At 67.1% G+C, this 53,313-nt stretch carries 62 protein-coding genes (1 of these 62 only partly in view); 10 read left to right on the top strand and 52 right to left on the bottom strand.

Annotated elements, in window-relative coordinates; all coding sequences use genetic code 11:
* A protein-coding gene (locus tag U5N23_RS11705) for an ABC transporter substrate-binding protein (RefSeq protein WP_322592982.1) crosses the window boundary here: on the top strand, positions 1-163 show its 3' portion. It extends 1,007 nt beyond the left edge of the window; the window shows 163 of its 1,170 coding nt (coding positions 1,008-1,170); its start codon lies beyond the left edge, outside the window; its stop codon occupies positions 161-163.
* 211 nt (positions 164-374) lie between these two features.
* Positions 375-620 (top strand): hypothetical protein, encoded by a 246-nt coding sequence (locus U5N23_RS11700; protein ID WP_322592981.1) that lies wholly within the window; start codon positions 375-377, stop codon positions 618-620.
* 65 nt (positions 621-685) lie between these two features.
* Here U5N23_RS11700 and U5N23_RS11695 read toward each other — a convergent pair whose 3' ends face one another.
* The 14 genes from U5N23_RS11695 to U5N23_RS11630 form a co-directional block, all read right to left on the bottom strand.
* Positions 686-955 carry a hypothetical protein gene (locus U5N23_RS11695; RefSeq protein ID WP_322592980.1) on the bottom strand — a complete coding sequence of 90 codons (270 nt, stop codon included), beginning with the start codon at positions 953-955 and terminating at the stop codon, positions 686-688.
* Between the two features lie 109 nt (positions 956-1,064).
* On the bottom strand, positions 1,065-1,775 hold the full coding sequence (locus U5N23_RS11690) for an SDR family NAD(P)-dependent oxidoreductase (protein ID WP_322592979.1): 711 nt from the start codon (positions 1,773-1,775) through the stop codon (positions 1,065-1,067).
* Between the two features lie 51 nt (positions 1,776-1,826).
* On the bottom strand, positions 1,827-2,801 hold the full coding sequence (locus U5N23_RS11685) for an alpha/beta hydrolase (protein ID WP_322592978.1): 975 nt from the start codon (positions 2,799-2,801) through the stop codon (positions 1,827-1,829).
* A gap of 51 nt (positions 2,802-2,852) precedes the next feature.
* Positions 2,853-4,016, bottom strand: coding sequence for an ABC transporter substrate-binding protein (locus U5N23_RS11680; protein WP_322592977.1), 1,164 nt, complete (start codon positions 4,014-4,016; stop codon positions 2,853-2,855).
* Between the two features lie 73 nt (positions 4,017-4,089).
* Positions 4,090-6,240: a D-(-)-3-hydroxybutyrate oligomer hydrolase gene (locus U5N23_RS11675; protein WP_322592976.1), complete on the bottom strand. Its 2,151-nt coding sequence runs from the start codon at positions 6,238-6,240 to the stop codon at positions 4,090-4,092.
* A 76-nt stretch (positions 6,241-6,316) separates the two neighbouring features.
* Complete coding sequence (locus U5N23_RS11670; protein WP_322592975.1) at positions 6,317-7,390, bottom strand: branched-chain amino acid ABC transporter permease; 1,074 nt, start codon at positions 7,388-7,390, stop codon at positions 6,317-6,319.
* 16 nt (positions 7,391-7,406) lie between these two features.
* Entirely contained in the window at positions 7,407-8,438 is a 1,032-nt protein-coding gene (locus tag U5N23_RS11665; protein ID WP_322592974.1) for a branched-chain amino acid ABC transporter permease, read from the bottom strand.
* A complete protein-coding gene (locus U5N23_RS11660) occupies positions 8,435-9,166 on the bottom strand; it encodes an ABC transporter ATP-binding protein (protein WP_322592973.1) in 732 nt (243 codons plus the stop codon). The genes U5N23_RS11665 and U5N23_RS11660 overlap by 4 nt, the downstream gene beginning before the upstream one ends.
* On the bottom strand, positions 9,163-9,936 hold the full coding sequence (locus U5N23_RS11655; protein WP_322592972.1) for an ABC transporter ATP-binding protein: 774 nt from the start codon (positions 9,934-9,936) through the stop codon (positions 9,163-9,165). The genes U5N23_RS11660 and U5N23_RS11655 overlap by 4 nt, the downstream gene beginning before the upstream one ends.
* Positions 9,937-10,173: 237 nt before the next feature.
* Positions 10,174-11,652 carry a fibronectin type III domain-containing protein gene (locus tag U5N23_RS11650; protein ID WP_322592971.1) on the bottom strand — a complete coding sequence of 493 codons (1,479 nt, stop codon included), beginning with the start codon at positions 11,650-11,652 and terminating at the stop codon, positions 10,174-10,176.
* Between the two features lie 174 nt (positions 11,653-11,826).
* Positions 11,827-13,023 carry a substrate-binding domain-containing protein gene (locus U5N23_RS11645; protein ID WP_322592970.1) on the bottom strand — a complete coding sequence of 399 codons (1,197 nt, stop codon included), beginning with the start codon at positions 13,021-13,023 and terminating at the stop codon, positions 11,827-11,829.
* A 153-nt stretch (positions 13,024-13,176) separates the two neighbouring features.
* The gene (locus tag U5N23_RS11640; RefSeq protein ID WP_322592969.1) at positions 13,177-14,685 is read right to left on the bottom strand and encodes a sigma-54 interaction domain-containing protein; all 1,509 of its coding nucleotides are present in this window, start codon (positions 14,683-14,685) and stop codon (positions 13,177-13,179) included.
* 39 nt (positions 14,686-14,724) lie between these two features.
* Positions 14,725-15,342: a DUF2325 domain-containing protein gene (locus U5N23_RS11635; RefSeq protein WP_322592968.1), complete on the bottom strand. Its 618-nt coding sequence runs from the start codon at positions 15,340-15,342 to the stop codon at positions 14,725-14,727.
* Positions 15,343-15,576: 234 nt separating this feature from the next.
* Complete coding sequence (locus tag U5N23_RS11630) at positions 15,577-16,356, bottom strand: class I SAM-dependent methyltransferase (protein ID WP_322592967.1); 780 nt, start codon at positions 16,354-16,356, stop codon at positions 15,577-15,579.
* Between the two features lie 99 nt (positions 16,357-16,455).
* On the opposite strand from U5N23_RS11630, the gene U5N23_RS11625 reads away from it, so the two are divergent.
* Positions 16,456-17,334 (top strand): LysR family transcriptional regulator, encoded by an 879-nt coding sequence (locus U5N23_RS11625; protein WP_322592966.1) that lies wholly within the window; start codon positions 16,456-16,458, stop codon positions 17,332-17,334.
* An 89-nt stretch (positions 17,335-17,423) separates the two neighbouring features.
* On the opposite strand, the gene U5N23_RS11620 is transcribed toward U5N23_RS11625, so the two are convergent.
* The 3 genes from U5N23_RS11620 to U5N23_RS11610 all read right to left on the bottom strand — a co-directional run bounded on the left by U5N23_RS11620 (position 17,424) and on the right by U5N23_RS11610 (position 20,541).
* Positions 17,424-18,941: a tripartite tricarboxylate transporter permease gene (locus U5N23_RS11620; protein WP_322592965.1), complete on the bottom strand. Its 1,518-nt coding sequence runs from the start codon at positions 18,939-18,941 to the stop codon at positions 17,424-17,426.
* A 15-nt stretch (positions 18,942-18,956) separates the two neighbouring features.
* Positions 18,957-19,472, bottom strand: coding sequence for a tripartite tricarboxylate transporter TctB family protein (locus U5N23_RS11615; protein ID WP_322592964.1), 516 nt, complete (start codon positions 19,470-19,472; stop codon positions 18,957-18,959).
* A gap of 109 nt (positions 19,473-19,581) precedes the next feature.
* Positions 19,582-20,541, bottom strand: a complete 960-nt coding sequence (locus U5N23_RS11610) for a Bug family tripartite tricarboxylate transporter substrate binding protein (RefSeq protein WP_322592963.1) — start codon at positions 20,539-20,541, stop codon at positions 19,582-19,584.
* A 336-nt stretch (positions 20,542-20,877) separates the two neighbouring features.
* On the opposite strand from U5N23_RS11610, the gene U5N23_RS11605 reads away from it, so the two are divergent.
* From U5N23_RS11605 to U5N23_RS11595, 3 genes are read left to right on the top strand one after another with little or no spacing between them, the layout of a single operon-like run.
* On the top strand, positions 20,878-21,576 hold the full coding sequence (locus tag U5N23_RS11605) for a response regulator transcription factor (RefSeq protein ID WP_322592962.1): 699 nt from the start codon (positions 20,878-20,880) through the stop codon (positions 21,574-21,576).
* On the top strand, positions 21,569-23,050 hold the full coding sequence (locus U5N23_RS11600; RefSeq protein ID WP_416208596.1) for a sensor histidine kinase: 1,482 nt from the start codon (positions 21,569-21,571) through the stop codon (positions 23,048-23,050). Before U5N23_RS11605 ends, U5N23_RS11600 begins: the two co-directional genes overlap by 8 nt.
* Positions 23,047-23,472 (top strand): RNA-binding S4 domain-containing protein, encoded by a 426-nt coding sequence (locus tag U5N23_RS11595; protein ID WP_322592960.1) that lies wholly within the window; start codon positions 23,047-23,049, stop codon positions 23,470-23,472. The genes U5N23_RS11600 and U5N23_RS11595 overlap by 4 nt, the downstream gene beginning before the upstream one ends.
* Positions 23,473-23,475: 3 nt before the next feature.
* Here the strand turns inward: U5N23_RS11595 and U5N23_RS11590 are convergent, their stop codons facing one another.
* A complete protein-coding gene (locus U5N23_RS11590) occupies positions 23,476-24,837 on the bottom strand; it encodes a heavy metal sensor histidine kinase (protein ID WP_322592959.1) in 1,362 nt (453 codons plus the stop codon).
* A complete protein-coding gene (locus U5N23_RS11585) occupies positions 24,834-25,523 on the bottom strand; it encodes a heavy metal response regulator transcription factor (RefSeq protein WP_322592958.1) in 690 nt (229 codons plus the stop codon). The genes U5N23_RS11590 and U5N23_RS11585 overlap by 4 nt, the downstream gene beginning before the upstream one ends.
* Before the next feature lie 134 nt (positions 25,524-25,657).
* Here U5N23_RS11585 and U5N23_RS11580 point away from each other — a divergent pair, with 134 nt between their 5' ends.
* Positions 25,658-26,002: a DUF4148 domain-containing protein gene (locus tag U5N23_RS11580; protein WP_322592957.1), complete on the top strand. Its 345-nt coding sequence runs from the start codon at positions 25,658-25,660 to the stop codon at positions 26,000-26,002.
* 17 nt (positions 26,003-26,019) lie between these two features.
* On the opposite strand, the gene U5N23_RS11575 is transcribed toward U5N23_RS11580, so the two are convergent.
* From U5N23_RS11575 to U5N23_RS11565, 3 genes are all read right to left on the bottom strand, one after another.
* Positions 26,020-26,673, bottom strand: coding sequence for an SGNH/GDSL hydrolase family protein (locus tag U5N23_RS11575; RefSeq protein WP_322592956.1), 654 nt, complete (start codon positions 26,671-26,673; stop codon positions 26,020-26,022).
* A 225-nt stretch (positions 26,674-26,898) separates the two neighbouring features.
* Entirely contained in the window at positions 26,899-28,488 is a 1,590-nt protein-coding gene (locus U5N23_RS11570; protein ID WP_322592955.1) for a methyl-accepting chemotaxis protein, read from the bottom strand.
* Between the two features lie 241 nt (positions 28,489-28,729).
* Positions 28,730-29,116: a hypothetical protein gene (locus U5N23_RS11565; protein ID WP_322592954.1), complete on the bottom strand. Its 387-nt coding sequence runs from the start codon at positions 29,114-29,116 to the stop codon at positions 28,730-28,732.
* A gap of 197 nt (positions 29,117-29,313) precedes the next feature.
* Between U5N23_RS11565 and U5N23_RS11560 the strand changes: the two genes are divergently transcribed.
* The gene (locus U5N23_RS11560; RefSeq protein WP_322592953.1) at positions 29,314-29,574 is read left to right on the top strand and encodes a hypothetical protein; all 261 of its coding nucleotides are present in this window, start codon (positions 29,314-29,316) and stop codon (positions 29,572-29,574) included.
* Positions 29,575-29,885: 311 nt separating this feature from the next.
* Here U5N23_RS11560 and U5N23_RS11555 read toward each other — a convergent pair whose 3' ends face one another.
* The 4 genes from U5N23_RS11555 to U5N23_RS11540 form a co-directional block, all read right to left on the bottom strand.
* Positions 29,886-30,176, bottom strand: a complete 291-nt coding sequence (locus U5N23_RS11555; protein WP_322592952.1) for a hypothetical protein — start codon at positions 30,174-30,176, stop codon at positions 29,886-29,888.
* A gap of 28 nt (positions 30,177-30,204) precedes the next feature.
* Positions 30,205-30,474 carry a hypothetical protein gene (locus U5N23_RS11550; protein WP_322592951.1) on the bottom strand — a complete coding sequence of 90 codons (270 nt, stop codon included), beginning with the start codon at positions 30,472-30,474 and terminating at the stop codon, positions 30,205-30,207.
* A gap of 280 nt (positions 30,475-30,754) precedes the next feature.
* Positions 30,755-30,970 carry a hypothetical protein gene (locus U5N23_RS11545; protein WP_322592950.1) on the bottom strand — a complete coding sequence of 72 codons (216 nt, stop codon included), beginning with the start codon at positions 30,968-30,970 and terminating at the stop codon, positions 30,755-30,757.
* Positions 30,971-31,116: 146 nt separating this feature from the next.
* The gene (locus tag U5N23_RS11540; RefSeq protein ID WP_322592949.1) at positions 31,117-31,404 is read right to left on the bottom strand and encodes a hypothetical protein; all 288 of its coding nucleotides are present in this window, start codon (positions 31,402-31,404) and stop codon (positions 31,117-31,119) included.
* Positions 31,405-31,503: 99 nt separating this feature from the next.
* Between U5N23_RS11540 and U5N23_RS11535 the strand changes: the two genes are divergently transcribed.
* Both U5N23_RS11535 and U5N23_RS11530 read left to right on the top strand, forming a co-directional pair.
* Entirely contained in the window at positions 31,504-31,797 is a 294-nt protein-coding gene (locus U5N23_RS11535; protein WP_322592948.1) for a DNA-binding protein, read from the top strand.
* 2 nt (positions 31,798-31,799) lie between these two features.
* Positions 31,800-32,156: a BrnA antitoxin family protein gene (locus U5N23_RS11530; protein WP_322592947.1), complete on the top strand. Its 357-nt coding sequence runs from the start codon at positions 31,800-31,802 to the stop codon at positions 32,154-32,156.
* A gap of 11 nt (positions 32,157-32,167) precedes the next feature.
* Here U5N23_RS11530 and U5N23_RS11525 read toward each other — a convergent pair whose 3' ends face one another.
* The 26 genes from U5N23_RS11525 to U5N23_RS11400 all read right to left on the bottom strand — a co-directional run bounded on the left by U5N23_RS11525 (position 32,168) and on the right by U5N23_RS11400 (position 53,082).
* Positions 32,168-32,542 (bottom strand): hypothetical protein, encoded by a 375-nt coding sequence (locus U5N23_RS11525; protein ID WP_322592946.1) that lies wholly within the window; start codon positions 32,540-32,542, stop codon positions 32,168-32,170.
* 53 nt (positions 32,543-32,595) lie between these two features.
* On the bottom strand, positions 32,596-32,865 hold the full coding sequence (locus U5N23_RS11520; protein ID WP_322592945.1) for a hypothetical protein: 270 nt from the start codon (positions 32,863-32,865) through the stop codon (positions 32,596-32,598).
* Positions 32,862-33,206, bottom strand: coding sequence for a hypothetical protein (locus U5N23_RS11515; RefSeq protein WP_322592944.1), 345 nt, complete (start codon positions 33,204-33,206; stop codon positions 32,862-32,864). The genes U5N23_RS11520 and U5N23_RS11515 overlap by 4 nt, the downstream gene beginning before the upstream one ends.
* Positions 33,203-33,538 (bottom strand): hypothetical protein, encoded by a 336-nt coding sequence (locus U5N23_RS11510; RefSeq protein WP_322592943.1) that lies wholly within the window; start codon positions 33,536-33,538, stop codon positions 33,203-33,205. The genes U5N23_RS11515 and U5N23_RS11510 overlap by 4 nt, the downstream gene beginning before the upstream one ends.
* Positions 33,535-34,101, bottom strand: a complete 567-nt coding sequence (locus U5N23_RS11505) for a lysozyme (RefSeq protein ID WP_322592942.1) — start codon at positions 34,099-34,101, stop codon at positions 33,535-33,537. The genes U5N23_RS11510 and U5N23_RS11505 overlap by 4 nt, the downstream gene beginning before the upstream one ends.
* On the bottom strand, positions 34,094-34,366 hold the full coding sequence (locus U5N23_RS11500) for a holin (RefSeq protein WP_322592941.1): 273 nt from the start codon (positions 34,364-34,366) through the stop codon (positions 34,094-34,096). The genes U5N23_RS11505 and U5N23_RS11500 overlap by 8 nt, the downstream gene beginning before the upstream one ends.
* Complete coding sequence (locus tag U5N23_RS11495; protein WP_322592940.1) at positions 34,363-34,830, bottom strand: hypothetical protein; 468 nt, start codon at positions 34,828-34,830, stop codon at positions 34,363-34,365. The genes U5N23_RS11500 and U5N23_RS11495 overlap by 4 nt, the downstream gene beginning before the upstream one ends.
* Complete coding sequence (locus U5N23_RS11490) at positions 34,830-35,360, bottom strand: hypothetical protein (RefSeq protein ID WP_322592939.1); 531 nt, start codon at positions 35,358-35,360, stop codon at positions 34,830-34,832. Before U5N23_RS11490 ends, U5N23_RS11495 begins: the two co-directional genes overlap by 1 nt.
* A gap of 11 nt (positions 35,361-35,371) precedes the next feature.
* Positions 35,372-36,958 carry a hypothetical protein gene (locus tag U5N23_RS11485; protein ID WP_322592938.1) on the bottom strand — a complete coding sequence of 529 codons (1,587 nt, stop codon included), beginning with the start codon at positions 36,956-36,958 and terminating at the stop codon, positions 35,372-35,374.
* A gap of 3 nt (positions 36,959-36,961) precedes the next feature.
* Positions 36,962-37,270: a hypothetical protein gene (locus U5N23_RS11480; protein WP_322592937.1), complete on the bottom strand. Its 309-nt coding sequence runs from the start codon at positions 37,268-37,270 to the stop codon at positions 36,962-36,964.
* Between the two features lies 1 nt (position 37,271).
* Positions 37,272-37,787, bottom strand: a complete 516-nt coding sequence (locus tag U5N23_RS11475; RefSeq protein WP_322592936.1) for a hypothetical protein — start codon at positions 37,785-37,787, stop codon at positions 37,272-37,274.
* 78 nt (positions 37,788-37,865) lie between these two features.
* Complete coding sequence (locus U5N23_RS11470; RefSeq protein WP_322592935.1) at positions 37,866-38,825, bottom strand: hypothetical protein; 960 nt, start codon at positions 38,823-38,825, stop codon at positions 37,866-37,868.
* 9 nt (positions 38,826-38,834) lie between these two features.
* On the bottom strand, positions 38,835-43,886 hold the full coding sequence (locus U5N23_RS11465; protein ID WP_322592934.1) for a hypothetical protein: 5,052 nt from the start codon (positions 43,884-43,886) through the stop codon (positions 38,835-38,837).
* Between the two features lie 98 nt (positions 43,887-43,984).
* Positions 43,985-44,254, bottom strand: a complete 270-nt coding sequence (locus U5N23_RS11460; RefSeq protein WP_322593224.1) for a DUF1799 domain-containing protein — start codon at positions 44,252-44,254, stop codon at positions 43,985-43,987.
* A 68-nt stretch (positions 44,255-44,322) separates the two neighbouring features.
* Positions 44,323-44,907 (bottom strand): phage tail assembly chaperone, encoded by a 585-nt coding sequence (locus U5N23_RS11455; protein ID WP_322592933.1) that lies wholly within the window; start codon positions 44,905-44,907, stop codon positions 44,323-44,325.
* A gap of 114 nt (positions 44,908-45,021) precedes the next feature.
* The gene (locus tag U5N23_RS11450; RefSeq protein WP_322592932.1) at positions 45,022-45,669 is read right to left on the bottom strand and encodes a phage tail tube protein; all 648 of its coding nucleotides are present in this window, start codon (positions 45,667-45,669) and stop codon (positions 45,022-45,024) included.
* A gap of 201 nt (positions 45,670-45,870) precedes the next feature.
* A complete protein-coding gene (gene gp17, locus U5N23_RS11445; RefSeq protein WP_322592931.1) occupies positions 45,871-46,230 on the bottom strand; it encodes a tail completion protein gp17 in 360 nt (119 codons plus the stop codon).
* Entirely contained in the window at positions 46,227-46,703 is a 477-nt protein-coding gene (locus tag U5N23_RS11440) for an HK97-gp10 family putative phage morphogenesis protein (protein WP_322592930.1), read from the bottom strand. Before U5N23_RS11440 ends, gp17 begins: the two co-directional genes overlap by 4 nt.
* On the bottom strand, positions 46,700-47,017 hold the full coding sequence (locus U5N23_RS11435; RefSeq protein ID WP_322592929.1) for a phage head closure protein: 318 nt from the start codon (positions 47,015-47,017) through the stop codon (positions 46,700-46,702). The genes U5N23_RS11440 and U5N23_RS11435 overlap by 4 nt, the downstream gene beginning before the upstream one ends.
* 1 nt (position 47,018) lies before the next feature.
* Positions 47,019-47,360, bottom strand: a complete 342-nt coding sequence (locus U5N23_RS11430; protein WP_322593223.1) for a head-tail connector protein — start codon at positions 47,358-47,360, stop codon at positions 47,019-47,021.
* On the bottom strand, positions 47,360-47,662 hold the full coding sequence (locus tag U5N23_RS11425) for a hypothetical protein (RefSeq protein WP_322592928.1): 303 nt from the start codon (positions 47,660-47,662) through the stop codon (positions 47,360-47,362). Before U5N23_RS11425 ends, U5N23_RS11430 begins: the two co-directional genes overlap by 1 nt.
* Before the next feature lie 63 nt (positions 47,663-47,725).
* Entirely contained in the window at positions 47,726-49,045 is a 1,320-nt protein-coding gene (locus U5N23_RS11420) for a phage major capsid protein (protein WP_322592927.1), read from the bottom strand.
* Positions 49,046-49,108: 63 nt separating this feature from the next.
* A complete protein-coding gene (locus tag U5N23_RS11415) occupies positions 49,109-49,783 on the bottom strand; it encodes an HK97 family phage prohead protease (protein WP_322592926.1) in 675 nt (224 codons plus the stop codon).
* Positions 49,752-50,999 carry a phage portal protein gene (locus U5N23_RS11410; RefSeq protein WP_322592925.1) on the bottom strand — a complete coding sequence of 416 codons (1,248 nt, stop codon included), beginning with the start codon at positions 50,997-50,999 and terminating at the stop codon, positions 49,752-49,754. The genes U5N23_RS11415 and U5N23_RS11410 overlap by 32 nt, the downstream gene beginning before the upstream one ends.
* Positions 50,999-52,753, bottom strand: a complete 1,755-nt coding sequence (locus U5N23_RS11405) for a terminase large subunit (protein WP_322592924.1) — start codon at positions 52,751-52,753, stop codon at positions 50,999-51,001. Before U5N23_RS11405 ends, U5N23_RS11410 begins: the two co-directional genes overlap by 1 nt.
* Complete coding sequence (locus U5N23_RS11400) at positions 52,753-53,082, bottom strand: hypothetical protein (RefSeq protein WP_322592923.1); 330 nt, start codon at positions 53,080-53,082, stop codon at positions 52,753-52,755. The genes U5N23_RS11405 and U5N23_RS11400 overlap by 1 nt, the downstream gene beginning before the upstream one ends.
* Positions 53,083-53,313: the final 231 nt, after the last annotated feature.

Here is a 53,313-nt window from a genome sequence, read left to right as displayed (position 1 = left end):
CCGCGCAGGCCGCACCGCATCGCGCGAAAAGCTCATCGAGGCGCTGCACACCATGCGCCCCTACGATCTGGGCGGCTTCGAGCTGCGCTACGGCCCGCAGGACCACAACGGCACGGACTTCGTGGAGCTGTCGTTCTTCAACGGCGAGCGGTTCAGGCGCTGACGGATCACTGCGCGAACGCAAAGCCCTGGTTGCGAAAGGTCTGCACCGGCAACGCCAGTTGGGCCTGGGCCTGTACCTTGCTGCGCAGGCGGCTGAGCAGCCCTCCCCGGCCCACGTAGGACATCCTCTCTAGTTGGGCCCGGAACCGCCGGATTGGGCGTTTGCGTGGGTAGGATGGGGCATCGTTCATTCAGTTGCCCCCCTCACCACCATGCCTGCGATCGGTCTCCCCTGGCCACCCAACCTCCAAATCGACGGATCGACCTACCTGGTCCGGCCGCTGGCGCTGGCTGCGCCCTCGAATGTGCCGGAGCGGGTCTTCATCTTCGAGGAAGACGGCTCGCCCGTGCTGACCGTGCGCCGTGACTGGTCCAGCTACCCCGAGGCGCTCTACACCGCAGAACAGAAGCTGCGGGAGCATTTGGCGCCCACGCCGATCAATGTGTTTGGCGGCTGATGGGGGCGGCTTTGTCGAAGGCCGTGTGAAGACCCCAGGGCATTGACACCACTGCCCCGCAGTGGCTATTCATCGACCGATTCGCGCGTGATCCCGCGCGCCACACAGCACTGGTGCAATTCGCTGGTGGCCAGCATGCCCTGCTGCAGCGGGTAGGTGACACGTGCCACCAGGCACTCGTCATCCGGCTGCGACAGTATTTCCCCCGACCGCCCTGCGCCCAGCGCCGTCCAGAACTGCAGTACCCCGATGGCGTCCGTGTTGGCGTGGGCGAATCTTCCGTGGGCCACCTTGCGAGCGCGGGTGAATTTGAAGGTTTCGGATTGGGTACGCATCGGCTTTGCAGGTCAGAGTAACAGCGAGGACAAACAGCCTTCGCATGGTGTACTGCCTGGGCGGAACTCTGTGTAGGCGAACACCGCAAATACCCACCGAGGTGCGGCCCTACCAGGGCAGTGGCTGCCCGCTGTAGGCGTAAAAGCCCCCGGTGCATTCGGGCGTGAGCCCGTCGATCACCCGCAGCATGTCGGCCGCCGCGTCTGCCGCCGGCCGGCCGATCTCGGCGCCGCGAAACGGGGCCGACAGGGCCGAGTCCACCGTGCCCGGGTGCAGCGCCACCAGCGCGGCCTGGGGGTTGCTGCGCTGCACTTCGATGGCGGCGGTCTTCAAAAACATGTTCAGCGCCGCCTTCGAGGCGCGGTAGCTGTACCAGCCGCCCAGGCGGTTGTCGCCGATGCTGCCCACCTTGGCCGACAGCACGGCCAGCACGCTGCGGTCCCTGGCCAGCAGCGGCGCAAACTGCGCCATGGCCAGCGCCGGGCCCATGGCGTTGGTGCGCAGGCAGGCCTGCATCTGCGCATAGTGGAGCTGGCCTAGGCGCTTTTCGGGCATGCCCTCGGGGCCGTGCAGCACGCCGGTGGCGACGACGACCAGGTGGAACGGGCCCTGCGGCGCCAGCACTGCCGCCGCCTCGGCCACCGTGGCTTCGCGCTCGAAATCGATGGGTGGCACCGTGCTTCGTCCCAGCCCGACCACCAGCGCGCAGCGCGGGTCGGCCTGCAGGTGCTGCACGAAGGCACTGCCGATGCCGCCCGAGGCACCCAGGACGAGGGCGCGAAAGCCCGGCGGGAACGAACGAAGGTGGTCTGTCAGCATGTCAAAGGGAGGCCCATACCCCCATCATGCACCAGGGCCAAGCCATCGTTCTCAGGGCCATTGCAGCCGGGTGGGTTCGCGATACTGCGAGCGCGGCAGCGCGCTGGCCGCAGGCCCACCCGCCGTGCGCACCAGCGCAGCCTCTGCAGCCCCGGGCTCCTGCACACCATGCACGAAGAACCGTTCCACCAGCGCATAGTGCTCGGGCACGTTGAGGGCCGGGGCATGGCCGCAACCGGGCACCTCGATCACGCGGGCCTGGCCGCGGGCGCCGGGGCCACGCGTGAGCATCTCGATGGTGGTTTCGCGCAGCACCAGGTCGGAGTCCTCGCCGCGCAGGCACAGCACTGGGATGTCGAGCGCGTCGTAGTGGTCCCAGATCAGGTAGTCGTTGGCATGGTGGGTGAACTGCTGCACCATGGCGGGGTCGTAATGCGGGGTCACCCGGCCGTCGGGCAGGCGGCGGGTGCTGGTCTCGGTCAGGCGGCGCCACTGCGCGTCGCTGAGCCAGCCATAGGGCTGGTAGACCTGGCGGAAGAAGGCCTCCAGCTCGGCCACGGTATCGAACGCGGGCGGCTGGCCGGCATAGGCCTTGATGCGCCCGAGCGCATCGTCGGCCAGGCGCGGCGCGTTGTCGTTGAGCAGCAGGCTGCGGATGCGGCCCTTGAGCCCCGGCTCGAACAGGCCGGACGCACACACCGTGCCGATGGCCCCGCCCATGGAAGTGCCCACCCAGTGCGCCTGCTCGATGCCCAGCGCATCGAACAGCCCGGCCGCAATGCGGGCGTAGGAGCGCAACTGGTAGTCCTGGGCCGGCTCGCGCGCCCACTGGCTCAGGCCCCGGCCGATGGTGTCGGGGCAGATCACGCGAAAGCGCGGCGCCAGGTGGGCGGCCAGGTCGTCCATGTCGCGGCCGGTGCGGGCCAGGCCGTGCCAGGCCACCACCACCGGGGCATCGGGCGCGCCCCATTCGGTGTAGTGGATTTCATAGCCGGCGCAGGTGGCATAGCGCGATAACGGGGTCATGGTGGACAACCTTGTGAGTCAGTGGATTGGGGGAGCGGACGGTGGTCCGCCCTACTTCATTAATCGGCCGTTGCTGCCGATGACGGTGACTTCGACATACCGCGAGCCGATGCGGTTGGTGGGCGAATAGCCCAGGCTGACGCCGCCCAGGTCGTAGTTCTGCAGCGATTCAAGCGCCTTGACCACCTTGGCGCGCGTGGGCGCAGGGCCGGCGCGGCGCAGCGCCTCGACCAGCACCTTGGCACCCAGAAACTGCTCGAAGCTGGTGTAGTTGACCTCGGCCTCGGGCGCGTACTTCTTGAGCAGGGCCTGGTACTCGCGCACCACGGGCAGTTGCGGACGGAAGGGGTAGGGCACCACCTGGCTGATGCCCAGGCCGTGCGCGTTCTTCAGGCCGGCGAGCTTCACGAGCTCGGTCGGGTCCACCACCGAGATGTTGTACAGCTGCGCGCCGCCACCCTGCTCGCGGTAGCGCTGGATGAAGGCGGCCGCGGGCTTGTTGACGGCGATCATGATCACGGCATGCACGTCGGCGGCCTTGATCGCCTTGACGGCATCGTCCACCTTGTCGGTGTTGCGCTCGTAGCCGGCCGAGACGACGAGTTTCAGGTTGCGCCGCGCCAGCGCCGCCTCCACCCCCGCCAGGCCGGCCTTGCCGAAGCCATCGTCCTGGTACATCACGGCCACGCGGTTCATGCCGAGCGTAGTGAGCTGCTGCACCATGTGCTCGGCCTCGTCGCCATAGCCTGCGCGCACGTGGAAGATCCAGGGGTTGAACGGGCTGCGCAGCGACTCGCCACCCGTGTAGGGCGCCACCAGCGCGGCACCGCCCTGCTCCAGCACGCCGTCGGTCAGCAACTGCGTGACGTTGGCCGTGCCGGCAAAGCCGTAGAGCGCCACCACCTCGGGTTTGGCCAGCATCTCGCGCGTCAGGCGCACGGTGTCGGGCACCTTGTAGCCGTCGTCCACCACCCACTGGCGGATGGTGGCGCCATGCACGCCGCCCTGGGCGTTGATGGCGTCGAAATAGATCCTGCCGCCCAGCACCATCTGCGTGCCCGTGCTGGCCAGCACGCCCGACAGCGGCGCGACCTGGCCCACGACCAGTTCGGCGCCGCGCACCTGCGCCGCCGCCGGCAGCGCCATCAGTCCTGCCGACCCCAGTATCGCGAGCGCCGCGCCCATGCGGCGGCCCCATGTGATCCATGTGTTCATGTCCGTCCTTTGTGCCACCGGGCGCGGCAACGCGCCCTGGCAGCTTTTTTGTGGTGGTGGTGGGTCGTGGTTCTTATTCGGGGATGGCAATGGCTCCGGCCGTCACGGCGATGGCGTTGCCTGCGGTGGGCACATCGGCCAGCGGCGGCACGTTGGCGGCGGTGATGGCCGGGGCGCTGCCCGGCGTGCCGCCGCGCGGCACGGTGCGCACCACCTGGCTGGCGGGCAGCGCCTTGCCGGTGGCCAGGTGCTCGTACACGGCGTCGAGCGCGCGGTTCAGGTAGACATGCAGCGGCACATAGCGCGTGTCGTAGCCGGGCAGCACCGTGGGCAGGCCGATGAAGCTGTCGAAATGCTGGGCGTTGGCCACCTCCACATAGCTCAGTTTGCTGGCCGCGCCCTCCACGCGCTTGTTGAGCGCGGTGTAGGGGCGCGAGGTGTGGCTCACGGGCAGCAGCGCATCGGCCCGGCCGTGCACGATGATGGCCGGCTTGCCGCGCAGGTTGCCATTGCGGCGCGTTTCATCGACACCGGCCTGCAGCTTGCGGGCCGCGGCATCGCTGCCGGTGACCAGGTTGCGCAGGCACACCGCGCCCTCGGTGTTCCAGTCGAAAGCGCCGCTGTCGGCCACCGACAGGAAGTCGCGCGCCGGGCCCTGCTTGGCGCGGTTATTGATGAGCTGCACGCCGCCGGCCGGTGGCACGCCGTTGCCGGTGGCGAACATGCCGGCGAGCGCCGTGGGTGGCGCCAGCGGCGCGACCGCACCGGCTGCCGTGGCCCCTGCGTAGCTGAAGCCGCACAGGTGGTCCTGCACGCTGGCACGCGAGAGCGAGTTGGCAAAGGTCACGGCCACGGCGGGCGCGACCTCGAAGGCCGCGAGCGAGGCGTGCAGGTCATTCGACTCGGGCTCCCAGCCGTAGGCGCGCAGCTTTTGCAGCGATTCTTCGGCCTGGGCCGCCGTGCTGTCGGCCGTGAGCAGGCCGCGTGCGCGCAGGGCCGCACAGCGCCCCGGTGCGATGGGCAGGGCCGCGCCGGCAAAGCCTGCGGCAAAGGCGGCCGCGTATGGGCTGGTGCTGACCGAGGGCGCCAGCGAGGCGCAGGCCTGGTACAGGTTGGCCTGGGTGGTGTAGTCGATCAGCGGGCGGCCCGTGACGGCAATCTGCGTGCCGCCGCGCTGCACCGTGACGCCCGGGTTGGCAGGCAACTCCACCGCAGGCTCGGACACGGCGACGCCGCTGATCAGGCCTTGTGTGTCCAGCTCGGCTGCCGCGATGGCCGCGCCGCCGCCGTTGGAAATGCTGGACGCAATGACGATGGTGTTGCCCGGTGTGAGCGATTTGATGCGCTGGCCCGACACGGTGAGCGAACCGTAGCGCTCGTTGAGCACGTAGTAGCCGAACTCCACCGCCTGCAAGGTGGTCGTGCCCCAGTCCTTTTCGGCGTTCTGGCCCGAGTGGGCGTGCTTGAAGGCGAAGCGGTTGGGCGTGGCGGCGTTGAAGGCCGCGAGCTGCGCGGGCGTGAGGTTGGCGTTGAAGGCCGCGCTCTTGCCGGCCGCTGCCGCCGTGGTGCGCATGCCGTCGATCAGCGGCACCGTGTCGTTCTGCAGGTCGTGCGGGGCGGCGCCCGTGCCCTTGTCGGAATAGGCCACGGCGCAGCCGCGCTTGAGGCCCCACTCCCCCGTGGAGATGCCGCCGTACACGCCGCGCGAACCCGAGGCTGTGGCGGTGATCATGCACGGCCGTGCGGGGTTGAAGCTGTCGGGCACCTGCACCATCAGGGTCACGTTCTGGCGGCCACTGCCGTCGTCGGCATAGGCGATGTACTCGGTGCCGGGCACCTTGCCATCGCCCGTGGTGACGCGGCCCTGGGCATCGACGTTGGGGCCGTAGAGCGTGCCGTAGCCGCCGGCGGCCGTCATGTCCAGCATGGCGCGGTAGTTGTTGTAGATGGCGGCACGGCGCAGTTCGGCACCGGTGGGCTTGAGCGCATCGGCATACGCGGGCGGTGTGGCCGAAGCCAGGCCGCTCGCACCCAGGCCGGCGGTCAGCAGGTCGTTGCTGCTGCCGTCGTAACGGGTCTCGCTGATGCTGCCCAGGTAGGCGGGCCGCGTGTTCGCCCCGCCCGTGCTGTCACTGCCCCCACCGCCACCGCAGGCTGCGAGCACTGCGGCGGACACGGCCACCATCGCGGTTCTTTGCGTCGTCTTTTTCTTCAGGCAATTCATTGCGCTTGTCTCCGAGTTGTGTTTTTCTGAACTTCTGGAACGCAGCTTCACCCCGGCCAGGTTGCGGGTCTGGCCCTCACGCCGCCTTGCGCGCTGCTGCCGCGCGCAGGCGCCCCACCACACCGGTGGGGAAGTAGTACACCGACAAGACGAAGAGCACGCCCAGCCACAGCAACCAGCGGTCGGGCGAGAGCAGCGCGGCCAGCCAGGGCAGGCCCGAGGCGGCCTCGCTGCCCAGGCGCAGCAGGTCCTGCAGGTAGCTTTGCGCCACCAGGAACAGCACGGCGCCGATGGCCGAGCCGTAGATGGTGCCCATGCCGCCGATGACGACGATGAGCAGGCAGTCCATCATGATTTCGAACGACAGCGAGGTGTCCGGCCCGTTGTAGCGCAGCCAGAGCGCGAGCATGGCGCCCGCGCAGCAGGCGAACAGGGCCGACAGCACGCTCGACGTGGTGCGGTACACCACCACGCGGTAGCCGATGGCCTCGGCGCGGAACTCGTTCTCGCGGATCGCCTGCAGCACGCGGCCAAACGGCGAGTTCACGATGCGCAGCAGCGCCAGCACCAGCGCCACGGCCACCACGAAGAGCAGGTAGTAGCACAGCAGCCGCCCGTCGAGCGTGACGCCCAGGAAGGGCTCTTCGAAGGGCTCGAAGCTCGGCGACAGGATTTCGGGCACCTTGAAGGTCAGCCCGTCCTCGCCGCCGGTGATGTCCGACAGCTGCGAGGCCAGCGTCTGGAACGCCGCCGCCACGGCCAGCGTGATCATGGCGAAGAAGATGGCGCGCACGCGCAGCGAGAACAGGCCCACCGCGAGCGACAGCAGCAGCGAGAGCACCAAGGCCCCACCCAGGCCCACGGCCAGCGCCGACCAGGTGGGCCCCATGCGCGTGGTGGCCACCGCGATGCCATAGGCCCCGATGCCGAAGAACATGGTGTGCGCAAAGCTCACGATGCCGGTGTAGCCCAGCAGCAGGTCGAAGCTGGCGACCAGCACCACGAAGATCAGCACCTTGGCCGCCACGGAGAGGGCCTTGACGCCAGGGAACAGGAAGGGCGCGAACGCCAGCCCGAGGAAGATGGCCACGAGGATCACCGCCAGCACCTTGCTGCGCGGGTAGTCGCCGGAGAGAAGTCGGTTCAGCATGTCTTTGGACTCCTCTTCAACGGTTCGCGACCGGATAGACGCCCTGGGGGCGCCACAGCAGGATGGCCACCATCAACGCGATGTTGGAGAACAGCGCCACCTTGGGCACCAGGAAGCCGGTGTAATTGGCCATCAGCCCCACCAGCAGCGCGCCGATGAGGGCACCGCCCGTGGACCCCAGGCCGCCGATGATGATCACGATGAAGATCAGCACATTGACCTGGGCGCCCATCTGCGGCACCACGTTCTGCTGGTACAGGCCCCACATCACGCCGCCCAGACCGGCCAGGGCCGAGCCCACGACGAACACGCCGATGAACAGGCGCCGGATGCGGTAACCGAGCGACTCGACCATCTCGCGGTCCTGCACGCCGGCGCGGATGAGCAGGCCGACCTTGGTGCGCGACAGCGTCCAGGCCAGCACGGCAAAGACCAGGAGGCCCACGGCCACCGCGACCAGGCGGTACTTCTCGATGGCGGCGTCGCCGATGAGCAGCGCACCGCGCATGCCCTGGGGCAGCGGCAGCGGGATCTGCTGCGGGCCCCAGATGACCTTGATCAGCTCTTCGCCGATGATCATGCCGCCCATGGTGATGAGGATCTGCTTCAAGTGCTGGCCATACACGGGTCGCACGATGAAGCGCTCGAACGCCAGGCCCACGGCGCCGGCCACGGCCATGGCCACCAGCATGGCGGGCAGCACCGCCACCATGTTGCGCCACAGCTGGTCGGAGCCCGTCCAGTCGCCCATGGCGCCCAGCACGCTGGTGGCCACGAAGGCACCGAGCGCGATGAACACGCCGTGGCCGAAGTTGAGCACGTCCATCAGGCCGAACACCAGCGTCAGGCCCGAGGCGATGATGAAGATGATCATGCCCATGGCCAGCCCCGCCACCGTGAGCGTGAGCCAGGTGCTGGGCGAGCCGATGAAGGGCAGCACCAGCAGCGCCAGGGCCGGCACCAGGGCCAGCGGCTTCCAGTCGAAGTCGCGCAGCAGGGCCTTGGTGGCACCGGTGGTGGATGTCGTTGTCGTCGTTGCGGTGCTCATAGTGCCAACCCCAGCAGCGATCGCTGCAATGCCTCGTCCGCGGCCAGTGCGGCCATGCTGCCTGCATGCACCACCTGGCCGTTGTCCATCACGGCCACGGTGTCACCGAGCCGCTTGGCGAAATTGATGTTCTGCTCGACCAGCAGGATGGTCACGCCGCTCTTCTTGAGCTGGTCGAAGGCGTCGATCATGTTGTTGATGATGGCCGGGGCCAGGCCCTTGCTGGGCTCGTCCACGATGAGCAGGTCGCGCGGCTCGACGATGGCGCGGCTCACGGCCACCATCTGCTTTTGGCCGCCCGAGAGCTTGCCCGCAGGGTGGTTCCAGAACTTTTCCACCGCAGGGAAGAGCTTGAAGATCCATTCGAGCCGCGCGCTGTCCATCTGCGCGGCGTTCTTGGCGTTGCGCGCGGCCAGCAGCATGTTCTCCTTGACCGTGAGGTCGGCGAAGATGCCCATGTTCTCGGGCACGTAGGCGATGTTCATGCCCGCGATCTGCGGGGTGTTGAGCGCCGTGATGTCCTTGCCACCGAAATGGATCGTGCCCTGCGACGCATGCCACAGGCCCATGATGGTGCGCAGCGTGGTGGTCTTGCCGGCGCCGTTGCGGCCCAGCAGCATGGTGAGCTGGCCCTTGGGCACGGCCAGGTCGACGCCGTGCAGGATGTGGTACGCCCCGATGTGGGTGTGCACGCCCTTGAGTTCGAGCAAATTGTTCGTGGTCGTCATGCTGCGGCCTCCTTGGTGACGCCCAGGTAGGCTTCCTGCACCACGGGCGAGGCGATCACCTCGGCGGGCAGGCCGTCGGCCACCAGGGTGCCGTTGGTCAGCACGATGATGCGGTCGGCCAGTTCGCGCACCACGTCCATCTTGTGTTCCACCAGCAGGATGATCTTGGTCTTGTCCTTCTTGAGTTCGCGGATCAGGTTCAGGATCACGGGCGCCTCGTCATGGCTCATGCCGGCCGTGGGTTCATCGAACATGTAGACCTGCGGCTCCAGCGCCATCAGCAGTGCCACTTCGAGCTTGCGCTGGTCGCCATGCGGCAGGCTGGCCACGGGCGTGTCCTGCCGGTCGAGCATGGCCACGGCCTGCAGGATGGCGCGGGCGCGCTCCGTCAGGTCGCGGTGGTCGCTCCAGATGCTCCACAGGTTCAGCCCCCGCCGGTGCTTGCCCTCCTGCGTGGCCTGCACGGCCAGGCGCACGTTTTCCAGCACGCTGAGGTTGGGGAACAGGTTGGTGAGCTGGAAGGCCCGGCCCAGGCCCGCATGCGTGCGCGCCGAGACCGACTGGCCCGTGAGGTCCTGCCCGCCCAGGGTGACACTGCCCGCGCTGGCGCGCAGCTGCCCCGAGATGAGGTTGAAGTACGTGGTCTTGCCCGCACCGTTGGGGCCCACGATGGCGGTCAGCGTGCCGGGCTCGAAGGAGCAGGTCACGGCGTTGACCGCCACATGGCCGCCGAAGCGGATGGTCAAGTCCTTGGTGGCCAAGGTGCTCATGGGTAGTGCGTCGCTTTCACAGGTCGTCGTCTTTCATTTACAGGGCCTGGCAACCCAAGAACGGGGGCCAAGTCCTTGCTTCTTTTCCATTGTCCACGGCACCACGCCACTGGCGCGGCCCACGCCAGCGCTCCCGCGCAAGGGCCGCCCCGCCGCGCTGGGAGCGTCCCCCTCCCGCATTGCGCAGCAATGCGAGAGAGGGGTGAAGGCGCGAAGCGACTCAGGGGGTGCTTCATCTCAGCAGGTGCCGATGACGTAGTAGTTGGGGCTGGTCTGTTTCAAGGTCTTGGTCACGAACACGTTCCACAGGCCCATGTTCTGGTTGGATCCCAGCGCAAAGGTGTAGCCGCCGGCCACGTAGGCACGGCCTGCCGTGGTGTGGGCGTAGTTGCTGGCCGTGGTGCAGGTGGCGCCGCCGCCAGGCGCTGCCAGGGTGGTGCCGCTGGCTGCGGCCGATGTGGCGCCTTCGGCACCATTGCCATCGGCAGCGCGCACCGTCCAGCTGTAGCTGGTGGAGGCGGCCAGGCCGGTGTCGGTGTAGCTGGTGGCATTCACCGGCAGTGCGTTGACCTTGTTGGCGTTGCGGTACACGTTGTAGCTGGCCGCACCCGACACGGCACCCCAGCCCACCACCATGGAGCTGGCCGTGGCGCCCGAGGTGTTCACGCCCGTGGGGGCCGGCAGCGCGGGGTTGGTGGGCGGGTTGGTGGTGCCGCCGCCGCTTGAGACCTGGTCCACCATGGCCTTGATGGCGGCCATCTGCGGGCCGGACTTCTTGGAGTAGTTGGCGTTGTCGTAGCCCCACCAGTCAAAGCAGCTGTTGGTGGCCGCCAGGCTGGTCTGCGGGTAAAGCATCACGATGTTGTTGGTGTCGGCCCAGCGGTTGTAGCCGGTGTTGCGCACGTACTGCTGCTGCACGTCGCTCACGTTCTGCTTGCAGCCGTGCAGCACCACATGCAGCCGACAGGTGGCGCTGCCGCCGGCCTGGCAGGCCTGCGGTATGTAGGCCCAGCCGGTGGTGGCCATGCCGTGGTTGGTGATGAACTGGCTCTGGTTGAACTCGACGTAGTTGCCAGCCGGCAGCGTGGCGTTGTTGCGCGCGTTGAGCGTGCCGTACAGGTGCTGCAGCATGGCGCCGGCCAGGTCGAAGTTGCAGTCGCTGATGTAGGGCGCGCCCTTGGTGGAGCAGCCGTTGCCGTAGTCGTCGGTGACCATGGCGTGCTCGGCCGCGATGTCCTTCTTGTAGACCACGTTGGCGGCTGGCACGAAGCTGTTGTAGTAGGTGCGCAGCGCGTCCATGGATCCGGTTTTGACCACGCTGTCCAGCGTGCCCGAGAACAGGTAGACCTTGGACGCCTGCAGGTTGGCCACGGGGTCGATCAGGCCCTGGCTGGCCCAGGTGTTGGTGGTGTTGACCAGCGTGCTGGTAGGGATGCCGGCGGGGGTGGCCATGCAACGCCCGGTGGCGTTGACGATGGAGCCCTCGGCACAATAGAACGGCCCGCCCGCGACCACGCCGGCGCCCTTGGCAAAGGTGGCCGAGTAGGCCACGTGCAACTGCACGGCCATGAAGCCGCCGGCCGACAGGCCCGACACCGTGGTCTGCGTCTTGTCGATCTTGAGTGCGGGGAGATTGACGGCAGCGAACGCACTGCCGGTAGCGCACAGCGCGATGGCAGCACCTGCTGCGGCCGCCCGGATGAAATTGAAAGCCATGTTGTCTTGTCTCCAAATAATTTTGAGAAAGTCTGACCCAGCCCCCGTGTAATCCGGGGGTTCATGCATCAATTCACTGGAAAAAAAGGGGCGGCCGCCCCTGCGGGATGAACCCTGGAGTGCGGCACCTGCGTACCGCGCGCTCCAGGCCACGCAAACCGTATCCGGTTGCGCTTATCGCTTGTTGCGAATCGGCACGTTCATTTCTTCAGGCTTGATCTCGCGCACCAGCTCGGGCACGCCCCAGGCGAAGGCCGGGTCCACCTTGATCTTGAAGTGGTACATGCTCTGCATGGCCTGGTGGTCTTCCTTGCGGAAGGTCATCTTGCCCTTGGGGGTCTCGAAGCTCATGCCCTCCATGGTCTTGATGAGCTTGTTGGTGTTGGTGTCGCCACCGGTGGCCTTGAGGGCCGTGACCAGCGCCATGGCCGAGCTGAAGCCGCCGGCGGTGAAGAAGTCCGGCGGGGTCTTGAACTCCTTGTAGTGTGCGGCCACCAGGGCTTCGTTCACGGGGTTCTTGGGGATGCCGAAGTAGTAGTAGGTCGCGCCTTCCATGCCCGGGAAGTTCTTGTACGCAGCCATGGCCGGCAAGATGTTGCCGCCCGTGGCGATCTCGATGCCGTAGCGCTTCAGGTCCATGTCGGCGATCTTGAAGGGGTTGCCCGCGCCGGCCCAGATGATGAAGATGACCTTGCGGCCGGGCACGTCCTTGAGCTTGTCGATCAGGCGCTGGGCACCGGCGGTGAAGTCGGTGGTGGTCGTGGGCAGGTACTCCTCATGGGCGAGCTTGGCGTTCTTGAGCGCGTCCTTGAAGGCCTTCACGCCGTCGCGGCCGAAGGCATAGTCCTGCGCCAGCGTGGCCACGGTCACGCCGGCCTTGTCGATGGCCACGGCGTTGGAGATGGCGTCCTGGCTGCTGTTGCGGCCGGTGCGAAAGATGTACTTGTTCCACTTGTCGCCGGTGATGGCGTCGGCCACGGCGGGCTCGACCAGCAGGATCTTCTTGTACTCTTCGGCCACGGGCAGCAGGGCCAGAGCGACGCCCGAGGACGTGGGGCCGACGGCGATGTCGGCCTTGTCATCCGAGTAGGCCGATGCCAGCAGGCTCTTGCCCAGGTCGGGCTTGCCCTGGTCGTCCTTCTCGATGACGACGAGCTTCTTGCCGTTGACGGTCATGCTGCCGCCGGTGGCGTAGTTCAGACCCATCAGCAGGCCGGTCTGGGTCTGCTTGCCATAGGCTTCGAGCGGGCCGGTCTTGCTGTAGATGTGGGCGATGCGGATCTCGCCGGACTGGGCGAACGCGGGTGGGGAAAGCGTGGCGGCTGCGGTAACGGCGGCGGTGGCGAGTGCGACCAGGGTGCGACGGTGCATGGCGATGTCTCCTTTGTAGTGATGCCTGAACATTGCACAGTTCATGCCAGCGCACAAACCGTTGATTTTTATGAAACTTTTGCTGACACCTCGAAAGCAGTGTCCAATTTACACACAGTCAATTTGCCTGAATTTCAGACAATTGCCTGAAATTTATTCAGGGTTTTCCAGACGTCCGTAGAGCGTGGCGCGCGAAATGCCGAGCTGCCGCGCCGTGGCCAGCTTGTTGCCGCCATGGGCCTTCATGGCGGCGGCGATGGCGCGCTGCTCCAGCTCGGCCACCTGCTCGGCCAGAGGGCGCAGGTAGCGCGATGCGTCCTCGGCTTCGACCACCACGGCGGTCGTATCCTGCACCGGCGCCGCGGGCTCCACACCGGCCTCGCGCAGGATGCGTTCGAGCTGCGCGGCGTCGATGGACTGGCCCTCGCTGCGCATCACGGCCTGCTCGATCACGTTGCGCAGCTCGCGGATGTTGCCGCGCCAGGGCTGGCCGGCCAGCAGGGCCATGGCAGCGGGCAGCAACTCGGGCGGCGGCGTGCCGTTGCGCAGCGCCAGGTCGTCGCCCAGCGACTCCACCAGCGCCGGGATGTCGCTGCGCCGCGCACGCAGCGGCGGCACGCGCACGGGCAGCACATGCAGGCGGTAGAACAGGTCTTCGCGAAAGCGCCCCTCGCGCACCTGGGCCGCCAGGTCGCGCGAGGTGGCCGCCAGGATGCGCACGTTGAAGGGCACCAGCTTGTTGGAGCCCAGGGGCTCGATCTCGCCCTCCTGCAGCGCGCGCAGCAGCTTGGCCTGCAGGCTCTGCGGCATATCGCCGATCTCGTCGAGGAACAGCGTGCCGCCATCGGCCAGCTTGAACTTGCCGTCGCGCCCCTTGGCCGATGCGCCGGTGTAGGCGCCCGGCGCCACGCCGAAGAACTCGGCCTCCAGCAGCGTGTCGGGCACGGCGGCGATGTTCACGCTCACGAAGGGGCCGCTGGCGCGGCTCGACGCGGCGTGGATGGCATGGGCCAGGAGCTCCTTGCCGGTGCCCGTCTCGCCCAGCAGCAGCACCGGGCTGCTGGACTGCGCGGCACGCCGTGCCTGGCGCTTGACCTCGGCCGCAGCCGGGCTCGACCCGATGAAGCTGGCAAAGGTGTATTTGGAGCGCCGCTCGCCGTCGCCCGCCACCGCCAGGCTGCGCCGGCGCTGGCTGGCCAGCTCGCGCCGCGCATCATCCAGATCGCGCTGCAGCAGCGCGAACTTGCTGATCAGCGGCTGCAGCGTGGTCTCGGGGTGGTCGAACAGCACGATGCCGATGGCACCGATGACGCTGCCCGCATCGTCGCGCAGCGGGATGCGGCTGACCACGAAGGTGCCGGCCTTGTTGGTGAGCAGGTCGATCAGCACCGGGTTGCCCGACTCCAGCACGCGGCGCATGCCGGTGTTGGGGATCACCTCCTCCACCATGCGGCCCACGAACTGGTCCACCGACGAGAAACCCAGATCGGGCAAAAAGCGCTGGTAGCCTTCGTTGACCCAGACGATGCGCCCGCTCAGGTCCACCAGGAACATGCCTTGGCTGACGCTGGAGAACAGCTGGAACATGGACCGCGCCGCCAGTTCGAGAATGCCCTGGGCATCCAGCGGCAGTGCGGGGGCGTCGTCGGTAAGCGGGGGCATGTGCGGATGGTAGCAAGCCTGCCGTCCGCCCCGAGGACATCAGTCCATTGCGCCGGAAGTCTCGGTGGCCTGCAGGCCGCTGACCGCGCGCATGCCGCGCGCCATGCGCAGCACCACCACGGGCTTTGCCGCTTCTGCCGCGCCGGCACCGAGCGGCTGGTCCACCAGGATGCAGGGCTTACCGGTGCGCCGGCAATGGTCCTGCACGCGCCAGTACTCGTCGTGGCTGATGCAGCCGGTCTGGCAAATCACGAGGTCGGCGGCCGCCAGGCTCGAATCGAGGGCAGGCGATGCCGGGGCCAAGGCCTCGGGGATGGCCTGCGCCGGTTGCTCCACCTGTGCCGCCGCCACCGCCTGCAGGCGCCAGCGCAGGCACTCGCGCGAGAGGCTGGTGATGCGCTCGGCCAGCGCCGCGATGTGGCGCGCCATGTCGCGCCGGCGCCTGAGGCCCGGCTGCGCGGCCTGCAACTGCTGCAGCTCGTCCTGCGCCACGGCCAGCCGCGTATCGCGCAGCACCACGGCCGCACGCAGGCGCAGCACCTGTGCCCTCAACTGCTCAAGCTCGCCCGCCTGCCGGGCCAGGGCGTCGCTGCAGCGCGTCTGCGCTTCCCCCAGTTGGCGGCACAGCACCAGGAACTCTTCGGACAGGGTATGCATGCACCATCCTCGATAATAAGAATGATTCGCATTTTATGGTATGATTTACCCGTCTGAGCAAGCTACCTGGTGGGGGATATTCGAGGAGATGGGTCCTCGGTATCTGGCTTGCGAAGTTTGCTGGGCGGGCCAGGCCAGGGTGTACCCAGGACCATCCAGGTACACCGAGGCCTGCCCGCCGCCCCTGCAAACCATAGCGTGCAGGGCGGGCATGGATGAAAGACTCTCAGCCTCTCACGGATTGCTGCGGTTGATGAAGTTATCGGGGCCACGGCCACCCAGCTTGGGCAACAGCCTGCTGGGGGAGTGGGGAAACTCCGGTGGCTTGCGCGCCACGATGAAGGGCCGGATGTCCTTGCCCCGGGTGCCGTGCCGTTCCATGGAAACGATGTCCAGGCCCTGCCGGGCCATGGCCGCATGCAGCTGCGCCGCCTCGAAGCTCAGCACATGGGGGGCCTTGCCGATGGCACGCATCAGCGGCAGCGCGAGCCAGGGGATGAGCGGGTTCATCTCGGCGATGCAGGGCGTCTTGGAGATCAGCAGGCCGCCCGGGCGCAGCGCCTGCACCGCCAGTTGCAGCGTGTGGTCCAGATCGCTCACCAGGTGCAGCACGCTGAAGGCCAGCACCACGTCGTAGGCGCCCTGCCCCATGCCCGGCGCGTCGGCGTCGGCCAACGCGAAGCTCAGCTGCGGCACCGGCTGGGCCGCCAGCTTGCCCTGGGCAATGGCGATCATGCCGGCAGAGACATCGGTCGCCAGCAGGCGCCGGGTGAAGGGGGCCAGGCGCAGCGCGGTGGTGCCCGTGCCACAGCCGATCTCCAGCACGTCCTGCTCGGCCGACAGCAGGGTCTGCACGCGCTGCAGCGTGGCCTCGTAGCCCGCCATGTCGGCAATCGGGTCGGCCGCGTACTTGGGCGCGATGCGGTCCCAGAACAAGGCCTTGCGGGCCGTGGAAGCACTGGCCTGCGGTAGCGGCGATGCATCGGCGGGTGCGGCGGTGGTGGTGATCGGCATGGGGTGGACACAGTCTGTGCGATGGACAGCAACGGATGCTATCCATGCATCGCCCCTCAGGGAACTGCGAGAAATCGCAGTAGCGATATACATTTATGCATGGATAAATTGGACTGGAACCAGTTGCGGGCCTTTCTGGAAACCGCCGAAACCGGCTCGCTCTCGGCTGCCGCGCGCAAGCTGGGCCTGACCCAGCCCACCCTGAGCCGACAGGTCGCGGCCATCGAGCAGCGCATGGGCGTGACCCTGTTCGAGCGCGTGGGCAAGGCCATGGCACTCACCACGACCGGGCTGGACCTGCTGGAGCACGCGCGCGCCATGGGCGCAGCCGCCGACGCCCTGGGCCTGGCAGCCACCGGCCGCTCGCAGGCCGTGGGTGGCGTGGTATCGGTTTCGGCCAGCGATGCCGTGGCCTCGTACCTGCTGCCCCCGCTGGTGCGGCGCCTGCGCGAACAGGAGCCAGGCATCATCATCGAGGTGATCCCGTCCAATGCGTTCAGCGATCTGCTGCGCCGCGAGGCCGATATCGCCATCCGCCATGCCAAGCCCGAGCAGCCGGAGCTGATCGCCCGCCTGATCCGCGATGCATCGGCCTGCTTTTACGTGTCCGAGGACTGGGTGCAGATCCATGGCCACCCGCGCAGCGCCCAGGATGCGGCCCACCTGCCCTTCGTGGGCTCCGACCGCTCAGGCCAGTACCTGGCCTATCTGCAGCGGCATGGTCTGCCCGTGGTCGAGGCGAACTTCAGCACCTACGCCGACCACACGGTGGCCCACTGGGCGCTGGTGCGCCAGGGCATGGGCATCGGCGCCATGATGGACGAGATCGCCCGCGCGACCCCGGGCATCGTGCGCGTGCTCGACGACGTACCGCCCGTGATCTTCCCGATCTGGCTGGTCACCCACCGCGAACTGCGCACGGCAAGGCGCATCCGGGTGGTCTTCGAGGCGCTGGCGCAGGGGTTGCAAGCCAGGTGAACCGGCCTGCAACCGCGCCCCAGGGATAAAAAAGGGCGGCACCGCAGAAACCGCCGTGCCGCCCCAACTACCCAAAACAGTATTCGACCTCAGCCCGCAGCCGTGGCCCCTTCGGCCGCCGCCTTGCGCGCTGCCCAGCGGCGCGCCACGCGCGGCAGGATCAGCACGGCCAGCACGACGAAGATCAGCGTGAGCGAGCCCGGGCGCTCCAGGAAGATGGTCCACTTGCCTTCGCCGATGGCGACGGCATTGCGCATCTGCGCTTCGGCCAGGGGGCCGAGGATCATGCCCACGACCACAGGGGCAGCGGGGAAGTCGAAGCGGCGCATCACCACGCCCAGCAGGCCGATGGCATACAGCAGCACCAGGTCGAAAGCGCTCTGGCGCATGCCGTACACACCCAAGGTGGCAAACACCAGGATGCCCGCGTACAGGTAGGACTTGGGGATCTTGAGCAGCTTGACCCACAGGCCCACGAGCGGCAGGTTCAGGATCAGCAGCATGACGTTGCCGATGTACATCGAGGCGATCAATGCCCAGACCAGTGCGCCGTTGCTGCTGAACAGCTGCGGGCCGGGCTGGATGCCGTAGTTCTGGAACGCGCCGAGCAGGATGGCGGTGGTGTTGGAGGTCGGGATACCGAGCGTGAGCAGCGGGATCAGCGTGGCCGTGATGGCCGCGTTGTTGGCCGCCTCGGGGCCGGCCACGCCTTCGATGGCGCCGGTGGTGCCGAACTCTTCCTTGTGCTTGCTCAGCTTCTTCTCGGCCGCATAGCTCAGGAAGGTCGGGATCTCGCTGCCGCCCGCCGGCACGGTGCCGAAGGGGAAGCCGATGGCCGTGGCGCGCAGCCATGCGGGCCAGGAGCGGCGCCACTCCTGTTTGGTCATGTGCGTGCTGGTCAGCTTGTTCTGCGTCTCAACGGTCTTGCCCTCGTACATCACGTTGTACAGGGCCTCGCCCACGGCGAACAGGCCCACGGCGATCAGCACCACCTCGATGCCGTCCATCAGCTCGGGCACGCCACCGGTGTAGCGCGCCTGGGCGGTGAGCTGGTCGATGCCGATCAAGCCCATGGCCAGGCCGACGAACAGCGAGACCATGCCGCGCAGCGTGCTCTTGCCCAGCACGGCGCTGACGGTGGTGAAGGCCAGCACCATGAGCATGAAGTACTCGGGCGGGCCCAGGCGCACGGCGTATTCGGCGACGACGGGCGCAAAGAAGGTCACCAGCACGGTGGCGATGGTGCCCGCCACGAAGGAGCCGATGGCCGCCGTGGCCAGCGCGGCGCCGGCACGGCCGTTCTTGGCCATCTTGTTGCCCTCCATGGCCGTGACCATGGACCCCGCCTCACCGGGCGTGTTGAGCAGGATGGAGGTGGTGGAGCCACCGTACATGGCGCCGTAGTAGATGCCCGCAAAGAAGATCATCGAAGCGGTGGCTTCGACCTTGACGGTGATGGGCAGCAGCATGGCCACGGCCACGGCGGGGCCAATGCCGGGCAGCACGCCCACGGCCGTGCCGATGACACAGCCGACGAAGGCCCACATCAGGTTGATGGGGGTGGCCGCAGTGACAAAGCCCTGCAGCAGGAGGTTCCAGGTTTCCATGGTGTCGCGCGGGCTTTACAGCCATCCCGTGTTGGTGAGGCCGGGCAGGTTGATCGCCAGCAGTTGGGTAAACATCCAGTACACCGGCGCGGCCAGCGCCACACCGATGAGCAGGTCCTTGAACCAGGCCTTGGGGCTCAGGTCGAGCCGGCCTTCGGAGCTCTTGAAGCCGCGCACCGCGAGCACGAAGCACAGCGCACAGCTCAGAATGAAGCCCAGCGTGGTGATGAGCATGGCATTGAGCAGCAGGCCGACCGATACCCAGATGAAACCCTTCCAGTGGGCCTGCCCGTCGCCCGAGGCTTCTTCCAGCGCACGAAAGCCGCCCGTGCGCGCATGCACGATGGACAGCACGCCGCAGACCACGAGCACGATGGCCACGACCCATGGGAAGAAGTTGGGGCCCACGCCGCCGTAGCCCGCCTCGGAGCTGATGGAGGTGGCGCCCCAGGCCAGCAGGCAACCCAGCAGCAAGGTGCCTGCGCCCACCACGGTTTGCAGGGCCGTGGAGCGAGAGGAGTGTTGTGTCATGTTTTTGTCCCGCAAGGAAGAGCGGCGCGCAGACGACTGTTTCCAGCACCGTATTGCGCGCCGCCCGGAGGGTGCGACGATGGGCTTTCGCCGGGCTCTGGACCCGGCGTCAGATCATGCCGGACTTGACCATCGTGGCGCGCAGGCTGGCGAACTCGGCATCCACGAAGTTGGAGAACTCGTCGCCGGCCAGCCATGCAGGCGTCCAGCCGTTCTTCTCCATCGCGTCCTGCCAGGACTTGTGCTTGTAGGTCTTGGACAGCGCCTCGACCAGGTTCTTGCGCTGCTCGGCGGTGATGCCGGCCGCGCCGTACACGCCGCGCCAGTTGCCGATCTCGACGTTGATGCCCTGCTCCTTGAGCGTGGGCACGCTCACGCCCTTCAGGCGCGTGGCCGAGGTCACGCCCACGGCGCGCATCTTGCCGGCGTTGATGTACTCGGCAAACTCGCTGTAGCCGCTGCCGCCCACGGTGACGTTGCCGCCCAGGATGGCGGCGGTGGCCTCACCGCCCCCACGGAAGGCCACGTAGTTGATCTTGGCCGGATCCACGCCCACTTCGCGGGCGATCATGGCGGCCGCGATGTGCTCGGTGGATCCGCGCGAACCACCGCCCCACTTCACGCTGCCAGGGTCCTTCTTGAGCTGGTCGACCACGTCCTTCATGGTCTTGAAGGGGGAGTTGGCAGGCAGCACGAACACGTTGTACTCGCTGCTCAGGCGCACCAGGGGCGTCACCTTGTCCAGGCCCACCGGCGGCTTGCCGGTGATGATGCCGCCCAGCATCACGGCGCCCATGGTCATGAGCGCATTGGGGTCGCCCTTGCTGGCGTTGGCGAACTGCGCCAGGCCGATGGCGCCGGCTGCGCCGCCCTTGTTGTCATAGGTGACCGAACTGGCCACGCCTGCATCCTGCATGGCCTTGCCCAGGGCACGGCCCGTGGTGTCCCAGCCACCGCCGGGGTTGGCGGGGATCATCATCTTGATGGCTGCAGCGGCCTGGGCGGTCAGCGGCAAGGCGCCGGCTGCCGCCATGGCGGCCAGGGACTTGAGGAAGGTATCGCGACGCATCGTTGTCTCCTTGAATGATTGGTGAACCTGTCGATGATGCGCGCCCTGCCTGTCAAACGGCTGTCCACAAAGTAAGGGAAAACCCCCTGTGTCGCTTCGCGCCTTCCCCCTGAAGGGGGACGCACCCCGGTGCGGCGGGGCGGCCACAGGAACCCTCCGAGCAAATCCCTGCGACCGCTGGCGGCACGGACTCGGGCGGTCCGCTGCGTTGCTTCTCTTGCCAATAGCCCAGCTATTGGCGGCGAGAAGACGCCTTGCGTCCCATCCCGATCCGCACCACCAGCGGCCGCGAGGTTTGCCCGAAGGGTTCCTGCACGGACCCCCTTGTAGAGTGATATGGTCCCGCGCATGAAATTGCTTCTTGTCGAAGACGACCCCACCATGCAGGCCACGCTGCACCGGGCGCTGAGCCGCCGCGGCATGGAGGTGACGCCCGTGGGCGATGGCCGTGCCGCGCTGGCGCAGTGGGCCGCGCAGCCGCCCGATGCGGTGGTGCTGGACCTCACGCTGCCCGGCCTGGACGGCCTGCAGGTGCTGCAGCAGGCGCGCACGCGCGGGCTGCGCACGCCGGTGATCATCCTCACCGCGCGCGGCACGGTGGGCGACCGCATCATGGGCCTGAACTCGGGGGCCGATGACTACCTGCCCAAGCCCTTCGACCTCGACGAGCTCGAAGCCCGCCTGCGTGCCCTGGTGCGCCGCAGCGCCGACCCGGTGGCCAGCAACGCCCTGCCGCCCAGCGTGCAGCAGATCGGTGCCATCCGCTACGACACCAACAGCGGCGCCATCTACCTGAACGGCGAGGTGATGGAGTTCACCCCGCGCGAGCTGGCGCTGATGCACGCCCTGCTGGCCCAGCCCGGCCACGCGGTGACCAAGGAGCGGCTGTACGAGCTGGTGTTCCCGGGCCAGCTCGACGTGCAGTACGAGGCCATCGAGGTCGTGGTGTACCGTCTGCGCAAGAAGCTCACCGGCACGGGCCTGACGCTGATGACGCTGCGCGGCCTGGGCTACCTGCTGCGCACGGATGCCTGAAGTGACGAAGCCCCCGGGCACCCCGCGCCAGCCGCCAGCGCCGCAGTCCCACTCGCTGCGCCGCCGGCTGCTGCTGGGCATTCTGCTGCCGGTGGTGGTGTTCATCACCTACAACACCGCCAGCGGCTACCAGCAGACCCTGGCCTCGCTGACCACCGCCTACGACCGCACGCTGCTGGCATCGGCCAAGAGCATCAGCGAGCAGCTGGACGTGACGGGCTACGACGATGGCGCACAGCTGCGCGCCATCGTGCCCTACTCGGCGCTGGAGGCCTTCGAGGCGGACAACAAGAGCCGCATGTACTACCGCGTCTCCAACCTGCAGGGCGACCTGATCTCGGGCTTTGACGAACTGCCGCGGTGGAACGGGACCATCCCCGCGCGCCCGCCCTATGCGGCGCTGGTGGACTTCTACGACGACACCTTCCGCGGCATGCCGGTGCGCGTGGCCGTGCTGCTGCAGCCGGTGGCCAGCTCCAACGGGCGCGGCATGGCCGTGATCCAGGTCGCCGAGACGCTGGAGGTGCGCGAAACGCTGGCGCTGCAGAACCTGCGCAACACCCTGCTGCGCCAGGCCCTGCTGATTGCCGTGATCGGCATCACCGTGGTGCTGGTGGTGCAGCGCGCCACCCAGCCCGTGCGCCAGCTCAGCCAGGAGCTGCAGGCCCGCCAGGAAGGCGACCTGAGCCCCATCACCGCGCCCGCTGCGCCGCGCGAGCTGCAGCCCCTGATCGAGGGCACCAACGCGTTCCTGCAGCGCCTGCGCCACCTGCTGCGCCACCAGAAGCGCTTCGTGCGCGATGCCTCGCACCAGTTGCGCACGCCGCTGGCGGTGCTCAAGACCCAGGTGCAGTCGGCCCTGCGCGGCGACATGCCGGCCGAGCAGGCGCTGCACGAGATCCGCGACACCGTGGACCGCGCGACCCAGCTGGCCAACCAGATGCTGGCGCTGGCCAAGGTGGAACAGCTGCGCCAGCAAAGCGCACCGCCCGTGGCGCGCTTCGACGAGATCCTGCGTGGCGTGGCGCTCGACATCTCGCCCCTGATCGCCCAGCGCGACCTGGACTTCGGCATCCACACCGACGCCGCGCCCATCCAGGCGCACGAATGGATGCTGCGCGAGCTCACCCGCAACCTGCTGCACAACGCCGTGCGCCACGCCCCGCCAGGCAGCGAGCTGTCGGTGGAACTGCGCACCGATGGCCGCCACGCAGCCCTGACCGTGAGCGACCACGGCCCCGGCATCGACGACGAGCTGGCGCTGCGCCTGTTCCAGCCGTTCTCGGCCGGTGACGTGCGCACCGGCAGCGGCCTGGGCCTGGCCATCTGCCAGGAGATAGTGCAGGCGCTCGGCGGCACGATATCGCTGACCAACCGCACCCAGGCCGGCCGCGTGCTGGGCCTGGACGCCGTGGTGCGGCTACCCCTGGCCCAGGGCATGGGCATGCCGGACGCGGCACAATCCCCCCCATGACCCCCACCGAGACGATGCGCCTGGACAAGTGGCTCTGGTGCGCCCGCTTTTACAAGACCCGCGGCCTGTCCACCGAAGAGATCGGCAAGGGCCGCGTCACCGTCAACGGCCAGGCCGCCAAGCCCGCGCGCGACGTGCGCCCCGGCGACACCGTGGCCCTGCGCCAGGGCCCCGTGGCCCGCACCGTGACCGTGCGCGCCCTGAGCGGCATGCGCGGCCCTGCGCCTGTGGCGCAGTTGCTGTACGAAGAAACCGCCGAGAGCATTGCCGCGCGCGAGGCCGCAGCCGAGCAGCGCCGCCTGGCGCCCGAACCCGCCGCCACCCTGCAGGAAGGCCGCCCCACCAAGCGTGACCGGCGCAACATCGAGCGCGTGAGCGCACCCGACTGGGGCAGCCGCTGGAGCGCGTCGATCGACGAGTGAGCCTCAGCGCTGCGCCAGTTCCAGCCCGATGCGCGTGATGCCCCCTGCCGAGGTCGCCACGGTGCGCCCACCATGCATGCGCGCGATGGCATCCGTGATGGCCAGGCCCAGACCATGGTTCGTTGGGCCGTGGCTGCGCGCAGCGTCAGCCCGGAAGAAACGGTCGAACAGCCGCGCCAGCACCTGGGGATGCACATCGGGGCCGGTGTTTTCCACCACCAGTTGCACACCACCGCCAGGCAGGGGCGTGATGCACACCCGCACCGCGCTGCCAGCAGCCGCGTAGCGCGTGGCATTGCCGATCAGGTTGGACAGGGCGCGGTGCAGCAGCGGCACGTCGAAGTCGCCGGCCGCATCGCCCACGACCTGCAGCGTGAGCCCCGCATCCTGCAGCGCGGCCTCGTGGTAGTCGGCCACCTGCGCGGCCACGGCAGCCAGGCTGGCCACCGGCACGCGGCGCGCAGGAGCGCCCCGATCGGCTTGCGAAAGGAACAGCATGTCGCTCACGATACCGGTCAGGCGGTGCAGCTCTTCGAGGTTGGACGACAGCACTTCGGCCACTTCGCCCCCGCCTTGCGGGCTGCGGTCCCTGCCCCGCTTGCGCAGGGCCAGTTCGTTGCTGGCCAGCAGCGTGGCCAGTGGCGTACACAGCTCGTGCGCCACATCGGCGTTGAAGCCCTCCATCTGCGCATAGGCCTTTTCCAGCCGGCCCAGGAGCGCATTGAACTGTTCGACCAGCGGCCGCAATTCTGCGGGCTGGCCCGTGCCGTCGAGCCTCTGGTGCAGCGTGGTGGCGGAGAGCTGGCGCGTCTGAGCGGCCATCTGGCGCACGGGTGCCAGGCCCAGATGCACCAGCACGAAACCGCCGAGCGACACCACCACGGTGCCGGCCAGCGCAGCCAGTGCGAGCGTGATGGCCAGGCGGTTCAGCAGCGCCTGGTCGGGCTGCACATCGATGCGCAGCAGCACCTGCAGCGGGGCGTCGGATGCGCGTGCCACCTCGAAGCGCAGTTCGCGCGCAGCGGCGAACGGGGCCGCGTCCAAAGCGCTGGGGTATATCCGGTGTCCATCGGCGGTGGTGACCTGCAGGCGGAAGTTCTCGTGCCCTGCCAGGAAGTCGTCCAGCGCATGGCGGCCCTGGGCCGTGGCGCCGGGGTGTGCCTCTTCGCTGGCCAGCAGGTGCCGCAGAATTCCCTCCTTCTGCCGCAGCGCGTCGTCCTGCCGTGCCCCGAAACCCGCGGCCGTGACCAGGTAGACCACCAGGCACACGGCGCCCAGCCCGGCCAGGCTCTGCACCGCCAGCCACCACGACAGCCGGCTGCGCAGCGAGCGCGGCGGCAGCAGTGGCAGCGCGCCGACCTTCATGGCGCGCGCTCCTCCAGCACATAGCCCATGCCGCGGATGGTGTGCAACAGGGGCGCAGGGAACGGCACGTCCATCTTGCTGCGCAGCCTGCGCACGGCGACCTCGACCACATTCGTCTCGCTGTCGAAGTTCATGTCCCAGACTTGGGAGGCGATCTCGGTGCGCGACAGCACCTCGCCCTGGCGGCGCAGGAACAGCGTGAGCAGCAGGAACTCCTGCGCCGTCAGGTCCAGCCGCTGGCCAGCGCGCGTGGCCTTGCGGCGCAGCAGGTCGAGCTCCAGGTCGGCCAGCTGCAGCAGGGCCTGGGGCTGGCCTGCCGGCACGCCGGCCGGGCCACGCCGCGTGATGGCCTCGATGCGCGCCACCAGCTCCGAAAAGGCGAAGGGCTTGACCAGGTAGTCGTCCGCCCCGGTTTGCAGGCCGCGCACGCGGTCGTCCACGCCAACGCGGGCGGTGAGCATGAGCACGGGGGTCTGGCGCGTCTTGCGCAATGCGGCCAGCAGGCTCAGGCCGTCGATGCCGGGCAGCATCACGTCGAGCACCAGCACCGCGTAGTCGCCTTCCAGCGCCAGGTGCAGGCCATCGACGCCGTCGTGCGCCACATCAACCACGTGGCCGGCCTCGGTGAGCCCCTTGCGCAGGTACTGCGCAAGCTTGACCTCGTCCTCGATGAGCAGGATTTTCATGCCCGGATTGTCGAAGAACCGGGCCTGTGGGCGGATTACAAATTCGTCATCTGCGCGTGGGGGTTTGGACGGTGCAGGCTTTCTACAGTGAGGCCATCCATCCACCCAAGCAACCCACCGAAAGGACCCAACCCATGACCATGACCACCGCACGCAACGCCCTCTTCCTGTCGCTGGCCGCCCTGGCCATCGCTGCCCCCGCACATGCATCGACCGTGTACCACGCGGCCGGCGGAGAAATCGGCTACACCCAGCACCCCGACCACCAGCAGGCCAGCGGCCGCCAGCGCAGCGAGGTGCGCGGCGAGGTCGAGGCCGCCCGCAAGGACGGCACCCTGGCCCTGCTATCGCGCGGCATGGCGCTGCCACTGCCCAAGACGGCACCGGCCAAGACCCGCGAACAGGTCCAGGGCGAATACCTCGGCATGAGCGACGCCGAGAAGCGCCGCCTGCAGGAGATGCATGGCGCGGGCGGCTGAGCCAGGAGCGCGCGGCATCAGATTCCCGCAATGGTGCGCGCAACGTGGGTGAATATCTGGATGCTGTAGGCCTGGCTGGGGTGCGCAACATCGCCGGTGATGCCATCCCAGCGGTCGGTGATGGGCACGCCATTGCGGATGTCCACGTACGGGTACTTCTGGTAGGCGCATGTCTGGCGCAGCAGTTCGGCCACCGCCGCAACGCCTGACACCCTGGCCAGGTAGCCCGAATCCCAGTAGCTCGTGCCCACGGGCTCGTAGGCGTACGAGGAGGTGGTGTTCACATCGACCACGCCCACGAAGCCGAAGGCCTTGCTGGCGAGCGTGCAGATGGACGCCACCCGCCTGACTTGGGCGGGCAGGGCGACCGGGTCTGCCGGGTCGTTGCCGCCCAGGTTGAACAGCACGGCACCCGCATCGGTGGCGGCCAGCAGGTCGGCCAGGGCAATGCCGCCGGGCAGCCCGGCCAGCATGCGCTCGGCGGGGTCGTTCGAGAGCAGCAGCGTGAAGCTGGCGCCGGGCTTGGAATGGTCGTAGCAGAAGTCGTAGACCGCCTGCGCAGCATTCAGCGTCTGCTGCGGCGGGATGGCAAGACGCCCTCCCGGGCGGTTCAGGCCTTCGCCTTGCGCGCCGTAGAGCACCGAGTCGCCGATGAGCATGGCTTTGATCATTCAGGTTCCTGCAAAGAGGCCGTGGCGGGACAAGGGCGCACAAGGCCGCTCATGCAGGCCGCCCGTGCAGGCCGCACGGACACCCGGCAACCCTGCACCATTGAACCGTAAGGCGCGCAGAAAAGCTGTGTGAACCTGTTGCAGGCCGACTTGCCAGACGTCGGCGCGGTGCGACCCGGCACGGGCCTGGCCAGCCGGTGCCGTTTGGGGTACCAGGGGGCTGGTTCAGTGCAGCAGCAGTTGCCCGCTGCCGCCGATCTTGAACACCGAGACCGACTTCACCAGGTCGTCGGCCTGCGTGCGCAGGCTCGATGCGGCGGCCGCCATCTCTTCCACCAGGGCCGCATTCTGCTGCGTGGCCTGGTCCATCAACGTCACGGCCTCACCGACCTGTGACACACCCGAGCTCTGCTCCGAGCTCGCGGCGCTGATCTCGCCCATGAGGCGGGTCACGCTGCCGATGCTGGCCACCACCTCGCCCATGGTGGTGCCGGCCTTGTCCACCAGGGCCGTGCCGTGCTCCACACGGCCCACGCTTTCGGTGATGAGCTGCTTGATTTCCTTGGCCGCCTGGGCGCTGCGCTGGGCCAGGGTGCGCACCTCGCCGGCCACCACCGCAAAGCCACGGCCCTGGTCGCCCGCGCGCGCGGCCTCGACAGCGGCATTCAGGGCCAGGATGTTGGTCTGGAAGGCGATGCCGTCGATCACACTGATGATGTCGTTGATCTTGCGACTGGAGTCGTTGATGCCTTTCATGGTCTCCACCACCTGCGCCACCACCTCCCCGCCCTGCTGGGCGATGGTGGAGGCGGAGTGGGCCAGCCGGTTGGCGTTGACCGCGTTGTCCGCGTTCTGCCTGACGGTGGAGCCCAGTTGCTCCATCGAAGCGGCCGTCTGCTGCAGGGCGCTGGCCTGCTGCTCGGTGCGGGTGGACAGGTTCTGGTTGCCCTGGGCGATCTCGGAGCTGGCGGTGGACACGCTCATCGACCCCTCGCGCACGCCGGCCACCAGGCCCGAAAGGCTCTGGCGCATGTCCTCCATGGCGGCGACGAGCGAGGCGATCTCGTCGTTGCCACGGGCCACCAGCGGACGCGCCAGGTTGCCCTGGGCAAACTCCTGGGTCGCAGCGCCGGCCTCGCCCAGCGGCCCGACGATGGAGCGCGTGGTCAGGTAGCCGACCACCACCGCAAAGAGGACCACAACCACGCTCAGCACGATGAGCTGCATGCGCAGGGATTCGAACTGGCGCACCGAACGCTCGATGGCGCGCTGGCTGATCGCGTCGGTCTCTGCCAGAAAGGCGTCGAGGTTGCCCACCAGCCGAGTCAGCAGCGGCCGGCATTCGGCGTTGATTTTCTGGATCGCCGTGTCCTTATCGCCGCCGCTCGCCAGGCGGGTGATCTCCAGGGCAATGGGGCCATAGGCCGCCTCGGTTTCCTTGACCTGGGCCAGCAGCTTTTGCAGCGGCGCGGCCGCTTCGGGCGGTGCTGTCTTCAGCGCCTCTTCCAGGTTCTTGAGCCCCTTGCCCACGGCTTCATGGGCCGTGCCGATCCGCTTGAGCTCGGCATCTGCATCGGGCTTGGAACTGGCGATCACCAGGTTGCGCGCCGACACGGCCCTGGCGTTGGCGGCATCGAGCACGCTGTTGCCCAGGCCCTTGATCGCCCCCAGATGGTTGACCTGGACCTCCAGGTTCTGCTGGGTGAGCGACTGCCCGCGTATGCCCATGACGGCCACCAGGATGAGGGCACAGGCGAGGACGGCGTAGCCAATGGCCAGACGCGCCTTGATGCTCAGGCTTTGCAGGAAATTCATGGCGAAGTACTCCCCCTCGTGGGCGCGCATGCGCGGAACCTGCCGGCAAGCGCCGGCCTACAGCGTGATTTGCCCCGACCCCTCCCCGCCAGCCTTCACTGGCAATCGGCACCGCCCATTTTTTTGACTTGTTGGCCCTGCGCTGACCTGGGGGAGATCTTCAATTCCACTACATTGCTCCTCCTGGCCCCGGCTGGCAAGCATTTTCTTGCAGCCCAGGCTGGGGACCGCATGGGCGCTCTTACACCCTGCGCGATGCGCCGGAGGCCGAAATCCGGGGGTACGCCACCACCAGCGCACCCACCAGCATGGCCGCCCCGTTCGCGTAGACCCACAGCTCCCCCTCGAACAGGAGCGCCGTGAACACCGTGATCCCGAAGACGATGGCCACGATGGTGAACAGCGCCATCGCCACCTGCCGGCGGTGCGAAGGCGCCATCGCCACCCCGGCCAACACGAACACCGCCCCCAGCATGGCGCCGGACCCCAGCTCGATGAGCAGCGTGCCGAGCATGCCGTGGCCCATCTGCCAGGCGCTGATGAGCTTGGTCAGGCGCTGCGCCACGAAGGCGGCGGCGAATGCGGCCGGTAGCAACAGGAGCCAGCGCATGAACTTGTTTTTCAACATTCCCTCTTTTTTCCTCTGCGTGCGCCATCTGGTCGCGGCCGGCCCCATCGACGGGCCGAAGAACCGGTCCAAAGCCACGGCGAAATGTACCAACTTGCTCCGGGCGTGCGGGCGCGCGGCCCACCCTCCCCCAAATCGGTGATGGCCGAAAACCTGCCCGCATCGCACAATGAATCGCCATCCGGAAGGAGGAAACCATGCGTTGGATCGTGGTTGCCATCTGTTGTTGTCTTGTCCCTCCCATTGCCTTTGCCGCAATGGACCCGCCACCGGGCACCGTGGGCCTTGCCGGCGCGCTGAACCTGGCCTACCTGCTTGCATTGAGCAGCGGTGTGGGCTGGCTGGTTCAGCAAGTCGCGCAGACATCGGGGCGCTTCAGCCCCAAAACCGAAGCCGTCCTCAGCGGTGCCAGCGCACTGATCGTGGGGCCGCTGCTCTGGTTTGCGCTGTTTCGGTAGGGGGCCTTCCCCTGCATCCGCGCCTGGCGGATCGGCAGCGGGGTCGATACCCATCAAACCACCTCGCCATTTCTGGCCAATTCCGACCTGTCGAACGCCTTGTTCGGGCCTTGCTACGTACTCCTGGCGCCCGCTCAACAAAAAACCCCAAGCGATCAAAAATCACTTGGGGTTCATGTTTGGCGGAAACGGAGGGATTCGAACCTCTGAGCCAGCATATCCCAGCATGCCCCAGCAGGGAGCGCGCCACCTTCTGGCCGGCTCTGGCATGCTGGAACATGCTCGAATTGGTGAGGATATTGGTGTGGGGTTCACTCCGCCCGGAGCTTGTCAACCTGCAGCTCGGTGATGCCCTCGCGCTTCAGTCCCTTTTTGGAAAGGCGGGCGTCCAGGTCGTCCGCCGCTTCCTGCGTGCCGGCATCATCCCAGCTCAGGAACGCAACGAAGCAATCATCTTGATCAAGCATGGTCTGGTAGGTGCGCCCTGGGCTGGCTGCCCAATTGAGCACTACTCCAACGGCATCCGTGGATGCCCGGTTTTGCCACACGCCCGGCACACGTTCGTCCCGGGTGAATGAGTAAATCGCGGATTGCTTTGCCATGGAAGCCCCCCAAAAAAATCATTCTCGCTCAGCTCTTGAACTGACCGTGCAACGCCATCAGCCGCTGGGCCAGACCCTCGGGATCGATCCGCATATTGCTGGGCGTGCAGGTGCCCGCGCAAACATGCTCATACCAGACGTGGTAGCCAGACAGGTCGGGCAGCGCATGGCTGGCGGCCTCGCGGATGGCCGCGCTGATGCTGATGGTGTCGAAGGTGCCCAGCTCTTCCCGGCCTTCCATGACGTGGGTGCGGTAGTGGCCAGGCTCGACCTTGATGATGTGCACGGACAGCAGCATGGCGCCATTGTGCAGGCTCCCGCAAGTCGCGCGCGTGGACTACGCCGAGGGCCGCCCAACCGTGCCACTATGAGCCATGACCCCCTACGCCCAAATCCGCAGCAGATCCGAGGCTCTTGCCCTTTGGGCGGGGGCACTGGAAGAACAGCAATCCGAGATCCACAGGATCATGCGCGGAGGGCTACCTGACCCCCACCGTGCTGGTGAGCTGCGACTGGCACTCGACGTTGCGCGCATCCGGCTGGAGGCACTGCCACCGAATTGAGTTGCCGGGTGAATGTCACGCTTTCTCGATGGGCACTTTGACTTTGACGGTTGCGCGGCCTAACCCCGTCAGTTCGCGCACCACGGCCATACCTGGCTGGCCAACCTCGGGCACGTCGGCGATGACCATCCCAGCGGCCACGAGCACGGCCACCTTGTGGATATCGGTTTGGGCTGTCACCTCAAGCGGGAATGGGCCGCCGGCTAGTTCGCGCAAATAGTCCAGTGGCATACGCATCCCCCAAATAGTTCTTGTGCGCGCATCATGCAACAAGGTAGGCCGCCAACCGCACACCCCAATGAAAAAAGCCCGCACGAGGCGGGCAATTAGGAGGGAGGTGCCAGGAGGGAGCCCCTGGCCCGCACATCATAGCGCCGTTATTTGCGGGGAATAATCTGAATAGTGCCCAGGCCGGAATCGGAAGGCATCGTGGCCGGCGCGGGCCGAATCCAGTGGATCCAAATCCCATGCATCCACGCGCCGCAGTAAATAACGCACAGCACCAGGATGCCCCACTGCTGAGCCGTCCACGCGGCATAGAACCATCCCGGCTGACCCAGCATGCCGAAGATGCAGGCCCACCGGCGCAGGCGGTCGGTACGGGTCTGCGACAGCCAGGCCGCGAGGGCGCCGAACAGGGCAATTGTGATCTGGTCCCAGGTCATGGCCAGATTGTGCACCACTGGATAAAGGATCAGTGAACTATTTTTTGTAGATACGCAAAAGATGCTTGCGCATGGGTAATTTGTGGATACAATAAACCCATGCTCACCGTAATCGAAACCGCCCCTTTTCAGAAGCAAGTCGCCTCCGTGTGGAGCGAAGACGAACGCCTGGAGTTCATCAGCTACATCGCTGCAAACCCCACGGCTGGCGATGTGATCCAAGGCGGCAACGGCATGCGCAAGGTGCGTTGGACGGTGGCAGGCAAGGGCAAGCGCGGCGGCGCCCGGGTGATCTACATCACCTTCCTCGAAGCCGGTGAGCTGGCCCTGCTGGCGGTGTACACGAAGGCAGAACGGGCAAACATCCTGCCCAAGGAAGTGAAAAGGAAATGACCATGACGATCAAGAGCTACAAGGACCTCCAGGGGGCGGACCTGGAGGCCATGGCCCAGGCCGCCGAGGCCGATGCTGGCCAAGCAATCCCGGGCCTGCGCGAGTCGCTGGCCGAGCTGGCGGCGGGCAAGTTCGCTGCTGTGCACACCCCTGAGAGCATCGCGGCAGCGAACGCCGCGAAGAACAAGGGCGGGCGGCCGAAGGGCTCGGTGAAGGCAAACGCCAAGGTGCCGACGAACATCCGGTTTGACCCCGACGTGATCGAGGCGCTGAAGGCCACGGGCTCGGGCTGGCAAACCCGGGTGAATGACCTGCTGCGCGCCGACATTCAGGCCGGGCGCCATGTGGCGAAGGCCTGAGGGTCAGCCTCTCAATTGCACTGCGGTACGCCGAGCGGGTAACCGCATCCCGCCAGTACCTTGCGCGTCTTGAAGTACACATGGTTCTGACCCAGCTGCCGCTTGGTCAGTTCACCATTGAGCACGCGGTAAGTGCCCTGCTGGTAGCACTCCTTGCCGGGGCCCCAGTCTTGGCTGCCCACGCCGCACCAGCCCAGTGTGCCGAGCTCGAAGCCCCCGCCAGCCTTCGGCACGCTGAATTCGATGTACAGCGCCTCTCGGTCAAGAGTCACGTCCGCCGCCATGGGGCAATCGTCGGAGACCGGGCCGATGCATGACAGGCTGATGGTGGCGGCGGATGCCAGCATGGGGGCGCACAGCGCGAGCGAAAGCAGCAGACGTTTCATGGTTCCCTCTTCGGTCAAATGTGGCCGAATGTAGCACCCGAAGCGTCGGAGCTCTACAACGGATTTACCGGCGCCGTGCATGCCCCCATCGCCGCGCGTAGCTGCACCTCGTAGCCCTCGCGCCGGTCGATCTCGGCCAGCGCCGCGCGCAGCAGCACCCAAGGGTGGGCCCCAGGCAGCAGCAGCTCGGTCGGCATTGCGGGCCGGTCGGGCACGGGTTCGCGGCACTCCACCGGCACGGGCACCAGCGTTCGGCCGGCGGGCGCGGGGCTCGCGCAGCCCACCAGCGCCAGTACGCCCAGCAGCAGGACGGCGGCCCTCATGGTCGCGCCCTCCCCTGCAGCCAGTCGTCGCCCATAGCCTGCATGCTGGCGCACAGGTCGGCTGGCTTGCTCGGCTGCAGGCTCAGCGTGTAATCGGCGCGCTGCTGGTGCGTGCGTGCGACCGTGGCGGCGGCGGCGCGGGCCGGCGCGGCGGCGGCGGCGCGCTTGGCGGCCAGCTCGCGCAGCGCCTCGGTTGCATCGCTGCAGGCCAGAGCGTCGCCGCGCGCGGTGTCGCGCTGCTCGGTGGCCTTGGCCAGATCGTCGCGCTGGCCCAGGTAGGCCCAGCCCAGGGCGGCATTCGCGGCCAGGCTCAGCAGAAGGATGACGGCGCCCGCGTTCATGGGTTGCCCCAGCGGCCACAGTACGGCCCACCGAAGAACTGCGCGCAGTGCATCACCTGCACCCAGCGGCCGGCATCGAGGCGCCACACGGTCAGCTGCACGTCCGCCGCATCCTGCAGACTCAGCCCGCCGGCCAGCAGCACGTTCGGCTGGCCCGCCAGGGTGCCGCAGCGCTCGAAACAGAGGTGGGGCGCCACCCAGTTATCGCGCCCGCGCCATTGCAGCTGCTGGCCCGGCAGCGCGTAGGCTGTGGCCAGGTACTGCTCGGGCGCGGGCGTGGCCGGTGCCGTGATGTGCAGCGCGCCGGCAATGATCAGGATTTCGAGGCTCATTTCGGCAGGCCCTCCAGGCAGTTGGTGGTCTCAGCAGCGCGCCGGTTGGCCAGCCCCTGAACGAAGCGCATCTCGGGCTTGCCATCGGGCAGCGTGCGGCCCGTGCGGACATAGCTCCACACCAGGCTGCCGCCATCGGACACGCTCAAGCGCCGGCAGCCCAGGGCCCAGTCGCCCGCGTTCCAGGCGACCATGGCCTGGCTGGCGCAGGTGTTGCCTGCCCCGTTGTTCCAGGCGTGCGAGGTCGCCATGTCGAACACGCTTTGCGGCGGCGTGCGTGTGAAGCACCGGGCCAGGCGCAGCTGCAGCGCCTCGATGGCGGCGCCCTCCTCCTGCGCGCACTTCGCTGGGCTCCAGCGCTCGCCCACCACCACGGGCGTGGTGGTCACATGGCGCGTGATGCCCTTGCAGACAGTGGGCAGGCCGTTGGCCAGGTTGTCCGCGTACACCAGGCCCGGGTCGCGCTTGTCGGGCTCCCAGGTGCTCAGGATGCCGAAGACGGCGGCCGATGCGGCGATCAGGGCGCCGCCGGCTACTGTGATGAAGCGGGCGCGGTCAGTCATCGTCGGCCCCCAGCGTGCCCAGGTCGGTGTCGCTGTCCATGCCCTTGCGCAGCCGGGCCATGCGCAGCTGGTGCTCTGCCACCTGCCGCGCGTTGCTCTCGCGCTTGTAGTACCAGGTGATGACCAGGCCGGCGACGGCCACGGTCGCGCCCAGCAGCCCCAGGAATTCGTTTGAGGTGATCCAGCTGAAGCTGGTCAGCCCCACGCCGGTCATGATGGTCTTGCTGCCGGCGGCGCCAAGCTGCTCTACGGTTTGGTCTTTCATGCGTCCTCGCTTTCGGGCGTAAAAAAACCCGCCTGAGCGGGTTGGGGGTAGATGCTGAGCAGTAGCGAGGCGGTGCCGTTGGGCCCATGTCGCCATGCCTCCCGGAAGCCCAGGGCGGCCAGCTGTGCCTCATTGCAGAACCAGTCCTTGGCCGACTCGCGGACCATCCAGAACACGAACCGCAGGTTGCCCAGCAGGTCGTAGCCTTCGCCCTTGTGCTGCTCGAACCAGGCGCGCGCCGAGGGCTCCAGGTGCTCGGGGATCTCGATGAAGTCCCAGCGGGCCGGGTCGTAGCTGATGTCCTTCAGGCGCACCCCGCCATCGACCCATGAAGCGCTGCCGCTCATGCCGTCGCTGAAGACGAGTTCGCAATGGCTGTAGGGGCCGCGGTCCACCCACCGCACCAGGCGGCTATACAGGCCCTGCAGGCCGGGGCGCGTGCCCTTGTAAAAGGCGGCGCGCATCAGCCTGCCCCCACGCCGAGCTGGGCGCGCACGACGGCGACGACGCCGGACCACCCGGCGCGCACAGCGGCCAGGGCGGCCGGCGACTCCGCTGCACGGGCCTGTTCCTTGAGCGCCAGGCGCTGCGCGCGAATGGCCTGCTGGGCACCGCGCCAGATCGCGGCCTGCTGCAGGATCTCGTCGGCGGCCTCCTCTGCGGTCCAGCCCTTGGGATCGGCCCAGCACTGCACCATGGGAGGCACGGGGCCGGTGTAGCCCGCTTCCGTATAGGCCTTGGCTTGGCGCTCGGCCTCCTCATACTCGGCCTGTCGGTTGCCGATGGCCAGGCCGTAGATCTCGTCCACGTCGGCATCGATCTCGGCCACCAGCAGGCCGACTGCGGCTGGCCAGTCATCCAGCACCAGGGCGCGACCGGGGTCAGGGAAGGCGACACCCCCACTGACCCAACCGCGCTGTTCAGCGCTGTAGGCGCAGGGCTCTGTGCCGCTCCACACCACGTTCCCGGCCTCAGTCTTCAGGTTCCAAGACATCTCGCACCGCCTTATCCGTTGATGCCGCTGAGCACGGCCGAGTTGCCGAACGTGGCGCCCTTGGTCCCCGGTGGCGTCGCAGCGCGGCGGTCGAATGCCGGCGACGTGAGGTTCTGCGTCATGGTGAACTTGCCTGCGGTGGCCACCTTGACGGCGGCTCCTGCCGCTGCTGCCTGTGTGGCAACGCCGAGCACGGACATGGCGGTGTTGGCCATCAGGTTCAGCGTGCCAAAGGTCTGGGACGTGCCCTGCGTGATGCTGATGCTGTAGCCAGTCGTCAGCATTTCTGTCCAGTGAGACTGGTAGCCGTTGCTGCCGTTGTTGTAGACCAAAGTGCCCGTGGCCTCCAAAGCCGACAGGTCAGGCTTGAGGCTGTTCAGGGTCCAGGACGACGCCGACCCCGGCGTGTTGTTGTGCGACATGACCAGAGGCCCATTCCCCGGGCGGTCAATGATTCGGGCGGTGCCGAAAGGTGCAGTGGAGTTGCCGCTGGATCGCACCAGCACGCCCGTGTTCGTGTACTCATTGACCACCGTGGGAGACATGGGGGTCGCCCAGAAGCCGCCACCGGCCTTTGGGGCGAACTGCGGAAGCTCACCGTACCCGGAATTCAGGCCTGCGGCCATGTTGACCGTGGCCAGCAAGTTCAGGCTGGAGTCGTACAGCTTGAACGCGGCAACCGTGGGCACCGATGGGTGGTTGGTCACGATGTTGCCATTGCTCAGCTCGATGATCTTGCCGCGCATGGCGCCGACAACAGCCGACTGCAGCGGGCCCTCGTACAAGTTGGCCCCGCTGGTGATCTGCACCACTGCCCCCTGCATCACGCCCGCAGCATTGAAGCGTGCCATGCGCAAGCCTGCGGTGGCAGCAGTGCGCGCATAGCGCACGATGAAGCCGCCCGCAGCCAGCGGCAGCAGCACAACCCACGACGGCGTTACCGCAGCCTCCACCACCGTCATCGCGCCCTGCAGCGCACCCGATGCGCTGTACCGCTTGAACACCATGTCCGTGGCGTTGGGATAGGCCACCACCACCTCACCCGAGGCCAGGCGGATCAGATCCCAGCTGATCGCGCTGGTAGTGGCGTTGCCCACATTCGCTGCCGCCGCAACAATGGCCCCGGTGGTGTGGTTGACGATGGCCAGCATGATGTTGCTGGCCTCCTGCCAAGCAACGGCGATGTTGTCGGCACCAGCGAAGGCCAGCTTGGCCGAGCCGCTGGTGGCGGCAGAGCCCAGCACGGTGACCATCCCCAAAGCAGCCAGCGGCGAATAGAAGCCCAGGTTCATGCCCGTGCTTGCCGCGCTGCCATTGCCTGGGAATGCGTGCGCAAAGCCACCGTTCGCCATGGCCAGAATGTTTTGAAAGCTGGCGCCCCCGGAAGTCGCGTCCCCGTAGTTGGTGGTCATGTTGGCGCTTGTCACGGGCGCAGGCGCGGAGTTGTTTTGCGCCGCCAGCGATTGGGCCTCAAGCACCTTGTGCACGTACCCGCCCTGCGTGATCTTGACCAGGTTGCCCTGCGCGATTGCCTCACCCGCAAACACGCTGACAGGCTGATCCAGGCTGTCCAGATTGGTGCTGATAGAACGTCCCATTGCTCACTCCTCGAAGCCAAAGCCAACAGCAGACACACCGGCGTCATTCGCGCGGGCAACCAAGAACTGACCAGCCCCCACCACGATGGCCGTGCGCTCCAACACGCCGCTGGGTGGAAGGAACACGTCGTACTCGATCCACTCGCCAGCCGCAGGGGCAGCAGTGACAGCGAGCGCAACGCGCACAGTGGTTGCTCCAGCGCTGCGGTTGCACAGCGAGAGGGTCAGGGTGGTGGTGACCCCGGCCGGGTTGTAGAGCGTGGTGGTGGCGCCGGCCGCGAGGTCAAAGCCGAACAGTTTTCCTTGAGGCATATCAGGCCCCTCCGTAGTAATAAAGTTTGTTGCGAGGGATGCGGGCCGGTGGGCCGCTGACGGCCACGGTCCACTGCGAATAGGTGCCCGCACCCTCGGTGTAGGTCACAAACACCTCGATATCACCGGTGGCGTTGTCGTAGAACTGGATGCGCCCATACATCACCTGGCCACCGGGCGCGCCGATGGTCACGAACATGCCCGCGCGCAGATCCTTCCCGGCTTCAATCTGAAAGGACGGCTCCCCCTGCGCGATGGTCATGGTGGTGGTGCTGGTTGCCAGCGTGCCGGGCGCGTTGAGCGCGGTGATGGCCGCGGCCACTGCCTCGTCGCGCGCAGAGTCGGCACCCTCTGCGCTTTCAGCGGCGGTATCGGCGCTGTTCTTTGCGTCGGTGGAGTTCACGTAGGTGGCCTCGGCCAGGGCATTGGCCCCTGGTGCGAGTACGTCTTTCTGCCACGCCAGCGAGGCCTCGAACTGCTGGTCAAAGCTGGCCACCGGTGAGTTCGCATCAGGCACTGGCGGCCCTGCAGGAATGGGGACTGGTATTTGTGTTGACATCGCTTTTGCTGGTGGTGGTTGATGGGTGCCGGGGCCTCAGGTGGGCAGGCCCTCGATTTCGATTTCGACCTCGCTGCGCTTCACATCCGGGCGCGTGACGCGGGCCGACTTGAGCAGGCCGAAGTTCAGCGACTGGTTGAACCCCTGGGCCAGGGTCGGGGCGAAGGCCACGCCCTTGAGCAGCAGGCCGCGCAGTTGGCTCAGCGCCGCGTCCTCCCGAACGCCCTTGAGCAGCACCGTGCCGCGCATGTCGTAGGTGTTGCCGTAGATGGCCACGGTCGTGGTTCCATCGGTCTCCTGCTTGCTCTCGGAGATCACGCGGGGCGTGCGAGACAGGCCTGCCAGCACGCCGCCCCAGTCGCCTGGCAGGAACTGCAGCTTGCCGACTTCGCATTGCGACAGCGCGCGCATCTGGTCCTCTGTGCCCTCCACCGTGATGCGGATCTCGGCGTTCGGGAAGATCGGCAGGCCGGTGATCAGGATCCGGTCGCGCTCGATGCGCTGGCCGAACCCATAGTCCCAATACCCCAGGGCCGGCGCCTTGATGGTGTCGGTACGCTCCACCTGCAGAACGCCGCCGCTGCTCTCGGGCTTGTCGAAGACCTTCACGCGCCACCGCGCGCCGCGCAGGCCGTACAGCGCTATCGCGTTGGCATAGCGCATCCCCAGCCGGTACTCAAGGTTTTCCGTGGTGCTGGTCAGCGCGATGGACTGGTACACCCGCAAGCCGTTGGACTTGATGTTGGGCCCGAACGGCAGGTGCCGGCGGGTGGGCCGCATGTCCTGCCACACCGTGGGCGCTTCTTCGGGCGGCACCGTGCTGGATGCAATGTCGGCTGCCGCCTTGAACACCCGGTGCAGGCCGGAACGGATGCGCTCCTGCCCCTTGGTGATGGCAGCCCCGCTGACCCACTCGGTTTCACCCGGGGCGGGCTCGGCGATGGAGCCCGCCAGGAACGTGGCATTCGTCATCGGAATGCGCTCGATGTAGTACATGGTCCCTCCTCAGGTTTCAGTGGCGAACACGGAAGGCGCCATGGCCAGCGCGCTGCCGCGCTTCGCACCTTCCAGGACGCTCGCGGTGGTGCCGGCGTAGCCGTTGCCCTTGTCCACGGCGAACTCGACAGCGCTTACGCGCGCGATCAGCTCGGACACCAGGCCCTCAAGCCGGCCGCCACCCATCAGCTCGCCAGTGGGGAAGGGGTTGTGCTTGGCAGGGATCACAGCTTCGCCCTCCTGCAGCAGGGCCCACCCGGTGCGCGGCACGTAGTCGGTGCCTTCATGGAAGATGGGGAGGCCCAACGCCTTGGCCTCTTTCTCAAGCGTGCCCGGTGGCATGCCGAACATGTCGTTGAGCTGCGGCATGGTGAAGCCCTTGCCCTCCAGCGCGTCATAGATGGCGGTGGAGGTGCCTACGCCCGGATTGGCCGCAATCGCCGCAGCTGCTGCCGCGGCCATGTCTGAGGCGTCGAACAGCACGCCAGTGCTCGTTTTTCCGGTGCCGCTTGCCTTGTCGAAGTAGGCGCCGTTCTTGCCGATCGTGCCCTGCGCGGCCGTGTTGGCACGGGTCTGCGCTTCCTTGTTGTATGCACCGATCAATGCGGCCAGCGCGCCGGGGAGATCCTTCACGCCGGTATGGACGCCGCGCATCTCGTTGATCATGTCCCGCCCTTGGGCGAGGTCGTCGTCCAGCTTCTTGAGCTGCGCCTCCTCAATGGTGAGCTGGTCCCCGCCCACCTCCTCCAGGTCCTGCAGCTGGTTGGCCACCACAAGACGCTCATAGTCGGCATCGGCTTTGCTGCCCGTGGTCTGGGCAAAGTCGCGGTTGATCGCCTCGATTGCCTGTGCCAGCTCCTTGGCATCCGGGAGCCCTCCGCCGGCCTGGGCCGTGGCCACGGCTTGCTCGATGAAGGCGCGAGCCTCGCGGCCTTGGAACTTCGCCACATCGTCCACCTCGCCGAACAGGGCGCGTGCTCCCTGCTGCGCGGCTTCGAACACCGCGCGCACATCCTCGATGGTCTTCTGCTGCCGCTCGCGCTCCTTGTTGGCAGCGGCTTCGTAGGCTGCCCACGCCGCATCTGTCGCGGTGGTGTCGTTCGCGATGGCTTCGGTCGCTCGATCTCGCAGCCGGTCCAGGGCGTCCAGTTGGGCCTGCGCCGCGTCCTTGATGCCCTGGATGTACTTCTCGGTTGCGCGGTTGGCGTCGTACAGGGTCTCGATCTCTTTCAGCCGGGTCGCGTCGAGCTTTTGGCCCTTCTCGTCCACAAAGCTGTCCAGGTACTGCTGGCGCTCCAGGGCTTCGGCCTCCTTTTCCTTGCCCTCGGCGCGGAGTTTTTCGACCGCCAGGCTGTCGCGTTCGCCGGTGAGCGACTTGATCGCGCTCTCGTACATCTGGGTCAACTCGTCCACTGCCGTGGTCAGGTTTTGGACCACTGGGGTCTGGGCCTCGACGCTCGCCCACGCTGGTGCCAGGAAGTTGGCCAGGTCCATTGCGTCGCGGATTTGGTCGCCCGATGCTCCGCTCTCGGTGAGGCCGGTTACAAACGCTCTGATGCCGTCCTGCCCCAGTTGCTCCAGGGTTTCGGCCGTCACGTTGTCGAGGCCCAGCCGGTTCGCCTGGCGCGCTCCGCTGCGCAACAGGGCCTGGCGGCGCTCCTCATCCGAGTAGTAGTTCTGCATGTAGGCAGAAGTCGTCGAGCTGAATTTCTCCAGCCCACCGAAGGCCTCGATGAAGTCGTCCGCGAAGTCTGCGAGTGCCAGCGATCCCTGGTGGATGCCGAAGCCCAGGGCGTCCGAGGCTTCGTTCAGCGTGTTGAAGCTGGTGGACAGCCGTTCCAGCGTCTGGATGGCCGTCTCGCCGGCCTTGGCGTACACGCTCGCCTGGTACTCCATGCGCGTGCTGGTGGTGGTCTCGGTGGTGTAGGCGACGTTGTGCGGGTCGGTGGTGTCGGACCAGGTGTTGACGATGGTCTCGGTCACCTCTTTCCAGCTGCCCAGCAGCTGCTCGGCCATCTCGGTGCCGGCCTTGCCGAACGTCTCGGCGATCTTGGCTTGGATCTCTTCGGGCTTGAGGCCCATGAGGTTCAGGTCTTGCGCGCCGAGTTCGTAGGCGAAATTCTCCACGCTGTCGCCAGCGAGGCCCAGCGAATTCGCCATGTCCACCACGTTGCTGCGGTAGGCCTTGTAGCCCTTCTGTACCTCGCGGTTGAACACCTCCGTCTGCGTGGCGAGGCCCTTGGTGGACTCTTCCAGGCTGGTCACGGTGGCCTGCAGCGAAACGGCGTAGTTGGTCTCACCACGGCCGGCATCGCGCTCGACCTGCAGACGGCGCTGCTGTTCCTTGAGCACTTCGAGCGGATTCCCCGTGGAGAAACTCGACCCGTCCAGCAGGGTGCCCCCCTCGCGCCATTCTTCCCACGGGGTGAGGCTGTTCGCACCGCCAAGCACGCCGGCAAAGCCGGAGCCGACGATGGACTCCGAGCGCATGCCGCCCAGGATGTTGATCACGGCGAGGGCGATCAGCGCGGCGACGCCACCGGCCGCCAATGAGCCCGCACCAGCGCCTGCGCCTGCCGCACCACCCCCGCCAAGCGTGGTGCCAGCCGTAGATGTGGCCACCCCCGACACCGTGCCATTCGTGACGATGCCGGCCAGCGGGTGCGACAGGTACGCAGCGGCAGCACTGTTGCCAATGCCCATGTAGGCGCTGGCGGCGCCATAGGCGTTGTAGAGCATGCCCGAGCCCTGGGAAAACTGGTAGGCGCTGGAGCCAAGGCTTGCGAGGTTGCTCAGCCCGCCGCCACCGCCGCCACCCGCCACGCCACCCCCGCCGCCAATCCCCAGCAGCTGCAGCGCTCCGCCCGTGACCTGGTTCATCACCCCATCAATGAGCATCCGCAGCGGCTTGCGCAGCAGTGCCTCTTGCAGCACCTCTCGCATCTTTTCGCCGCCGGCTTTGCTGCCGTCGAAGATCGCGGTTTCGATGGCGTCGCCGAGGCCGCGCTGGGTGTCTTCGATGTAGCGCTTGAAATCCTCCTGTGCCTTGCGCGTGGTGTCCCGCGCCTTGTCGTTGCGGTCGACGCGGTTGATCCCGTCCGCCTCACGGTTCAGGGCGTCGATCTCGGCCTTGCGGCGCAGGTAGTCCTCGGACCCTTCATAGGCCCCGGTCGGGCCGTCCAGCTTCTCCTGCAGGCGGGCGGCGCGCACGCGCAGCAGGGCCTCGGCCAGGCTGATGTTCGTAGCGGCGGCCAGGCCGGCGGCATCGTCCTCCAGGTCCAGCGCGGCGACTCGTTCCTCGATGCCCTTCACCACCTCGCTGGCCATGTCGCGCTGCTGCTGCAGGAATTTTTCGCCCGCGTCGTAGTCCGCGTTGCGGGCGTCGGCGGCGTCCTGGCGCTCCTTCGTCAGCTGCTTGAGGGCTTCGGCCTCTTTCTTCGCGCTCTCCACCATGAAGGGCTGCTTGGCGAGCAGCTGCCCTACCTTGACGTCCATCTCCTCGGCGCCGATGGCCCCTTCCTTGAAGGCCTTTTGCAGGGTGTCCCATTCCTTGAAGAAGGAACCCGACAGACCCGACAGTTCGGCGAGCAACTTCTGGCGCTCTTCCAGTTCGCGCTTGCGCTCGTCGGCCGCCTTCTTTGCGGCGGCTGACTCAGCTGCGGTTTCGGCTGCGGACTTGGGCGGCTTGATGGACTCCTTGGGCTGCTCGGGCGGCACGTACTCCACCGGCGGGTTCATCAGATTGATGACGGCGATGGCTGCCGCGTCCGCTGCCTTCTTGGTGTCCTCGATCTGCTTTTTCAGGGTCTCCAGGCGACGCTGCGCCCGGTCGTTACCTGGGTCTCGGTCGGCGGCCATCTGCACGCCAACCAGCTTGTTCTGCAGCTCCTGCAGCTTCTGCGCCTCGGCTGCTGCCTTGTCCGATGCTTTGCCCGCCACAACGTCCTGCGTCGATACCTGCGGCTGGCCGTAGAACTCGCGCACGTTGTTCCAGTAGCGCTGCGATGCGATTTCCCAGAAGCCCAAACCTGCGGCGCGACCTTCACGAAAAGCCTTGGCAGTGGCGTTGATGCCCTCGATCAGCGGACCGGTGAGCGCGCGCGCGGCGTCGCCCGCGTTGGCCTGCATCGCGAACAGTTCCTTGTTGAATTTTTCCGCTTCTTCGGCTTGCTTCGTGGTGACCTTGGCCACCAATTCGCCCTTCTCTGCCAGGTCGGTCAGAAACGGGGCGGCATCCTTCACGCTCTTGCCGAACAGGTCCTGGATCAGGCGGGCCTTGTTGGCGTCGTCGGCGTAGCCGGACAGGGCCACGGCTGTGACGCGCAGCGCCTCTGCCGGGTCCAGCTTCTTCAGCGCCTCGGCCTCCAGGCCGATGGCCTTTAGCGCGTTGGCAATGTCCGACTTCGGCGTGGCCTTCGACAGCACGTCGTTGAACTTGACTAGGATGCTGCCCACGGTCTCGAACGATGCGCCCGTGCGCTTGCCCACGTCTTCCAGGGCGCTGATGTTCTCGATGGTGGAACCGGTGGCGTCCTTGATGTCGTTCAGGGCATCGACACCATCGTTCACGCTCTTGATGAAGCCCAGGATGGCGCCCGCGGTGATGCTGCCCGCCATCGCCGCCAGGTGGCCGCGCGCAAAGCTGGCGGCTGTGCCGAGCGAGTTGGTGCTCTTGGCCAGCCCATCGGCGGAGCGTGAAGCGGAGTCGGATTTGGCCTTGGCTGCGTCCAGCTGGTCCAGCAGGGGCTTGAGCTTGGCTAGGTTGGCGCCGCGCATGCGCGCCAGGCTTTCCTGGTACTGGCGCGCGCTCTGGCCCGTAGCCTCGAACTTGGCGATCTGGCGTTGGAGGTTGGCCTCCATGTTGCGCGTGGCCTGCTCGATCTCCTTGGCCGAGCGCTCGGCACCCTTGCCCACTTTGCCCAGGCTATCGCCGCCTTCTTTGCCCACGTCTTCGGCGGTCTTGCCCAGGCTCTTGATGGAGCGCTTGCCCCGCTCCACGCCGGCCTCGATCCCCGAGGGGTCGGCCACAAACTTGAGCTCTTGCGTCAGGTCATCAGACATAGCGCCCCTGAAATGCAAAAGGCCCACGGGGTGAGCCGTGAGCCTTGGAAATGAAAAAACCCGCCGAGGCGGGTTAGGTGCTTGCTACGTGGAGCCGTTTACGACTTGGAGGGCTTGGGCTCGAACTCCCGGATGGTGAGCAGGGCCGATTCCTCCATCACCTGCAGGTCGTCGTGCAGGTCCTGCCAAGCCTTGTCGTCCAGGCCCAGCTTGTCCATCATGGTGAACATCACGCCCCACTGCAGGCCCACGCGGGTGCCGGACATGCCGGCGTGCTCCCACTTCGTGTAGCCCACCCGCTGCATGAGCATCACGGCCTGCTCGTTGTCGGGCCAGAGTTCGAGGTCTTCGGTCTCGTAGTCCGACAGCTCCCACTCTTCCGCCCTGGCCTCGGCCTCGGTGATGGGCGGCTCGTACAGGGCCCGAGCCGCCGCCGTCAGTTTCCCACGCGGCCGTGGTAGATCGCGCGGTCGTAGGCGTTCAGCGCGGCGCCCAGGAAGCCCGAGAACTGGTCTTCCATCTCCACCAGGCTGTCTGCCGTGAACTCGTCTTCCAGGTCCCAGCCGGTGGCGAACTTGAGGATCAGCGCTGCATCGTCGGCCAAGTTCTTGCGCACGCCGGCTTCCATCCCCTTTTCATTGATCCGGGCCATCGCCTGGTCGATGAAATCGTACGGGCTAGATGGCGCTGGAGTCGGGGCCGGGACAGGCTCTGCCGGCGCGGCAGTATCGAGCAGGTCAGCATCTGCCGCCGGCTGGTCCTCCTTGCCAACCACAGGGGCGACCACGGGCGCAGGTGCTGGCGCCGGGGTTTCGGCCTTCACAGCCTGCAGGGCTGCGCGCTGCACATCGTCACGCAGCTTCGACCAATGGGTTTTGCGCAGCGCCTTGCACTGCAGATCCACCTGCACGGGCGTGCCGTCCAGTCGCTTGAACTCCACCGGCATGGTGAACGATGGCACCTGGCCTTCGGCAAGGCGCTTGATGCGGGTGACGGGTACAGCTTTGACTTTTTCGGCCATGGTGATGACTTTCTTCGCAAGGGTGGAAAAGGCCCGTGCGCACCCACGCCGTCCCCTTGCGAAGGAACGAACGTGGATGCGTCGGTGCAGGTTGTGGGCCGCGAGGCCCGGGGATCAGGCGCCGTAGCGCGTGCTGATGTTTTGGGCGTTGAACGTGCCCTTGACGGTCACGGCCGAGCCTTCGGTCAGGGTCTCTTCTTCGTTGAAGGAAACCTTGGCCGGCACGAGCGACACAGCACCGGACTTGGCGCGGCGGCGCACCACCGTGAAGGCGTCGGTGTCGCTCAGAGTCTTGAGCGCGTCGTAGGCCGGCGTGTCGATCATGTCGGCGTCCATTTCGAAAGTGCGCTGCACAGCCGTGAAGCCGTCGTTCAGCACAATTTCCACGTCGGACTCGATGAACTTCACGTTCACCGTCTTCGCGTCGCCACCGCTGGAGCTGTGGTTCATGGTGCGGTCCAGGTCCACCCAGGTGGTGACCTTTTGCACCGAGCCCGCGCCGCCGCCTGGGCTGAACAGTTCGACGTTGCTCGTGTTGGCCTTGGCCAGCACAAAGGCATCGGTGGTGACGCTCTTCACCTTGAAGGCGCGCGCGTTGAGGCGGCCCCAGCCGCTGAAGATCAGCACGATGTCGCCGACGCCGTAGCCATGCGCCAAGACGCTGACAGTGGCCTCTGCGGCGTTGGTGATACCCGTAACCGTTTTGGCGGCTGCGAGGACGGTGGCAACCGAGTGAATGGTGCCGGTAGGAGTGCGAGCCATGGTGGCCTTTCGTAGAAAAATGCCCCGGTGAGGGGGCGGATTTCTGCGAGGCGCATGGCGTCGAGGCCCGAAGGCGAGGACTGCCGCGAGGCAGGGTGAGGAGAAGGGTTCAGGTCTGCTTTTGCAGCCACTGCTCCCAGGCTGTGATCGCGCCCTTTGCAAGGCGGATCAGCGCTTCATGGAGGGCTTTCGTTGCTGGTTTCATCGTGGTGCCCAGATTGAAAAGTCTTGTCGCGAGCCGCGCAGGCCCGTGTCGGGGTCGTAGGTGCTGGTGCGCCCGCCAAGCGGCTCGGCCTGCCAGCCGGCCTGTGCCAGGATGGCCACCTCTGCTGCCTTGGCCAGGTCGGTGGCTTCGTCGCGCGTGGCGGCCCAGCAGGCGACCTGCACGCGGCAGCTTTCGTTTTCGGGCAGCGTGCCCTCGGTCCACATGAGCCCCTGCCCGCCGACCTGCTGGTGGACGATGTAGGGGGCCGGGGTGTTCTCTGGCACCTGGTCGGGGTACGCGGCATCGCCGGCCACCAGGGGCGCCAGCGTCAGGAACAGCAGTGCGTCGATGGTCATTTGCTGCCGCTCGCTTTCTTGACCAGCCTGGCCCACGTGGACTTCGCCGCCTTCACGGCCCGCCCGCTCGCGGCATCGTAGGCAGGGCGCAGGTAGGGTTGTGCGGCGGCGCGGCTGGTGCCGTTCTCCACCATGTCGGCATAGGGCGCCTTCTGGCGGTTCACCGCGATGGAATAGACCGCCCTGCCATTGCCAGACAGCCGCTTGTTGAAATACTGGTACACCGCGGCCTTCAGGTTGCCCCGGGTGAACAGGTAGGCCTTGGCCTTCTTGTCGCCCTTGGCGGCACGCGCGGCGGCCTTGCCGTAGAAGTAGTGCTCGGCTTCCGTGCCGACGGGGGCGCGCCGCTCCACCTCGTCGTGTAGGACCTGGGCGCCGGCCTGGGCCGCCGGCCGCGCTGCCTCCACGGCGCCCACCTTGATGGTGTCCATCCTGGCGAACAGCTTCGTGAAGTCGGCCGATCCGCTGATCACTTTGTCACCTCGCAAACCAGGTCCACAAAGGTGCGGTCGGCGCCAGGCAGCGCCGCCTTGATCTTGTAGACCGTGCCGGCGAACTGCACTCGCATGCTGGCGTCCACGTCGGTGCGCCGACGGATCCGCATTGAGGCTTGCACGGTGCTGGTCTCGGCGCCGGCCTTGATGGCGGCCGTGCCAGACAGGTGCCGCACGTCGGCCCACAGGGTCACGAAGGGCGCCCAGTCGCCCGGCACTGGCTGGCCCGAGGGCGAGCGGGTTGGGCCGCGGTGCTCGATCACGATGCGGTCGGTGAGGTCTCCTGCGCGCATGTCACACCCCCAGGCCCACGCGGTAGGGCTGCAGCAGCACCCGCGATCCCATTGGCAGATTGCTGGCGATGGTGCCGGTCACCACGTCCTCGCGGTTGGCGAACAGGTGGCCCACCAGCAGCAGGATTGCGGCCTTGATCGCGGCGTTCACCAGCACGGGCTCGGTCGGCGGCACCTCGGCGGCGGCGTCCAGTTCGTCCTGGGTGGCGTAGACGTTCCGGTTCAGAAACTCCACCACCGAGGCCTGGGCCGCTTCAAGGTACAGCGTGATCAGCGCATCCTCGGCCGAGTCATCCACCCGCAGGTGCAGCTTGGCCGTGGGCAGGTCCACCAGCGTGGGCATCAAGCGGCCCCGTCCAGCAGCGCGGCGAGGTCGGCTTTCTTCGTGACGCCCTCGGGCACGGCGATGCTCTTGGAGGCCAGGGCCTCCTTGAGCTCGGCGACGTTCAGGCCGTCAGAGGGCTTGCCAGCGGGCCCGGGCTCGGCGGCCTGCAGCTCGTGGGTCTTGAATTGGCCGTGTACCGCGCAGCGCACGGTATCCACCAAGTGCGTGGCCATCTCCTGGCCGACGCGCATCTGGTCGCCAGGGGCGAAGGAGCCGAACGCGGAGTTCGAGCCGAAGGTGGTGAAGGTGATCCATTCCATGATGATCTCCAGGAGTTGGGGGAACAGGAGCGGGCCAGGGCGCGCAGCCCCGGCCCAGGCTCATCAGGACGCGGGGGGCGTCAGGTCACCACCGCGCGCGGCGGCCGGGATCTCGGTGGCCAGCGCCAGGCGGCGCTCGGCGCGAACCGTGATCAGGTTCTTCGTGAAGTTGTCGCCGTCGGACTCGGACAGTTCCACCACGGCACCCTGGCGGGTGTAGAGGGTGTAGGCCTGCGAGAAGTTGGCGATCAGGAACGTGTCTGCGGCCACGCCCACCGACTGCACCACCGGCACGCCGAACAGGCGGGTCACGCCGTTGGCATCCACCGACACGCGCACGGTGTTGCTCGTGGTGGTGAACAGCTCGATTTCGATCTGGGCCCAGTCGGCAGGGCTCAGCAGGATGGCGTCCGCAGGGTAGCCGGCGGTCCACAGGTCGGCCAGGACCTTGCGGATCAGGACCAGCTTGGGCAACGTGCTGCCCAGGGCGCCGGACAGGTAGCCGTGCAGCGTGTAGTTGCCGGTCTTCATCATCCCGGAGATCAGCGCACCGGTGCCCAGGCCGCTGACCAGCTGCGTTTCCACCTTGCGGTTCACGCCGTAGATCATGCGGTTGTTCACGTAGGCGGCCAGGGCGGCGTTGTCGTCGGCCAGCTGGCGCGAGATCTTGATCCAGTGCGCCACGGTGGAGACCGCTTGCGTGATCAGCGAGAAGGTGATGCCAGACTCGGGCTTCGATGCACCTTCTGCCGTTTCGGCCGCCGCATTGGTGAAGGTGTCCTCCCGCGTGTACTCGATGGAGTTACTGGTGGTGGGCACCGAACCCAACAGGGTTTCGATGGTCAGGATCTGCGATGCGCCGGGGATGATGCCGGGGCGGCGGTCTGGTGCCACAGTGGCGTCGCTGCCGGTGAGGGTGTTCTTCACCTCGATGCGGGCCTTCTGCGTGCGGCCCTCGCGGAAGGCAGCGTAAGAGTCGGCCTTGACCACCTGCGCGCCCCAGGTCGCATCCAGCTTTTGCTCCTGGCTGGGGGCGGTGCCCTTCTGTTCCATCTGCAGCAAACGGTCGGCCAGCGCCTTCTGCTCGATGCCGATGTTTTCCAGGGCGGTCTTGGTGTCGTCGGACACCTTGCCCATGGTCTTCGCCTGGCCGTCGGCCTTCTCGGCGATGTCCTTGAGCTTGGCTTCCACGCCGTCCAGCGCCTTCATGATCGAAGTGCCGTCCAGCTCGCCGAGCATGGCCAGGCCGCCCAGGCCCAGGGCCAGGTGCGGGTAGCTCGCCACGAGGGCGGGGATGTCGACGCCGGCCGCCTGGGCGCCGAAGCCGACAGCAGCCACGGCCATCAGGGCCAGGGCGCGGAGGGAGAAAATGGATTTCTTCATGAGAGTCTTTCTGAAATGAAAAAGCCGCCTCAAGGGCGGCGATGGTTGCGGGTTGGGTGGTGGCTATGCAGCTGCCATGCGCTGGAGTCGTTCCAGGATCAGGCGCTCGGTTTTGGCTTCTTCGCTCTCCGAGGCATCCCGCCCCGTAAAGATCGCTTTCGCCCGGGAGACGGTTGCCATCGCCTCCCACTTGCCCAGCCCCGCATCCCGCAGCAGCCGTTCAATGTCGCGCTCTGTCTTGCACTCGGGCAGCAGAGCTTCAAAGTCCATGGATTTCACTGTCGACGTGTCGATGCGCGCCATGCCGTCGGCAGGGAACACCACCGGGGAAACCTCGATTAGGCGGGACCATTTGCGGATGGTGCGGCCAGTCTTGGTCTCGTCGTAGTCGCCGCGCTTGAGCATGCCCCCGATGGACAGGCCATCCAGGGTGCCGTGCTTCATGGCCGCGTGCACGTCATTGGCCAGGCCCAGGCCCTTGGTGAGCTCGCCCTCCACGAACAGGCCCCGGTCGTCCTCGCGCGCCACGTTCCATTTGCCGATGGGCATGTCCCACTTGTGGTTCCAGAACATCTTCGGCTGCGCCTGGCCGAGCGTTTCCAGGAACGCGCCGCGCAGGATGGTGTCGCCCGCGGCGTCCACGCCGTTGAAGACCGATGCATACCCGGAAAACTTCCCGGTGTCGCCGTCCATCTTCAGAGACACCTCACTGAGCGATAGCGTTTTCTGAATCAGCATTGCTGCCTCCTTTCGGTTGAACCTTGCCCAGCATGCTGATGGGCAGCAGGTTGGCTTGCACCGTGATCACGTCGCCGCCATCCACGGGCGGCTCGTTCTCCAACTGGCGCATTTCGTTGCGGGTGGCCAGGCCGTTCTGCACCTTCTTTGCGGCGATCTCGGCGCGGTCCTTGGCGTTGCCCCGCAGCAGAGCGTCCAGGCTGAACTCGGCCTTCATGGTGGCGCGCTGGCGGGGGGTCATGACGCGCTTGTGCACCGCCTGCTCGATGCTCACGAGGATGGGCCGAATGCTGAACTTGTGCCAGCCGTCGATGATCTGCTCGATGCCCGAGCCCCATGCGGTGACGTTCGAGTGGTAGACCAGCACAGGCGGCACATCCAGCCAGCGGCAGAACTGCTCAACGCCAAACTGCCGCGTCTCCAAAAGCTGCTGGTCCTCGGGACTGAGCCCCAGCTGCTGGTACTTCATGTTCGCTTCCAGCACGGCCAGGCGCGATGTGCTCCCGGTGGCCAGCTCGCTGTAGTTCGAACGCAGGGACTCGCGCTGAGCGGGCTTCAGGGCCGCGTCGATCATCAGCACGCCCGTGGGCTTTCCGCCATTGCCGAACACCTTGGCGGCCGACTGCTGGGCCTTGGTCTGCTCGTCGGTGGTGGGCCGCATGAACTCCAGCTTGGACAGGCCCACCGTGCCGTTCCCCAGGTTCTTCAGGTGCAGCACGTTCTCCTCGGCCAGAAACGCAATGCTGCCGTCGATGAAGTAGCGGTACACCATGCTGCCGTCATCCAGCACGATGGGGGTTACCAGGTCGGCCGACATGGGCCACATCGCCACCGCCTCGCCGTCCAGCGCCCGGTCAATCCGGGCGTATGCGTTGCCCCGTAGGTCGTGGTTCAGCATCATCGCGCGCCAGAACTCAAAGGGCGTCATGCGCGAATTGGGGCTGTCGTGCAGGATGCCGTACAGGCGCGACGTGCGCGCCAGCACCTTCTCGCCGTTGCGCTGCTCGTACACAAAAAACGGCAGGCTGGCCACCGTGGTGGCGCGGCGGTCCAGGCAAGCCCAGACGCCATCCAGCTGCAGGGCTGCGTCTGGGCCCTGGTTCAGCATGCCGTCGATGACCGGGGTGTTCGGCATCGGGTACTGCTCGCCGCGGTGCTCAGTGAGCGCACCGCCGCGGCCGAACCAGCGACCAACAGATTGGAGGATTGTGGCCATCAGGCAACCATTGGGTTGGCGAGGATGTCGTCCAGGCTGGGCGCGACACCTTCGGGGTTGAGGGATAGCAGGGTCACGGCGTTGAACGTGCTCATCAGCGGGTCAATCTTTGCCGTGCCGGATGCCTGCTTGGTCACGATCACTGCGTTCTTCGTGCGCTCCACCCGGGCATTGCCCACGCACCAGGCCATGAGCGGCTGGGCGCCGTGCAACATCACGCCCTCTGCCAGCTTGCGCTCGGTCGTGAGGATTGCCCCATGCAGCTTGTAACCCTGGGGCACGCCCACGATCTTCTCGCGCGGGATGTCCTCCTGCGCCAGCGCGTCCAGCACGCCGCCCAGGCCCAGAGGGTCACAGCCCACCTGGTCCAGCAGGCCCGAGGCCTCGCAGCGCGCAACCAGCTTTGCGAGCTGCGCGGTGTCTTCGCCGACGTTGTTCACCAGCACCAGGTGGCCCTCCTTTGCAAAGTCCTGCAGCCGGGGGGCAATCTCTTTGCGGCGATCCAGCACGGACGGGTGGGCCCATGCCCGGGTCCACAGCAGCCAGCGCTGCACTTCCGCCAGGTGCGCCGGCACCACCTCTTGCGTCTCGGGGTCGGTGTACTCCAGCACCCATACCTCTTCCACCTCGCGCCGCCGGCCGAGCACCGACATGCCCAGCAGGTCGTCCATGCCGCCGCCGTCGATGCCCACCTCGATGACCTCGCACTCGTTCAGCAGCTGCTGCAGCGTGAGGCCGGGGCGAGCGCCCTGCTGCTCCCAGAAGTCGGCGCCCGGCCAGCGGTCATCGCGCAGGTTCAGGCCGATCTCCACGTTCAGGTGCTTGGCCAGGAACTCGCGGAACTGCTGCTCGCCCAGCTCCTGCGCCTGGTTGTGCAGCTGGGTGATCCGCTCGATGTCCACCGACGTGCCCCAGTTGGGGTTCGTCACGTAGGCGTTCTCCAGCTTCTTGTGCAGGCCAGCCTTCAGCATCCAGGCCGGGAACTCGTAGATCACCGGTAGGAACTTGCGGTCGACAATTGCGCCATCGCGCACCTTGCGCGCGTAGTTCAGCTTGTCCTTGAACACCCCGGCCGGCGGCTGCTCGCTCTGCGTGGTCGCCCAGATCACGAACCCCTCGGGCCGCGAAGCCAGGCCGCCCGTGGCTTCCAGCAGCATGTTGTTGGCCTTGGCCTTCTTGCCGAACTCGTGCACCTCGTCCACGAAAACGAAGCTGGCCTTCTTGCCGCTCACGGTGTCGCTGTCGGCGGCTACCACCTTGAGGGTGGCCAGGGTCTCCCGGTGCGTGATCAGCCGCTGGTACTCCTGCACCTTCAGCAGGGCCTGCAGCTCGCGGTCCGCGTTGATCATGTCGCGGATGGGCTTGAAGCTGTTCTCCGCGATCTCCTTCGTGGGCGAGAGGATCAGCAGCTCAGCCGACTTGCGCCAGTTGAGAATCAGCGCCGTGAGCATCACGCCCGCGGCAATGCTCGACTTCCCGTTCTTCTTGCTGACCATGAGAAAGAACTCATTGATCAGCTGCCGTCCTGTCTCCGGGTGGCGCGCTCCGAAGATCGCGCGCACCCAGGCTTCCAGCCACTCCAGGCAGATGTCGCCCAGGGTCGGCTCGCCGTCCGCATCCACCAGCACCAGGCCGCTGAAGATCTCCCAGGCCTCGTCGGCCATGTCCGGGTACAGCGGCGCGAAAGCGATCAGCGGCTCGCGTTCAACAATGCGGCGCTCCCAGTCCAGGCAGGCCGTCGACCATTCGACCATCAGGGCACCCGCTTACCGCCCGCTGCGGCGAGCTGCGGCCCCCGGCGCGTGGCGTATTTGCTGGAGCCGGCGGCGGCCTTGGCCGCATCTGCCGCCTCGGCCTTCTTGCTGACCTCGCCTTTCTTGGGGTGGACGTAGGGGGCGGCAATGGTGGCGGCCGTCATGCGGCGGGCCTTGTCCTCCTCCGGGTTGCGCATCACCTGCAGCAGGTAGTCCAGGGGCATGAGGCTGCTCAGGTCCTCGGGCGGCGCGGGCGCAGCTGGCGGCTCCATGCCGAACGGCCAGCCCTCGGGCGCGGCATCGGTCTTGTAGCCTTGGGCGTCCACCACGGGGCCGGCTGCAGGGGTTGCTGGGGCGGGCTTCCGCTTCCGGCCAGCACCGGGTCGGGCTCCACCACGAGGCATTTTTCAATCCTTTGATTCTTTGATTTCGCCCCTGGGGTTTTCAAACAGGGGCTTTTCGGCGCGCGTGGGATACGGCTGGGTTTCCTGGCTTCCGGCCGCCCGGACTTTTGACCCGCCCTACCCTGCCTGGCTTGCCACTGCATCGGGGCACGAGCC

This window comes from Acidovorax sp. (assembly GCF_034519795.1).
In the GTDB taxonomy this organism is placed as follows: domain Bacteria; phylum Pseudomonadota; class Gammaproteobacteria; order Burkholderiales; family Burkholderiaceae_C; genus Acidovorax.
Note: the sequence above shows the minus strand (reverse complement) of the source record. Positions and strands in the feature narration are given on the sequence as shown.

What these genes read in the sequence shown, in the direction of transcription:
- U5N23_RS11700 (WP_322592981.1), top strand. Translation starts at nt 375, where the DNA reads ATGCCTGCGATCGGTCTCCCCTGGCCACCCAACCTCCAAATCGACGGA.
- U5N23_RS11695 (WP_322592980.1), bottom strand. Translation starts at nt 955, where the DNA reads ATGCGTACCCAATCCGAAACCTTCAAATTCACCCGCGCTCGCAAGGTG.
- U5N23_RS11690 (WP_322592979.1), bottom strand. Translation starts at nt 1,775, where the DNA reads ATGCTGACAGACCACCTTCGTTCGTTCCCGCCGGGCTTTCGCGCCCTC.
- U5N23_RS11685 (WP_322592978.1), bottom strand. Translation starts at nt 2,801, where the DNA reads ATGACCCCGTTATCGCGCTATGCCACCTGCGCCGGCTATGAAATCCAC.
- U5N23_RS11680 (WP_322592977.1), bottom strand. Translation starts at nt 4,016, where the DNA reads ATGAACACATGGATCACATGGGGCCGCCGCATGGGCGCGGCGCTCGCG.
- U5N23_RS11675 (WP_322592976.1), bottom strand. Translation starts at nt 6,240, where the DNA reads ATGAATTGCCTGAAGAAAAAGACGACGCAAAGAACCGCGATGGTGGCC.
- U5N23_RS11670 (WP_322592975.1), bottom strand. Translation starts at nt 7,390, where the DNA reads ATGCTGAACCGACTTCTCTCCGGCGACTACCCGCGCAGCAAGGTGCTG.
- U5N23_RS11665 (WP_322592974.1), bottom strand. Translation starts at nt 8,438, where the DNA reads ATGAGCACCGCAACGACGACAACGACATCCACCACCGGTGCCACCAAG.
- U5N23_RS11660 (WP_322592973.1), bottom strand. Translation starts at nt 9,166, where the DNA reads ATGACGACCACGAACAATTTGCTCGAACTCAAGGGCGTGCACACCCAC.
- U5N23_RS11655 (WP_322592972.1), bottom strand. Translation starts at nt 9,936, where the DNA reads ATGAGCACCTTGGCCACCAAGGACTTGACCATCCGCTTCGGCGGCCAT.
- U5N23_RS11650 (WP_322592971.1), bottom strand. Translation starts at nt 11,652, where the DNA reads ATGGCTTTCAATTTCATCCGGGCGGCCGCAGCAGGTGCTGCCATCGCG.
- U5N23_RS11645 (WP_322592970.1), bottom strand. Translation starts at nt 13,023, where the DNA reads ATGCACCGTCGCACCCTGGTCGCACTCGCCACCGCCGCCGTTACCGCA.
- U5N23_RS11640 (WP_322592969.1), bottom strand. Translation starts at nt 14,685, where the DNA reads ATGCCCCCGCTTACCGACGACGCCCCCGCACTGCCGCTGGATGCCCAG.
- U5N23_RS11635 (WP_322592968.1), bottom strand. Translation starts at nt 15,342, where the DNA reads ATGCATACCCTGTCCGAAGAGTTCCTGGTGCTGTGCCGCCAACTGGGG.
- U5N23_RS11630 (WP_322592967.1), bottom strand. Translation starts at nt 16,356, where the DNA reads ATGCCGATCACCACCACCGCCGCACCCGCCGATGCATCGCCGCTACCG.
- U5N23_RS11625 (WP_322592966.1), top strand. Translation starts at nt 16,456, where the DNA reads ATGGATAAATTGGACTGGAACCAGTTGCGGGCCTTTCTGGAAACCGCC.
- U5N23_RS11620 (WP_322592965.1), bottom strand. Translation starts at nt 18,941, where the DNA reads ATGGAAACCTGGAACCTCCTGCTGCAGGGCTTTGTCACTGCGGCCACC.
- U5N23_RS11615 (WP_322592964.1), bottom strand. Translation starts at nt 19,472, where the DNA reads ATGACACAACACTCCTCTCGCTCCACGGCCCTGCAAACCGTGGTGGGC.
- U5N23_RS11610 (WP_322592963.1), bottom strand. Translation starts at nt 20,541, where the DNA reads ATGCGTCGCGATACCTTCCTCAAGTCCCTGGCCGCCATGGCGGCAGCC.
- U5N23_RS11605 (WP_322592962.1), top strand. Translation starts at nt 20,878, where the DNA reads ATGGTCCCGCGCATGAAATTGCTTCTTGTCGAAGACGACCCCACCATG.
- U5N23_RS11600 (WP_416208596.1), top strand. Translation starts at nt 21,569, where the DNA reads ATGCCTGAAGTGACGAAGCCCCCGGGCACCCCGCGCCAGCCGCCAGCG.
- U5N23_RS11595 (WP_322592960.1), top strand. Translation starts at nt 23,047, where the DNA reads ATGACCCCCACCGAGACGATGCGCCTGGACAAGTGGCTCTGGTGCGCC.
- U5N23_RS11590 (WP_322592959.1), bottom strand. Translation starts at nt 24,837, where the DNA reads ATGAAGGTCGGCGCGCTGCCACTGCTGCCGCCGCGCTCGCTGCGCAGC.
- U5N23_RS11585 (WP_322592958.1), bottom strand. Translation starts at nt 25,523, where the DNA reads ATGAAAATCCTGCTCATCGAGGACGAGGTCAAGCTTGCGCAGTACCTG.
- U5N23_RS11580 (WP_322592957.1), top strand. Translation starts at nt 25,658, where the DNA reads ATGACCATGACCACCGCACGCAACGCCCTCTTCCTGTCGCTGGCCGCC.
- U5N23_RS11575 (WP_322592956.1), bottom strand. Translation starts at nt 26,673, where the DNA reads ATGATCAAAGCCATGCTCATCGGCGACTCGGTGCTCTACGGCGCGCAA.
- U5N23_RS11570 (WP_322592955.1), bottom strand. Translation starts at nt 28,488, where the DNA reads ATGAATTTCCTGCAAAGCCTGAGCATCAAGGCGCGTCTGGCCATTGGC.
- U5N23_RS11565 (WP_322592954.1), bottom strand. Translation starts at nt 29,116, where the DNA reads ATGTTGAAAAACAAGTTCATGCGCTGGCTCCTGTTGCTACCGGCCGCA.
- U5N23_RS11560 (WP_322592953.1), top strand. Translation starts at nt 29,314, where the DNA reads ATGCGTTGGATCGTGGTTGCCATCTGTTGTTGTCTTGTCCCTCCCATT.
- U5N23_RS11555 (WP_322592952.1), bottom strand. Translation starts at nt 30,176, where the DNA reads ATGGCAAAGCAATCCGCGATTTACTCATTCACCCGGGACGAACGTGTG.
- U5N23_RS11550 (WP_322592951.1), bottom strand. Translation starts at nt 30,474, where the DNA reads ATGCTGCTGTCCGTGCACATCATCAAGGTCGAGCCTGGCCACTACCGC.
- U5N23_RS11545 (WP_322592950.1), bottom strand. Translation starts at nt 30,970, where the DNA reads ATGCCACTGGACTATTTGCGCGAACTAGCCGGCGGCCCATTCCCGCTT.
- U5N23_RS11540 (WP_322592949.1), bottom strand. Translation starts at nt 31,404, where the DNA reads ATGACCTGGGACCAGATCACAATTGCCCTGTTCGGCGCCCTCGCGGCC.
- U5N23_RS11535 (WP_322592948.1), top strand. Translation starts at nt 31,504, where the DNA reads ATGCTCACCGTAATCGAAACCGCCCCTTTTCAGAAGCAAGTCGCCTCC.
- U5N23_RS11530 (WP_322592947.1), top strand. Translation starts at nt 31,800, where the DNA reads ATGACGATCAAGAGCTACAAGGACCTCCAGGGGGCGGACCTGGAGGCC.
- U5N23_RS11525 (WP_322592946.1), bottom strand. Translation starts at nt 32,542, where the DNA reads ATGAAACGTCTGCTGCTTTCGCTCGCGCTGTGCGCCCCCATGCTGGCA.
- U5N23_RS11520 (WP_322592945.1), bottom strand. Translation starts at nt 32,865, where the DNA reads ATGAGGGCCGCCGTCCTGCTGCTGGGCGTACTGGCGCTGGTGGGCTGC.
- U5N23_RS11515 (WP_322592944.1), bottom strand. Translation starts at nt 33,206, where the DNA reads ATGAACGCGGGCGCCGTCATCCTTCTGCTGAGCCTGGCCGCGAATGCC.
- U5N23_RS11510 (WP_322592943.1), bottom strand. Translation starts at nt 33,538, where the DNA reads ATGAGCCTCGAAATCCTGATCATTGCCGGCGCGCTGCACATCACGGCA.
- U5N23_RS11505 (WP_322592942.1), bottom strand. Translation starts at nt 34,101, where the DNA reads ATGACTGACCGCGCCCGCTTCATCACAGTAGCCGGCGGCGCCCTGATC.
- U5N23_RS11500 (WP_322592941.1), bottom strand. Translation starts at nt 34,366, where the DNA reads ATGAAAGACCAAACCGTAGAGCAGCTTGGCGCCGCCGGCAGCAAGACC.
- U5N23_RS11495 (WP_322592940.1), bottom strand. Translation starts at nt 34,830, where the DNA reads ATGCGCGCCGCCTTTTACAAGGGCACGCGCCCCGGCCTGCAGGGCCTG.
- U5N23_RS11490 (WP_322592939.1), bottom strand. Translation starts at nt 35,360, where the DNA reads ATGTCTTGGAACCTGAAGACTGAGGCCGGGAACGTGGTGTGGAGCGGC.
- U5N23_RS11485 (WP_322592938.1), bottom strand. Translation starts at nt 36,958, where the DNA reads ATGGGACGTTCTATCAGCACCAATCTGGACAGCCTGGATCAGCCTGTC.
- U5N23_RS11480 (WP_322592937.1), bottom strand. Translation starts at nt 37,270, where the DNA reads ATGCCTCAAGGAAAACTGTTCGGCTTTGACCTCGCGGCCGGCGCCACC.
- U5N23_RS11470 (WP_322592935.1), bottom strand. Translation starts at nt 38,825, where the DNA reads ATGTACTACATCGAGCGCATTCCGATGACGAATGCCACGTTCCTGGCG.
- U5N23_RS11465 (WP_322592934.1), bottom strand. Translation starts at nt 43,886, where the DNA reads ATGTCTGATGACCTGACGCAAGAGCTCAAGTTTGTGGCCGACCCCTCG.
- U5N23_RS11455 (WP_322592933.1), bottom strand. Translation starts at nt 44,907, where the DNA reads ATGGCCGAAAAAGTCAAAGCTGTACCCGTCACCCGCATCAAGCGCCTT.
- U5N23_RS11450 (WP_322592932.1), bottom strand. Translation starts at nt 45,669, where the DNA reads ATGGCTCGCACTCCTACCGGCACCATTCACTCGGTTGCCACCGTCCTC.
- gp17 (WP_322592931.1), bottom strand. Translation starts at nt 46,230, where the DNA reads ATGACCATCGACGCACTGCTGTTCCTGACGCTGGCGCCCCTGGTGGCC.
- U5N23_RS11435 (WP_322592929.1), bottom strand. Translation starts at nt 47,017, where the DNA reads ATGCGCGCAGGAGACCTCACCGACCGCATCGTGATCGAGCACCGCGGC.
- U5N23_RS11430 (WP_322593223.1), bottom strand. Translation starts at nt 47,360, where the DNA reads ATGCCCACGCTGGTGGACCTGCCCACGGCCAAGCTGCACCTGCGGGTG.
- U5N23_RS11425 (WP_322592928.1), bottom strand. Translation starts at nt 47,662, where the DNA reads ATGGAATGGATCACCTTCACCACCTTCGGCTCGAACTCCGCGTTCGGC.
- U5N23_RS11420 (WP_322592927.1), bottom strand. Translation starts at nt 49,045, where the DNA reads ATGAAGAAATCCATTTTCTCCCTCCGCGCCCTGGCCCTGATGGCCGTG.
- U5N23_RS11415 (WP_322592926.1), bottom strand. Translation starts at nt 49,783, where the DNA reads ATGCTGATTCAGAAAACGCTATCGCTCAGTGAGGTGTCTCTGAAGATG.
- U5N23_RS11410 (WP_322592925.1), bottom strand. Translation starts at nt 50,999, where the DNA reads ATGGCCACAATCCTCCAATCTGTTGGTCGCTGGTTCGGCCGCGGCGGT.
- U5N23_RS11405 (WP_322592924.1), bottom strand. Translation starts at nt 52,753, where the DNA reads ATGGTCGAATGGTCGACGGCCTGCCTGGACTGGGAGCGCCGCATTGTT.